Origin of the sequence: Hydrogenophaga borbori (genome assembly GCF_003417535.1) — a bacterium.
GTDB lineage: Bacteria > Pseudomonadota > Gammaproteobacteria > Burkholderiales > Burkholderiaceae_C > Hydrogenophaga > Hydrogenophaga borbori.
Genome location: NZ_QVLS01000006.1, coordinates 275,523 through 331,106, shown reverse-complemented (window position 1 = coordinate 331,106; position 55,584 = coordinate 275,523). Strand labels below are relative to the sequence as shown.

The following is a 55,584-nucleotide window of genomic DNA, read 5'->3' as shown; positions in this document are numbered from 1 at the left end:
GTGAGCGATTTCCGCACCGCCATGCAATGGCTCATCAGCGAAGCCGAGCGCACCACCGCGCGTCAGCGCTACAAGGGCCTGGGCGAGATGAACCCCGAGCAGCTCTGGGAGACCACCATGGACCCCGAGGTGCGCCGCCTGCTGCGCGTGCAGATCGACGACGCGATCGAGGCGGACCGCGTGTTCACCATGCTGATGGGCGATGAGGTGGAGCCGCGGCGCGACTTCATCGAGACCAACGCGCTGCGGGCGGGGAACATCGACGTTTGACCGGCCTTGTGATCGCCGGCACCGCCCCTCCGCCCTGCCATGGACATCACCGACTACCCCGACCTTCCTCAGCGGGCGCGCATCGTGAAGATCGCGGCCCAGCTGTTCGCGCAGCGGGGGTACCACGCGGTCGGCATGAGCGACATCCAGGACGCGGTGAAGCTCGGCCGCGGGGCGCTCTACCACCACATCCGCAGCAAGGAAGACCTGCTGTACGACGTCACCCGTGAGTACATCACCGAGTTGGCCGACAGCGCGCTGCGCCTCAAGGCCGAGGAAAGCGACCCGGTCGCGCGGCTGACCCGGCTCGGCTCGACCCTGGTGCACAAGGTGGCCTCGCACCAGGCCGAACTGACGGTCTGCTTCCGGGACGTGCAGTCGCTCTCCACCGAGCGCTGCAACGAGGTCATGGGCTGGCACAGCCGCTACGAACAGGTGTGGCGCGACACCATGATCGAAGGCGCGCAAACCGGCGTGTTCCGGCCCTTCGATGCCCTCGTGCTCAAGGGCGTGCTCGGCATGTACTACTACTGCTACCTCTGGATGAAGCCGCAACGGCCCGAGGGCGCACAGGCCATCGCCGAGCGCTTCAACGACCTGACGCTGCGCATGCTGCGCGCCACCTGACGCGGCGGGCCGGGGCCTCCACGGGTAAACCCCAGTGATCTTCCTTGGCGATTGCCGCCATAGTGGTCTGTACCGATCGGTCGGTCGATATCCCTCAACACCCCACCGGAGACAACCCGTGAGCAAGGAAGACCCAGGCCAGAGCTTGGTGCGGCAGGCCCAATCGGAGCTGGCGACCACGCGGTCCATCACCCACCCGCGGCAACCCGCACGGCGACAGCTGTTCGCGCAGACGGCGGCGGCCGCCGCCGGCCTGGCGGGCCTGGCGGCGGCCGGCCAGGCCCGGGCCGCGCTGCCGGTGCCGGAATCCAACCTGCGCCCGGGCACGCCGATCCCCGAGAACGAGTACGGCATGCCGTCCAAGTTCGAGGCGCACGTCAAGCGCCGGCGCACCGACGTGCTGGTGAACAAGCAGAACTTCTCCGACTGGAGCTTCACGCCGGTTCACCAGCAGCACGGCATCGTCACGCCCAACGGGCTGATCTACGAGCGCCACCACAACGGCGTGCCGGAGATCGACCCGGAACAGCACCGCTTCGCGATCCACGGCATGGTTCGCCAGCCGCTGGTGTTCACCATGAGCGACCTCATGCGCTACCCCTCGGTATCGCGCTTCTACTTCATGGAGTGCTCGGGCAACGGCCTCACCGACTGGCTCAAACCGGCCGCCAAGACCGTTCAGCAAACGCACGGCCTGCTCTCGTGCACGCAGTGGACGGGCGTGCCCCTGTCCGTGCTGCTGGACGAGGCCGGCGTCGACCCCAAGGCCACCTGGGGCCTGGCCGAAGGCGCCGATGGCTCGGCCCACGCCCGCAGCCTGCCCATCAAGAAGCTGATGGACGACGCGCTGCTGGTCTACGCCACCGGCGGCGAGATGCTGCGCGCCGAGAACGGCTACCCGCTGCGGCTGTTCATCCCCGGCTGGGAGGGCAACGTCAGCATCAAGTGGCTGCGCCGCCTGAAGATGGGCGACCAGCCCTGGCACCTGCGCAGCGAAACCGCGCGCTACACCGACCCCATGCCCAACGGCAAATGGCGCCAGTTCAGCTTCGCCATGGAGGCCAAGTCGGTGATCACCTCGCCCTCGGGCTCGATGAAGGTGCAGCGCGGCCCGGTGGAAATCATCGGCTTCGCCTGGTCGGGCCTGGGCAAGATCCGCGCGGTGGACGTCACCGTGGACGGCGGGCGAACCTGGCGCAAGGCCGAGCTGGAAGAACCGGTGCTCGACAAATGCCTGACGCGCTTTCGCTTGCGCTGGAACTGGGACGGCTCGCCCGCCAAGATCGCCAGCCGCGCGGTGGATTCGACGGGCTATGTGCAACCCACCGTGGAAGACATCCAGAAGGTGCGCGCCATCACCGGCTTCGTGCAGCACCACAACGGCATCTTCCCCTGGGCCATCAACACCGCCGGGGAGGTGAGCAATGCCATCGCTTAAGACCTTCATTCCCCTGGGCTGCGCCATGGCCTGCGCCTGGCTGCTGGCGGGCACCGCGCAGGCCGCACAGCCGGCTCAGCCCAAGGGCCCCGGTGCGCACGCCACCGCGGCGCCCGCGGTCAAGGCCGCGTTCGGCCAACCCATTACCGAGGCCGAGTTGGCCAGCTGGAACATCGACATCCGCACCACCGACGGCGCGGGCCTGCCGGACGGCAGCGGCACCATCGCCCAGGGCCAGGCCGTGTACGACGGCAAATGCGCGTCCTGCCACGGCGCCAAGGCGGAGGGCGGGCCCATGTTCGGCACCATGGTCGGCGGCATCGGCTCCTTCACCACCGAGCGCCGCCTCCTGACCCCGGGCAGCATGTACCCGTTTGCGCCCGTGCTCTTCGACTACGTGCGCCGGGCCATGCCGCTCACCCAGCCGCAGTCCCTGAGCAACGACGAGGTCTACGCCGTCACCGGCTACATCCTGCACCTCAACGGCCTGTTGCCGGCCGATGCGGTGGTGAACGCCGCCGCGCTCAAGGCGCTCAAGATGCCCAACCGCGACGGCTTCATGGTCGACGACCGGCCCGACACCAAGGCCGTGCGCTGCATGAAGGAATGCAAGGCCTTGAGGTGAGGGGCTGAGGACGTGGCCTCCAGTGTGCGAGCCAAAGCACCTGTCTGAGCAATGGCTCCGGCGGGTGCTGTCCTTTCTGAATTCGCTTCGGCGCCCTATCCGCGCTTCAAGACGAGCGACGCCCATCCGCCGCGTTGAGTCCAAAGCGAAAACTGTTCGTTGTCATGGGACCCCTCCAAGGTCTCCATGCCGCGACCGAAGAACGACCGACTTCAATTGACCTTCGGGAGCCGCAACGACTGGAGCTCCAAGTTCTCCCGCAGCAACACTCGCACCCGCTGCATTGACACGTCCAGAAAGGCGAGATGCGACTGAGAACTTTCCAGCAGAAAGCCCTCACCCACCAGCACTCCTTCTCTCAGCAAACGAATGCATTGGCGCTTGGATGCCTCGCAGCCCTGGGCAAAATCCTTGGCCTCTTTCTGCGCTATGCCGACGCCGATGTTGCGCCCAATCTCCGCGGGAATTCCAAGCAACACGACGAGCACCAAGACGATGGGCAAGGAGAAGAGTCCAACCAGCGCACCGCCTGTCGAGGCAAGGACGCTTTGACGGACCCATCCGGGCAGCTTTGACGTCAGGCTTGACCACTTGTCTACAGCGTCGAGCGGATTCCATGAACTGTTCAGAAGCCGCAGGTAAAGCGCCAAGCCGACGCCGCTCAAGGCGACGACGTACCAGTGCTTCAACATCGCCAGCATCGCCATGCCCAGCGCGTTCGACACCCCGTAGTAGCCCATGATGACCAGCCATTCCCCTGACTTGGGAAAGGGCCCGGTGTCGATGCCCCATTCAAAAAAATAGGCGCGATGGATCGCGTTTCCCATCAGATGCAGAAGCACCGCGGCTGCGCCTGCGAGGGCCGTTGTTGAGGCCAGGACGCCCTGCCAGGTCCACTTGGGTGGCCTCCGTTGCCGCCGGTTGTCATTGGCGCTTGTCAGACCACCCGCTCCGGTGGTCCTGTCTGCGTCCGCCGCACCCGCGACATCGATGTCGACCTTCACTGCTTCACCGCTCATGTCGTGCCTCCCTTTGCGGGCAAATGATATGAGCGATGCTGAGTACCCGCGCGATCAAGTTCGCCGCGCAAACCCCAGCCGCGACCCCAGGATCACACTCCCCAGCCCCAGCGCGTGCCACCCCGTGAGCGCCTCGCCCATGAACAGCACCGCGAAGGCCACGCCGAAGATCGGCACCCAGTAGAAGCCCATCGCCGTGCGCGCGATGCCCAGCCGCGCGATCGACAGGTTCCACACCAGCGCCGCCACGCCCGTGGCCAGCACGCCCGAGTACAGGATCAGCGACCAGGTGGTCGCCGAGGCCTCGGCCAGGTCGGACAGGCGCGCATCCGGCGACAGGGCCGCGTGCAGCACCAGCAGCGTGGAGCCGATGACGTGCACCACCCAGCTGATCTGCAGCGCGGTGAAGGCCCGGGACAGGCGCTGCACCGCGATGCCGCCCGAGGCGAAGCACACCACCGAGGCGATGATCAGCGCGTCGCCCCAGGAGCCGCTGCCCAGTTGCGCGCCCGGCCGGTTGAGCACCACCAGGGCCACGCCCGCGAAGCCGATCAGCACGCCCGCCAGGCGGCGCGCGCCCAGGGCTTCGCGGAACACCAGGGCGGCAAGCAGGGCCGACACCAGCGGCCCCAGCGACATGATCAGGGCCCCGTTGGTGGCGGTGCTGCGCGCCAGGCCGGCCGAGAACAGGATCTGGTTGCCGTAGACCATGACCAGCGCGCAGCCGGTGAGCGCGAGCACGGCGCGGACGTTCAGCGCGGGCAGGCGCTCGCGCCGCAGGAACAGCAGGGCCGTGAGCGCGAGCGTGGCGACGACCATGCGCACCGCGGCCACCGTCAGCACGTCGAGCGAGCCCGTGAGCGCCTTCACCGCCGAGAGGTTGACGCCCCAGATGGCCATGGCGCCCAGCAGCAGGGCGTAGGCGCGCCGGCCCTCGCCGCCGCCGTTTAGGCGCGCGTTGGCGTTCGCCCCGGGCGCCGCGCCGCCGGCCACCTCAGCCCACCACCACGTGGCGCTCGACCAGGAAGGTGGTGATCTCGGCGATGAACTCGCGCGCGTGCGCCATCAGGGTCTGGCCCTTGGGCGAGGCGAAGGCGCGGTCCAGCGAGTCGGTGTCGTCGAACCAGAGCTCGACGATGCCGTCGATGGGCCAGGCCTCGCGCTCCACCGGGTGGCCCTTGGGCGCCTCGCGGCCCACGATGAGGTTTTGCCGGTAGCCGCGCACGCCGGCCACGCGCTTGACCAGGTGGGCGTGCTCCTGCCGCCACTCGCGCTGAAACTCCTCCGGCGAGACGTCGTCACGCCGGCGCAGCAGCGACATGCGCTTGAGCAACGGGCGACCCGCCTCCGGCGGTATCACCTCCAGCTGGTGAATGGTGACGATGCGCAGGTCGGCAATGAAGCGTTTCTCGTCCGCGATGAGCGCCTGGCCCGCCTCTGTGCGCATCGCCTCGCGCATGGCGGCTTCGCTGTCGAACCAGAGCATGGAAAAGCCGTCGAGCTGGTCCGGGCCGCGCGGGTAGCTGAAGCCGCGCTGCAGGCTGTCGACCACAGGGTTCTGCTCGTAGCGTCGCAGGCCGGGCAGCTGGGCCGCCAGGGCGCCGTGGTGGCCGCGCCAGTGGCGGCGAAAGTCCTCGTCGCTCCAGCCTGGTTGCTTCTTGATCAAACCCGCTCGCACGATCATGGGACGGTCCTCCGGATGGGGTTCGCTCAATGCGAGCCGAGGTAGGCGGCTTTCACCTTCGGGTCGTTGAGCAGCTCGGCGCCCGATCCCTGCAGCGTGATGCGCCCGGTCTCCAGCACGTAGGCGCGGTCGGCCACGCCCAGGGCCTGCTTGGCCATCTGCTCGACGAGCAGGATGGTCAGGCCCGATTCGCGCAGCTGGCGGATGGCCGTGAAGATGTCCTTGATGATGAGCGGCGCCAGCCCCAGCGAGGGCTCGTCGAGCAGCAGCAGGCGCGGCTCGCTCATGAGCGCGCGCGAGATCGCGAGCATCTGCTGCTCGCCGCCCGAGAGCGTGCCGGCCAGCTGGTCCTGGCGTTCGCGCAGGCGCGGGAAGCGCTGGAACTCGCGCTCGATGGAGCGCGCCACGCCGGCCTTGTCCTGGCGGCGCGCGTAGGCGCCGAGCATCAGGTTCTCGCGCACGGTCTGGTCGGGGAAGACGCCGCGCCCTTCGGGCGACAGGGCCACGCCCAGGCCCACGCGCTTGTGCGGCGCCAGGCGTGTGCAGTCGGTGTCCGCGATGCGGATGCTGCCGCTGGCGGCCGGCTCCAGGCCGGCGATGCAGCGCAGCAGGCTGCTCTTGCCCGCGCCGTTGGCGCCGATGATGGCGATCACTTCGCCGGCCTTCACTTCCAGGCTGACGCCTTTGACGGCCTGGATGGCGCCGTAGGCCACCTCGAGCTGGTGAATCTTGAGCATGTGGTGTTCCCTCAGGCCGCCGCCGCGGCGGCCCCGTCCTCGACGCCGAGGTAGGCCTCGATCACGCGCGGGTTGTTCTGGATCTCGGCGGGCTTGCCTTCGGCGATCTTGATGCCGTAGTCGAGCACGATCACGTGGTCGGAGATGGACATGACCAGGTCCATGTGGTGCTCCACCATCAGGATGGAGATGCCGCAGCGCGCGATCTTGAGCAGCAGCTGGCCCAGCTCGGCCGTCTCCTGCGGGTTGAGGCCGGCCGCGGGTTCGTCGAGCAGCAGCAGCTGCGGTTCGGTGGCCAGGGCGCGCGCCAGCTCCACGCGCCGCTGCAGGCCATAGGGCAGGCTGCCGGCGGGCGAATGGGCCAGGGGCAGCAGGTCCACCAGCGCCAGCAGTTGCAGCGCGCGTTCGGTGGTGCGCGCCTCTTCCCGCCGAGCCGATGGCAGGGCCAGCAGCGAGGCGAAGAAGCCGTTGCGCATGCGCGTGTGGTGACCGAGCTTGACGTTGTCCAGCACCGAGAGCTCGGCGAACAGCCGCAGGTTCTGGAAGGTGCGGCCCATGCCCAACTGGCAGATGGCGTGCGCGGGCCGGCCCCCCAGGTTCTGGCCCAGGAAGCAGATCGTGCCCGCGCTGGGGTCGAGCACGCCCGTGACCATGTTGATCATGGTGGACTTGCCCGCGCCGTTGGGGCCGATCAGCGCGTGCACGTGGCCGCGCTGCAGGCGAAAGCTCACGTCCTGCGCGGGCTTGACGCCACCGAAGGCCTTGGACACGTTCTCGACCACCAGCAGGTCGCCCGTGGCGTCCCCCGAGGCCGGGCGGTAGGCGCGCGGCTGGCTGTCGAGCGGCGGCTCGGGCGTTTTGCGCCAGCGCGCGAACAGGGCGTTCAACAGTCCCATCACGCCGCCCGGCATGGCGTACAGCGCGAACAGCAGCAGGAAGCCGTAGAGGAAGTGCTGCGCGGCGGGCCAGCGCGCCAGGGCGGCGTCGATGGCGGTGAGGATCACCGTGCCCACCAGCGGCCCGTACTGCGAGCCCGCGCCGCCGAACAGCACCAGCAGCAGGATGAAGATCGAGAGGTGGAAGGTGATGAAGTCGGAGTTGATGTACTGGTTCTGCTGCGCCACCAGCGCGCCCGCGATGCCGCAGGTGACGGCCGCCACCACGAAGGCAATGACCTTGGCGCGGTAGACCCGCACGCCCACCGAGGACGAGGCGATCTCGTCGGCCTGCAGCGAGAGCAGGGCGCGGCCGAAGCGCCCGCCCACCAGGTTGCGCAGCAGCAGGTGGGTGACGGCGCACAGCGCGACCGTGAGCCAGACCCACTGCTGCGTGCTCAGCGGGCTGTCGCCCCAGGTGAGCGGGCGGATACCGTAGACGCCCTGCGCGCCGCCGAACACCTCGGTCCACTCGCTGACGAGCTTTTCCACCACGATGCCGAAGGCCAGGGTCACCATCGCCAGGTAGGGGCCCTTCACGCGCAGCGAGGGCAGGGCGACGAGCACGCCGAACACGCCCGAGACCACGGCGGCGAGCGCCAGCGCGATCCAGGGGCTGATCTCGGTGCGTGTGGTCAGCAAGGCCACGGCATAGGCGCCGGCCGCGAACAGGCCGGCCTGGCCCAGCGACTTCTGGCCCGCGTAGCCCACCAGCACGTTCATGCCGGCCGCGCACAGGTAGTACACGCCCATCATGAACAGGATGCGCAGGTAGTAGTCGTTGTTCAGCGCGAAGGTGAGGCCGACCACGAGGGCCACGGCCAGCAGCACGCCGGCGATGTGCGGGAAGCGGTTCATACCTTCTCCACCGTGCGCGCGCCGAACAGGCCGGTCGGGCGGAAGGCCAGCACCAGGATGACGAGCGCGAAGATCGCCACCTCGCGCCACTGCGCCTGCCACAGGTTCACCATTGACTCGATGACGCCGAGCGCGAAGCCGCCGATGACGCAGCCGCGCGGGTTGCTCAGGCCACCGATCATGGCGCCCGAGAAGCCCTTGAGGCCGACGGTCAGGCCCATGAAGAGCGAGGCCTGGGCGATGGGGGCCAGCAGGAAGCCCGAGAGCCCCGCGAGCGCGGAGCTGACGACGAAGGCGATCACCATGATCGCCTTGGTGTTGATGCCCATGAGGCTGGCGACGGCGCCGTTGGCGGCCACCGCGCGCATGGCCTTGCCGAGCAGGGTGCGGTTCATGACGAAGTCGAAGCCGATCATCACGACCACGGCCAGGCCCAGCGTGAGCAGCTCCTGCGGCCGCACGCCCACGCCCATGAAGCGGATGATGTGGTCGCCCACGGGGCTGGGCACCACCACGGGCTTGGGGCCCCAGATGGCCAGGCCGATGCTTTGCAGGATGACGCCGAAACCCAGGGTGCTCATGACCCAGGCCATGCCGGGGCGCCCGGCGAAGGGCCGCACGCCGATGGCGTAGAGCAGCCAGCCGAGCAGGCCCATGACGCCCAGGGCGCCAAGCAGGGCCATCAGCTGCGCCGCGGCGCCGGGCTCGGCGTCACCGAAGCTGGTGGCCGTCAGCGGTTTGCCGATGGCCAGGAACAGCACGCTCATGCCAACGAAGGCGCCAGCCGACACGAACTCACCGTGCGAGAAGTTGAGGGTCTTGGTGGTCGTGAAGGTGACGCTGAACCCCAGCGCGACCAGCGCGTAGGCACCGCCCACGCACAACCCGCTGAGAACCGCCTGCAAGAGCGCTTCTGTCATGTCTGTCTCCGGGAGAAAGGCGATCGGGCCGCCGCCGGCCCGATCGCCAGGGCGCTCACTGCTTGAAGTCGGCCGCGGTCAGCGATTTCAGGATGGCGTCGCTGTAGGGCAGCAGCTTGCCGTCCTTCCAGCGGATCCAGACGAAGTCCTCGGCGGTGAGGGCCTCGCGGTCGGTTTTGCTGAAGGGCTTGTTGTAGGTCTTGAGCACGCCTTGCACCGGGGTCTTGAGGTCTTCCAGCGCGGCGCGCACGGCGGGGCCGTCGGTGCTGTTGGCCTGCTTGGCGGCGGCGGCGTAGAGCAGCACCGAGTCGTAGCCGTGCAGCGCGAAGGAGAAGGCGCTCGGGGCCTTCAGTTTCGAGCCGATGCGGTCGTACAGCTTCTGCTGCGCGGGCGTCTTCTCCTCGCTCACGGTGCGCATGAAGATGGGCTTCTCGGCCAGGGTCTTGCCGGCGGCGTCGTAGAAGGTGATGTTGTCCGCCGCCCAGGAGGTCAGCGTGAGCGGGAAGTAGTTCACCTTCTCCATGCTGCGCACCAGCTGGGCGATGGGCGTGCCCTGGGCCCAGACCACCACGGTGTCCACGCCGGCGGCCTTCATCTTGTTGAGCTGCGAGGTCATGTCGGTGTCGCCGACGCCGAAGTGCTCGGTGGCGACGATCTTGATGCCCTGCTTCTCGGCCAGCTCCTGCATGTCCTTCAGGCCGCCCTGGCCGTAGCCGGTGGTCTCGGCCATCAGGCCCACGCTTTTCGCGGCGCTGTTCTTCTTCACGTAGGCCATGAGCGCGGCCACCTGCTCACGGTCGACCATGGAGACGCGGAACATGTAGTTGTCGCCCGAGCCCATGGGCGCGGTGATGGCGGTGCCCGAGCCCACGTTGCCGATCACCGGCACCTTCTTCTGGTTGGCGATGTGCTTCCAGGCCATGGCGTTGCCCGAGTTGGTGGGGCCGAACACGGCGACGACCTTCTCGTTGTCGATCAGGTCGGTCATGTTCTGGATGGACTTGGGCGGCGCCGAGGCGTCGTCGCGCACCACCAGCGTCAGCTTCTTGCCCAGCACGCCGCCAGCGGCGTTGATGTCGGCGATGGCCGCCTCCATGCCGATGACGGCGGCCTGGCCGCTCTGCGCCGAGGGCGAGGCCGAGAGGTCGCCGTTGTAGCCGAGCTTGATGTCCTGGGCCTGGGCGCCGCCCGCGAAGGCCGCGAGGGCGATGGCCGACAGCGCGGCGCCCCAATAACGCTTGATGTTCATCTTGTCTCCTGTGGTCGAGTGAGGTGGCGGGAAAGGTGGCTGGGCGCGGGCGTCACACCGCGAGGAAACCGCCATCCACCGGCAGCGTGATGCCGGTGACGTAGCGGGACATGTCGGAGGCCAGGAAGACGATCGGACCGACGAGGTCCTCGGTCTGGCCCACGCGGCCCATGGGGATGCGCGTCATGAAGCCCTGCAGGCGCGTCGGGTCCTCGCGCGTGGCGGCGGTCATGGGCGTTTCGATGACGCCCGGCGCCAGCGCGTTGACGCGCACGCCGAAGGGCGCGAGCTCCTGCGCCAGCGACTGCGTCAGCAGCTTGATGGCCGCCTTGGAGGGCGCGTAGCCGAGCGAGGCGCCCTGGCCCGCGTAGGCGGCGATGGAGGCCATGTTGACGATGCAGCCGCGCGTGGCCTTGAGGGCGTCGAGGAAGGCGTGCGTGACATTGAAGGTGCCGTGCACGTTCACGTCGAGGGTCTTCTTGAAGTTCTCGGCCGCGCGCGGGCTGGCGGTGGTCTCGCGGATGATGATGCCGGCGTTGTTCACCAGCAGGTCGACGGCGCCGACCTCGCGCGCGACCCGGGCCGCGAGCTCGCGGCAGGCCTCGGCCGAGGTCACGTCCAGCGCGAAGGACCAGGCCTCGCCGCCGGCCTCGCGCACCAGGCGCGCGGTCTCGTCCACCGCCGCGGCGTTCATGTCGGTGGCGACGATGCGCGCGCCGGCCTGCGCCAGGCCCAGGCAGAAGGCGCGGCCGTTGCCCTGGCCGGCGCCGGTGACGAAGGCCAGGCGGCCCTGCAGCAGGCGCGGCGCGAGCGTGTCGGGGTAGGTGGGCATGGCGTCTCCTCAGGCGGCGGGGGCCAGTTGTTCGCGCGCGCTGGGCGCGGCGGCGGGCGGCGCCAGCGGCGCGGCCCTGGCCAGCTCCTGGCCCGCGATGTAGCCGAAGGTGATGGCCGGCCCCAGGGTGATGCCCGCGCCGGGGTAGTTGCCGCCCATCACGCTGGCGGCGTCGTTGCCCACCGCGTACAGGCCGGCGATGGGTTGTCCCGCCGCGTCCAGCACGCGCGTCTTCTCGTCGGTGACCAGGCCGGCGAAGGTGCCGATGTCGCCGATGACCAGCTTGATGGCGTAGTAGGGACCGTGTTCCAGCGGGGCCACGCAGGGGTTGGGCGTGACCGTGGCGTCGCCCTGGTAGCGGTTGTAGGCCTTGCTGCCCTTGCCGAAGGCCGGGTCCTCGCCCTTCGCCGCGTGGCGGTTGAACTCGGCCACGGTCTGCTCCAGCGTGGCCGGCGCAATGCCCAGCTTCGTGGCCAGTTCGGCGAGGCTGGCGCCGGACTTCAGGTAGCCGCTGCGCAGGTGGCGGCCGATGGGCAGGGGCGCGGGCGCCACGCAACCCAGGCCGTAGCTGCGCAAGGCCTTGTGGTCGCACAGCAACCAGGCGAAGACCTCGGGCTGGCCTTCGCAGGTCTTGACCATGGCCTGCACGAAGTCGTGGTACGAGTTGCCCTCGTTGGTGAAGCGCCGGCCCTCGGGGTTGACCGCGATCACGCCGGGCTTGGCGCGGTCGATGAAGTGCGGCATGACGCCCGCGCTGCCGTCCTGGCGGGTGGTGACGGAGGCGGGCACCCACGCGGCGGCGTGGGGAATGGTGCCGTCCACGCGCCCACCCACGGCCTCGGCCAGGCGCAGGCCGTCGCCGGTGTTGGTGGAGGGCGAGGGCGAGAAGTGCTCGCGGCCCGTGGGCGCGTGGGGGAACAGCTGGCGGCGGCGCTCCACGTCGTAGGGGAAGCCGCCCGCGGCCAGCACCACGCCGCGGCGCGCCAGCACGCGCACCGGCCGGCCCTCGCGCTCGACCAGCGCGCCGGTGACGGCGCCGCCCTCGACCAGCAGCTGCTTCACCGGCGAGGACAACCACACCGGGATGTTGCGTTCCATGGCGGCCTTGGCCAGGCGGCCCGCAAGCGCGTTGCCATTGGTCAGCGTCATGCCGCGGCCGTGGAACAGCACGTCGAAGAAGTGGCGCGTCAGCCGCTTGGTCACGTACCAGAAGGACGTGGGCGACTTGAAGACGCGCATGAAGTGGCGGATCTCGGGGCCCGAGCCCAGCATCATGCCGAACACCGTGAGCTCGGGCAGCGGCGGCGCCAGCAGCTTGATGCGCGGGCCGAGCTCGCGGCCGTCGTAGGGCCGGGTCACCATGGAGCGCCCGCCCGGCAGGCCACCGGGGGCTTCGGCGTGGTAGTCCGGAAAGACCGGCGGCAGGTCGAAGCGCAGCGGCGTCTGGCTGGTGAAGAACTCAATGGCCTTGGGGCCGTTCTCCAGGAAGGCGTCGACGCGGCGCTCGTCGTAGTGCGTGGTGGCCTCGTGCTTCAGGTAGGCCTTGGCCGCGCCGGGCGGCTCCTCGATGCCCTGCTCCTTGGCCAGGTGGGTGCCGGGGATCCACAGCCAGCCGCCCGAGCGCGCCGTGGTACCGCCGAATTGCGGCTGCTTGTCCACCACCAGCACCTGCAGCCCCTGCGCGGCGGCGGTGACGGCCGTGGCCATGCCCGATGCGCCGGTACCGATCACCAGTACGTCGACGGCTTGTGTCTCCTGTGACATGCCTTGCTCCTTGTCAGTGGGGGCGATTCTAGAAGCCACATCTGATTATGGTCAATGCGTTTGATAATATCTTTTCGTCTGATTGGGTCGTAGCCGTTTGAAATTATCAGGGAAAACCCTATGGATACACTTGCCCGCGCCCCCACCGCCCACGTCCCCATGGAAGAAAAGAGCCGTCGAGGTATCCAGTCGATCGAGATCGGCAGCGCCCTGCTGCTGGAACTCGCGCGCAAGGTGCGCCCGGTGGCCCTGAAAGACCTGGCCAAGGCGGCCGGCATGACGGCGGGCAAGGCCCACCCGTACATGGTCAGCTTCCTCAAGGTGGGCTTCGTGTCACAGAACGATGCCGGGCAGTACGAGCTGGGGCCGCTGGCCCTGCAGCTGGGCCTGATCAAGCTGCAGCGCATGGACCCGGTGAAGGAGGCGTCGGCCGTGCTGGAGCAGCTGGCGCACACCACGGGGCAGAGCGTGGCCCTGGTGGTCTGGGGCAACCTGGGGCCGACCATCGTGCGCATGGAAGAACCCATCCAGCCGCTGCACGTGAACCTGCGCACCGGCACCGTGATGTCGCTGACCAACACGGCCACGGGCCGGCTGTTCGCGGCCTACCTGCCGCCCAAGGTGGTGGAGCGGCTGCTGGCGGAAGACCTGGCGCGCTCGAACTACGGCACCGCGCCCAAGCCGGTGCACACCATCCAGGACCTGGAGCCCACGCTGGCCGAGATCCGCCAGCACGGCCTCTCGCGCACGCTCGGCCAGCCGATCCCGGGCATCGACGCGCTGTGCGCGCCGGTGTTCGACGCCGAAGGCCACATCGTGCTCGGCGTGCTGGTGATGGGCCCCTCGGCCACCTTCGACACCGCGTGGAACGGGCGCATCGCCAAGCCCCTGCTGGCCTGCGCCGCCGAAATCACGCGGCGGGTGGGCGGGGCGAAGTAGGCCGGGCCGGCAGCAGGCTGGGCCGCCCGCGCCGCAGGTAGCGGCCCTGGCCCCGGCGCGGGTGGAAGGCCTGCCCGTCCCACAGCACCTCGCCGCCGGCGATGGTGACGCCCGGCCAGGCGCGCAAGGCCATGCCCTCGTAGGGCGTGTAGTCCACGTCGTGGTGCAGGGCGGCGTTGCGCACCGTGCGCTCGCCCTCGTCCCAGATCACCAGGTCGGCGTCGCTGCCGATGGCGATGGTGCCCTTGCGCGGGTGCAGGCCATAGGCCTTGGCCGGGTTGGTGGCCGTGAGTTCGACGAAGCGCTGCAGCGTGATGCGCCCGCCCAGCACGCCCTCCGAGTACAGCAGCGGCAGCCGCGTTTCGATGCCGGGAATGCCGTTGGGAATGTGCTGGAAGGCCACCTCTTCGCCGTTCGGCTTCTTGCCCTCGGTGCCGTCGTAGCGGAAGGGCGCGTGGTCGGACGAGAACACGGTGAACAGGCCGTCGCTCAGGCCGTCCCAGATCACCTGCTGGTTCTGCTTGTCGCGCGGCGGCGGGCTGCAGACGCAGCGCGCGCCCTTGTAGCTGTCGTCGATGCCCAGGTCCTCGGCGGTGAGGAAGAGGTACTGCGGGCAGGTCTCGGCGAACACCTTCAGGCCCTGGGCGCGCGCCCAGCGGATCTGCTCCACCGCCTCGCGGCCCGAGACGTGCACGATGAGAATGGGCACGTCGATCAGCTCGGCCAGCGAGATCGCGCGGTGCGTGGCCTCGCGCTCCACCAGCATGGGCCGCGCGTGCGCGTGAAAGCGCGGCGCGGTGCGGCCCGCCGCTTCCAGCCGGCGCGTGAGCCAGGCGATGCAGTCGGCGTTCTCGGCGTGGATCATGGCCATGGCGTCGTGGCGCCGCGCGACCTCGAGCACGTCCAGGATCTGGCCGTCGTCGAGCTTGAGGTCGTCGTAGGTCATGTAGATCTTGAACGAGGTGTAGCCCTCGCGGATCAGCTCGGGCAGCTCGCGGCCCAGCACCTCGGGCGTGGGGTCGCTCACGATCAGGTGGAAGGCGTGGTCGATGTGTGCGCGGCCCTGGGCGCGCGCGTGGTAGTCGTCCACCGCGGCGCGCAGCGACTGACCCTTGACCTGCGCCGCGAAGGGAATGACGGTGGTGGTGCCACCGCAGGCCGCGGCGCGCGTGCCGCTGTCGAAGTCGTCGGCCATGCGCACCGGCGGCGCCATGGGCTGGTCGAGGTGGCAGTGCGCGTCCACGCCGCCCGGCGTGACCACGCGGCCCGCCGCGTCGATCTCGCGCGCGCCGGCGGCGAGCCCATGGCCCAGTTGCTGAATCACGCCATCGCGGATGCCGATGTCGCTGACGAAGCTGTCCGAGGCGGTCGCCACGCGGGCGTTGCGGACGACGAGGTCGAAGGCCGGACGATCGCTCATGGCTGGCGCCCGATCAAGCTGGCCAGGCCGTCCTGCAGGCCCTGGTGCGCCTTCATCGGCGGCGGCGACATCGCGCCGCTGCGCCGGGGTGTGTAGCCGGCGCGGCCCAGGGCCTCGGCCATGCGGATGGCGCTGCCCACGCCATCGATCAGGGGCACGGGCACGTCGTCGGCGATCTCGCGCGCCAGGCCGGCCAGCGGCGCGCCGGCCAGGATGATGCTGTCGGCGCCGTCCTGCTCCACGCAGCTCAGGCACATCTCGCGCAGCACCTCGCGCGCTTCATGCTGCACCGTGCCCACGCTGGCGAAACCCTGCTTGAGCCCGCGGTAGCCGGTCATGCGCGAGGACAGGCCCAGCTGCTCCACGGTCTGCACGTACCAGGCGCCAATGCGCTGCGAGATGCCCACGATGGCGAAGCGCCCGCCCAGCAGGAAGGCCGCCGCCACCGCCGATTCGGTGAGCCCGACCACGGGAATGTCCAGCAGCTCCTTCGCCGCCGCCACGCCGGGGTCGCCAAAGGCCGCGATGACGGCCACGTCGTGGTCGGCCTGCTGCTGCGCCAGCAGCTGCAGCGTGGCGTAGGCGCCCACGGCGGCCTCGCCCGGCGTCTCGATGTAGGCCACGCCGAAGGGCGCCGTGGCCATGGTGATGCGCGTGTCGGGCAGGGCCGCGCGGCGCGCCTCGTTGTGGATCAGCTCGGTGACGCTGAGCGAAATGTTGGGGTTGATGACGAGGATGTTCAAGCGTTTCTCCGGGGCTCGACTTGCGCGCGGGCCCGCTCCCACAAGGCGGCCGCCGCCTGTTGGGCGTCGGCCAGGATGCTGTCTTGGTCGACGCGCAGGGCGCGACCGCCTTCCACCACGATCTCGCCGTGCACCAGCACCATGGCCACGTCGCGGCCCTGGCCGGTGTGCACCAGGTTGCCCAGCGGGTTGATGTTGGGCACCAGGTGCGGGCGGCGCATGTCCACGCAGACCATGTCGGCCAGCTTGCCGGCCTCCAGGCTGCCCAGGTGCTCGCCCAGGCCCATGGCGTGCGCGCCGTTGTAGGTGGCCATGCGCAGCATGTCCGCTGGCTGCCAGCCGTCGTCGATGCCGCCGGCCTGTATGCGGCCGAGGTTGAGCGCCCAGCGCATGACCTCGATCATGTCGGCGTGCATGTTGTCGGTGGCCAGCGCCAGGCGGATGCCGGCGTCCTGCATGGCCCGCGTGGGCGCGATGCGCCCGCCGGTGGCGTTGCCCTTGGGCACATGCGCGAGGTTCATGCGCGCCGCGCCGGCGCGGCGCATGTCCGACTCGCTCATGTACATGCCATGCGCGGCGATCAGCGAGGGGCCGAGCAGGCCGGTCCGCTCCAGCAGTTCGCAGGGCGTGCATCCATCGCGCTCCTGCACGCGCTGGTTCTCCATGCGGCTTTGCGACAGGTGCGTGGTGACCACGCCGCCGTGGCGCTCGCGGTGGTCGGCGACCCGTCGCAACAGGCCCTGTGAGCAGGTGTCCGGCGCGTGCGGCGTGAGGTGCACGCCGGTGCGGCCCTCGGGCCCGCCGTGCCAGCGCGCGTGCAGGGCCAATGCCTCGCCCAGGGTGCGCTCGCCGATGGCCTCGTCGTGCCGCCACTCGCCCAGGTGCACGCGGGAGAAGTCCACGTCGTGGATGCGCCCGCAGGCGTAGGCGCGCAGGCCCACGTCGGCCATCGCGGGGAGGGTCAGGTCGGCGTGCACGTAGCTGTCGTTGATGACGGTGGAGCCGAACATCAGGGCCTCCAGCGCGCCCAGGCGCGCCAGGGCCACGGCCTCGTCCGGCGTGACCTCATGGCCATGCGGCACGCCGGGCGTGTAGGCCGGCGCGAAGCCCATGTCCTCGGCCACCCCCCGTACCATGGTGAGGATGGTGTGGGTGTGCACGTTGACGAAGCCCGGCAGCACCAGGTGCCCGCGCAGGTCGACGGTCCGGCGCGCCGCCACGCGCGGCGCGTCGGCCGCGCCGGCCACGAAGGCGATGCGCGGGCCGGCGATGCCGATGACCGCGTTTTCGATGACCTCCAGCTGCGGGCGCGTGTGCACCACGGTGGCGCCGGTGATCAGCAGGTCCAGGGGGCCTGGCGCCGCAGATGCATTCAATGACATGGCCACCCCTTAGAAGCCCAGCGCGCGCGGCAGCGCCGTGACGATGGACGGAAAGGCCACGCACAGCAGCAGCATCACGAACTGGAAGATCACGAAGGGCATGGACTCGCGGATGATCGCGCCCATGGGCACCCGGGTGATGCCGCTCATGACGAAGAACAGCACGCCCACCGGCGGCGTCATCATCCCGATCACCAGGTTGAACATGAACAGGAAGCCGAACCACAGCGGGTCCAGGCCGAAGGCGTCGGCGATCGGCACGAACAGCGGCACCAGCATGATGTAGGCCGCGTTCGACTCCATGAACATGCCCACCACCACCAGCAGCAGCATGGTCAGCAGCACGAACACCATGGGGTCGGCCGTCATGCTTTTCACCCAGTCCGCCATCTGCTGCGGCACCATGTCCACGGTGAGCAGGAAGGTCACGGTGGCGGCCAGCGCGATCAGCGCGCCCACCATCGAGGCCGTGACGGCCGCGCGGAACAGACAGCCCGGCAGGTCCGACAGGCGCAGCTTGCGCGTGACCAGCAGGCCCACCACGCCCGAGTAGACCACCGCGATGGCGGCGCCCTCGGTGGCCGTGAACACGCCGCCGATGATGCCGCCCACCACGATGATGGGCATGAACAGGATGATGTGCGCCTTGCGGAACTGCACCCAGGCGTTGCGCGCGTTGAAGGCCTCGCCCGTGGGCGGGTACTTGCGCCGCCAGGAAACGAAGCTGGCGATGCCGATGAAGCCCAATGCGAGCAGCACGCCCGGCACGATGCCGGCCATGAACAGCCCCCCCACCGACACCGAGGAGCCGGCCATCAGGGCGTAGACGATCATGGCGTTGGAGGGCGGGATCACCGGCCCCAGGTTGGCCGCCGAGGCGATCACCGCGCAGTTGAAGCTGTCCGGGTAGTGCTTGCGCAGCGCGGGCACCAAGGCGCTGCCCAAGGCGCTGGCCGAGGCCACGGCCGCACCGCTGACCGAAGCGAGGATGGTGCCGGCGATGATGGTGACGTGAGCCAGGCCCCCGTGCACGCGCCCGACCAGGCTGTTGGCGAAGGCCACCAGCCGCTCCATCATGCCGGCCTTGACCATCAGCTCGCCGGCCAGCATGAACAGCGGGATCGCCATCAGCGGGAAGTTGTCCACCGCGTGCAGCATGCGCTGGGCCATCATCACCAGCTCGAAGTCGGCGGCATACAGCGCGGCCAGGGACGCGAAGCCCAGCGCGAACGCCAGGGGCATGCCCGCGAAGGCGAGCACGCAGAAGACGATGATCACGAGCCAGGTCATGACAACCTTCCTTCCCAGATGCGCGAACCCAGCCAGGCGTGCAGCACGAGGTGGATGAACGAATGGGCCGCGCAGATCAGCACGGCGACGTAGTAGATGCCGGCGGTGATGGGCAGCGTGGGCATCAGCTCCTGCCACTTGTCCAGCGTGGCCACCCAGGCGGCCCAGAAGATCGCCGCCATCAGCACCGCGCTGGCCACGCAGACCAGGCGGAACAGCCGCTCCTTGTTGCGCGGCGACAGGTTCATGACCAGCAGGTCGATGCCCACGTGCACCGCGTACTTGATGCCGTGCGGGATCGCCAGGAAGATGACCCAGACGAAGAACAGGCGCGAGACCTCGTCGGCCGAGTCGATGGACGAGCTCAGCACGTAGCGCCAGAACACCTGCAGGGACACCATCAGCGTCATGGCGGCCATGGCCAGCACGATCACCACCATCGACACGCGGTCGAGGGCCTCGACCCAGCGCCGGATGGCGGGCCAGATCGGGGGCCATCCGTTGTCGCCGGGCGGCGGGGCCGCCTCGGCGGCGCTCACGCCCTGCGTCACTTGGTGGCCTCGGTGACGACCGCTTCGATCAGCTTGGGATCGATGCGCTTCTTGAGCGACTCCACCACGCCCGCGGTGCTGCGGCGGAAGTCGGCGCGGCCCTGCGGGGTGATCGGCGTGAAGGTCATGCCGGCCTTCACCAGCTGCTGGCGCCAGCGCTCATCTTCGCGGGCGGCTTCCGCGCGCTGCCAGGTCATGGCCTCTTTCATGGAGGCCATGACCGCCTCCTGCTGCGGCTTGCTCAGGCGCTCGAACAGGCGCTTGTTGGCGGCCGCGTTGATGAAGTCGTAGAAGTGGCCGGTGTCGGACAGGTGCTTCTGCACCTCGTTGAAGCGGCGGCTGGCGATGATGTTGTAGGGGTTCTCGTGGCCGTCCAGCACGCCCTGCTGCATGGCCGAGTAGACCTCCTTGACGTCCATGGCGACCGGGTTGGCGCCCAGCGCGCGGAAGGTGTCCAGGTGCACTTCGTTGGGCTGCAGGCGGATCTTCAGGCCCTTGAAGTCGGCCGAGGAGGTGATGGGCCGCACGTTGTTCGTCACGTGACGAAAGCCCAGTTCGCCATAACCCAGGCTGATGAAGCCTTTTTGCGCCATGCGCTCGTCGAACAGCTTGCCCACCGGGCCGTCCATGACGCGAAAGGCCGCCTCGCGCGAACTGAACAGGAAGGGCAGGCTGACGGCTTCGTACTCCGGCACGATGCGGGTGAAGTAGGCGATGGAAGTGACGATGGCGAACACCGTGCCGGAGCGCACCTGGTCGACGTTTTCCGCCGCGCCGCCCAGCTGCATGTTGGGGAACAGGTCGACCTGCAGTTCACCCTTGGTGCGCGCCTCCACCTCCTTCTTGAAGATCTCCATCACCTTGGTGGCCGTGTGGTCCGCGGGGAAGTTGCCCGCCACGCGCAGCCGCTGCTGGGCCATGGAGGGGGCGTGAAGGCCCACGAGGGTCAGGGCGGCGACGGCCGAGAGAACAAGGGATCGGCGAAACTTCATGGCAATTCCTTCGCTGGGGTCAGCGGATGGGTTACAGGGGATGACGACCTGGAAAATGCAAGAACCGTGCAAGTGCATTATCTTTTCGGCAATGCCCCTGTCAACAGGGTATTTACGCACTCAATTGGTGCTCATCCGGCTCGATTTGCCTTAACCTCGCACCAAGATAATTCACTTTTGGCCGATCTGGCCAGGTTTGCATTCAAATGGGGAAGGCCGTGGACAAGCCTCTGACTGGGTCCCTGCGAGAGACCGCCCCCGCGCCGGGCGCGGAAGAGCCGGCCGGCGCGGAGGAGCGGCGCCGGCGCGGCGTGCACGCCGACGTCTGCGGGCACATCCGCGACCTGATCGTGCACGGCGAGCTCGCCTCGGGCGAGCGCATCAACGAGGTGGGGCTCAGCGAGGCCCTGGGCGTGTCGCGCACGCCCATCCGCGAGGCCTTGAAGGTGCTGGCGGCCGAGGGCCTGGTCGAGTTGCTGCCCAATCGGGGCTCGCGCGTGACCACGCCCTCGACGGACGAGATCGTCAACCTGTTCGCGGTGATCGCGGCCCTGGAGCGCCTGGCGGTGGAGACGGTGACGCTGCAGGCCTCGGCGCCGGCCCTGGCCCGGCTGCGCGCGCTGCACGACGAGATGCTGCGGCACCACGCCGCGGGCGACCGCGACCGCTACTTCGAGCTCAACCACCGCATCCACGAAACCATCATCGAGATGGCGGACAACCCGCAGCTCAGCCGCACGCACGCCGACCTGATGACGCGCGCCCGGCGCCCGCGCTTCATCGCCATCACCACCGACGGGCGCTGGGACGAGTCGGTGAAGGAGCACGAGCTGGTGATGTCGGCCATGGAGCTGCGCGACGCGCGCTTCGCCGGCGAGATCCTGTTCCGCCACGTGCTCAAGACGGGCACCGCCTACACCCAGTCGCTGGCCGCCGCCCGCGCGGCCTGAGCCCGCGCCAGCGCGCCGGTTCAGGCCGGCGCCGCCGCCGCGTGCCTCACGGCGCGCCAGGCGAACACCAGCGCCGGGCCCAGGGTGACGCCCGGCCCGGGGTAGCGCCCGCGCATGATGGAGCCCATGTCGGCGCCGCAGGCGTACAGGCCATTGATCGCCTGGCCATCGGGCCGCAGCACCCGGGCGTCGGCGTCGGTGCTCAGGCCCACGCTCATGCCGGCGTCGCCCGGCCACACGCTCACCGCGTAGAACGGCGCGGTGGCGATCGGGCCCAGGCAGGGGTTGGGGCCGTGGTCCGGGTCCCCGTTGAAGCGGTTGAGCTCGCTCGTGCCTTTGCCGAAATCCCCGTCGACCCCCGTGGCCGCGAAGCGGTTGTGGCGCGCCACCGTGGCCTGCAGGCCCTCGGCGTCCACGCCCAGCTGCGCCGCCAGCGCGGCCAGGGTCGGCGCGCGGCGCAGGTAGCCGTCGCGCACGAACGGCCCCAGGCGCCAGGCACCGGGGCGCACCAGGCCCAGGCCGTAGCGGCGCAGGAAGCGGGCGTCGCAGATCAGGTGCGCGGGCACGGCCGACGCGCCTTGCATGGCCAGCACGAAGTCGTGGTACGAGTCGCCCTCGTTGACGAAGCGCCGGCCGCGCGCGTCGACGGCGATCAGGCCCGGCTTGGCGCGGTCCAGCGCGAAGTGCGGGAAGCGCTGCGGCGCGCCGTCCGCGCCCTGCCGCACCGACACCGGCGCCCAGAAGGCCGGTGCGCGGTGCCCGGCCTCGTCGACCGCGGCGCCCACGGCCTGAGCCAGCCGCAAGCCGTCGCCGGTGTTGCCCTCGGCCATCAGCGAATGCGTGTGCGCGGGCTGGGGCAGCAGGCGCTGGCGCCAGTCGGGCGCGTGCCCGAAGCCGCCGCAGGCCAGCACCACGCCAAGGCGCGCGCGCACGCGGCGCTCGCGGCCGCCGTGCGTCAGCGTGGCGCCGGTGACGGCGCCGCCTTCCTGGTGCAGCGCGCGCACGTCCACGCCGGTGAGCGGGTCGACGCCGCGCTGGCGCAGGCTGTGCAGCAGGCGCGCGATGAGCGCGTTGCCCATCACCAGCCGCGTGCCGCGCGGGTGGCTCAGGCGGTCGCGCGCGTGCCGGGCCAGCAGGGCCAGCACATGGCGCAGCGCGCGCCAGGAGGCGAACGGGCGCAGCAGCGGCGCGACGTCGTCCTTGCTGACCGACAGGCCGCCCAGCACCATCATGTGGCGCATGGGCGGGCGCAACCGCGCGAAGTCGGCGCCCAGCAGGCGCCCGTCGAAGGGGCGCGCCACCAGGGCCCGCCCGCCGATGGCCGCGCCGGCATGCCGGTCGTGGTAGTCGGGGTGGCGCGCGGCGGGCGCGAACACCACGTCGGAATGCCGCTCCAGGTAGTCCAGCACGCGCGGGCCGGTGGCGAGGAAGGCCTCGCGCAGCTCGGCCCCGCTGTCGGTGTCGATCTCGGCCGCCAGGTAGCGGCGCGCGCCCTCCAGCGGGTCGGCCAGGCCGGCGCGCTGGCTTTGGCTGCTGCCCGGCACCCACACCGTGCCGGCCGAACTGGCCGCCGTGCCACCCAGCTGGCCGGTCTTCTCGCACACCATCACGCTCAGGCCTTCGATGGCCGCCACCAGCGCGGCCGTCAGCCCCGCCACGCCGCCGCCGATGACCAGCAGGTCGACCTCGTCAGTGTCCATGCGCCAGCCCGCTCACCGGTGGGCGCCGGTGGAACCAGGGACGGGCCGCTTCGAGCTGCGCGCACAGGCGCAGCAGCAGGCCCTCTTCCCCGTAGCGCGCCGCGAACTGGCAGCCGATCGGCAGCCCCTGGGGCGTCCAGTGCAGCGGCACCGAGGCGGCCGGCTGGCCGGTGACGTTGAGGGGGTAGGTGAAGGGCAGGTAGGCGCCCAGCCGGTCCATCCAGGCGCGCACGTCGCTGGAGCGGATGTCGAACCAGCCCAGGGGGCGCGGCGTCTGCGCCAGCGTGGGCGTGAGCCAGATGTCGTGGCGCTCGAAGAAACCGGCGATGCGCCGCGCCTGGCGGTGCAGCGCGTGCAGGTTGAGGATGTACTCGCTCGCGCTCACGCCGCGCCCGGCCTCGGCCAGCGCGTAGGTCAGCGGCTCCACCAGTTCGCGGTCGGGCAATGCACCGCCGGTGGCGCGCGCGATGTTGGCCATGGTGTTGGTGGCGAACACCATTTCGAAGCCGCGCTCCAGCGCGGGGGCGTCGAAGTCGGGCGAGGCCTCTTCCACGTGGTGGCCCAGCTGCTCGCACAGGCGCGCGGCGTCTTCCACCGCCGCCACGCAGGCCGGGTCCACGGGCACGCCGGTGGGCGCGGTCCGGGCGAAGGCGATGCGCAGGCGCCCGGGCGCGCGGCCCACTTCGTCGAGGTAGGGCCGCTCGGGCGGCGGCGCCTGGTAGGGGTCGCCCGGCATCGGCCCGGCCAGGGCGTCGAGCAGGGCCGCGCTGTCGCGCACGCTGCGGCTCACCACGTGCTGGTGGGCCAGGCCGCTCAGGCCCTCGCCGCCTTCGGGCCCGGCGCTGATGCGCGCGCGCGTGGGCTTGAGGCCGAACAGGCCGCAGCACGAGGCCGGGATGCGGATGGAGCCGCCGCCGTCGGTGGCGTGGGCGGCCGGCACCATGCCCGAGGCCACGGCCGCCGCCGCGCCGCCGCTGGAGCCGCCGGGCGTGAGCGCGGTGTCCCAGGGGTTGCGGGTGACGCCGTAGAGCAGCGATTCGGTGGCCGGCGACAGGCCGAACTCCGGCGAGTTGGTCTTGCCCACGATCACCAGCCCCGCGCGGCGCATGCGGGCCACGATCTCGCTGTCGGCCGCCGGCATCTGCCGCGCGAACAGGCGCGAGGACGCGGTGGTGGCGGCCCCGGCCACCGAGGCCACCAGCTCCTTCACCAGGAAGGGCACGCCCTGGAAGGGACCGGGCGGCAGGCCGCGCGCGACCTCGGCGCGCGCCGCGTCGTACAGCGGCGTGACCACGGCGTTGAGCCGCGGGTTGTGGCGCTGAATGCGCGCGAGCGCGGCGTCCAGCAGCTCCTGGGGCGCCACCTCGCCCCGGCGCACCAGCGCGGCCAGGCCCAGGCCGTCGTGTTCTTCGTAGCGGTCGATGCTCACTGGGCACACCTCCATGCGGCGCACTGCGGGGCCGAGCCCCTGGGGAACGGTCCGGCGGGGCTCATGCGTGCGCCGGCGCGGCGGGGGGCCAGTCGGCGCGCGCCATGGGCGCGGTGCCGTCCAGCACGGGATCGACGGCGGAGCCGAAGCCCGCGGCCGCCAGCGAGCCCAGGGCCAGTTGCCCGCGCCGAATGCGCAGGCGCACGCGGCCGTTCTGCTCGTGGTACAGGTCCGGGTGGGCGGCACCATAGGCCTGGGCCTCGGCCAGCGGGCGGCCGTTGAAGCCGTCGATGAAGTGGTGCGCGTTGCGCTCCACGTGCGGGATGCCCAGCAGGGCCACCAGCGCCAGGTCCTGCTGGACGGCAAGGCCGGGCTGTGTGGTCAGGTCCTCGGCCGACATGAAGTACACCGGCCGGCCCTCGGCCCGGTTCCACGCCCGGCAGCGCGCCAGGTTCAGCACCGACTTGTAGAAACCCTTGCAGGCCTTGGACGAGACGCCGGTGTAGCCCAGGGCGCGCGCACGCACAAAGGCGTCGAGATCGCCATCGGACTCGTCGATGATGACCGGCTTGTGGCGCGCCAGCGCCGCCACCGGCTGGGCCAGCGCCACCTGGCGCCGGATGGGCTGCTCGATCAGCAGCGTGGCCTCGCACAGGCGGCGCAGCGCGGGCTCGGCCGCCATGCGCCGCCACAGATCGGCGATGGCCTCGGCGTCGCCGTACTGTTCGTTGCCGTCGAGGGTGGCGAAATAGGGCCCATCCAGGCGATCGAGCACCGAGGCGATGCGGCGCAGGCGCTCCAGGTCGGCCTCGGCCTGGCCCGAGACCTTGAGCTTGAAGTAGCGGTTGCCGTAGGTGGCCACCACCTCTTCCAGGGTTTCGGGCAGGCCGTCGTCGACACGCGCGCCGCTCGCCTGGTCGGCCGCCACGATGGGGTCGAGCAGGCCCACGGTGTGGCGCACCGCCAGCGTGTTCAGCGGTTCCAGGCCGCGCAGGAAGGGCGTGGGCTCGAAGCCCTTGAGGTCGGGCGCGATGGCGTGCGCGCGCAGGCCGGGTCGGTTGTGCCGCATGGCCTGCCAGAAGCTCAGGCCCTCGATGCGACAGAGCGCGTCGAGCACGGCGCGGTCCAGCAGGGCCGGGCCATAGCTGGTGACCAGCGGGTTCAGGCCGACGGCGGCACCGGCGTCCAGCAGCGGACGGTAGTGCTCGGCGTACAGATCGAAGGCGCTGAGCGCGGGCGCCGCGAGGTAGGCGTCTTCGCACAGCTCCAGGGCCTTGCGCAGCTGGTCCAGGTTCTGCGCGTCGCTCAGCGCGGGGTTCTTGTCGAACCACTTGGCGCCCAGGGCCTCGGCGGCGTAGCCCGTGCCCTCGCGCCCGTCTTCGTGGCGCACGCGCACACGCACGATGGCCTGCCGGCCCTCGGTCACGGTGATGACGCCGAAGCGAAACGGCAGGCGCAGCCGGTAGGGCGACTCGAAGCGCTCGACGGACAGCACCGTCAGGCGGGGGGCGGGCGTGTGTTCCATTCAGTCCAGGGCCTCCAGCAGGCCGCGCAGGTAGCCAATGGCGCGCGCGGCGGCGGCCGGGCCATCGGGGTGGTGGTCGAAGGGCTCCACGGCCACCCATCCGGCGTAGCCGTGCCGGCGCAGCGCGCGAAGGATGTCGGCGAAACGCAGCGCGCCCTGGCCGGGGCCGCGCCCGTTCGGGTCGTTCACCTGCACGTGGGCCAGCAGGCCGCTGGGCAGCCAGCGCGCCAGCAGCCCGTGCACCGGCTCGGCCTCGGCGCGCGCGGCGGCGCAGCAGTCGAGCATGGTGCGCAGCGCGGGCCGGTCGAGGGCGCGCACGAGGGCGGCGGCGTCGGCCAGGGTGTGGATGAAGTCGGCCTCAGGCGGCGCCAGGGCCTCGATGCAGTAGGTGACGCCCGCCGCCTGGGCGTGTTCGGCCACCGTGGCAAAGACCTCGGTGGCCCGTGCGCGCGCGCCGGCTTCGTCGCCCGGCGTCAGGCGCCGCTGCGCGGGCGAGCCGTGCACCAGCACCTCGCCGCCGAGTTCGGCGCAGAGATCGACCAGGCCGCGCAGCACCTGCAGCGTGCGCGCGCGCACGGCGGGGTCGGGCGAGGTGATGGACAGGCCCTCGGGCTGGCGCAGCAGCCAGTGCAGGCCCGAGACCCGGATGCCCGCGTCGCTGGCGGCGCGGCGCAGGGCGGTGCGTTCGCTGGCGGGCAGGCGCCACGCGGCCTCGCCCAGGGTGAACGGTGCCAGCTCCAACCCCTGGTAGCCCAGGGCCGCGGCCCATTCGCACTGGCGCGCGAAGGGCCAGGGCGCGAGGACCTCGTTGCACAGGGCAAGGCGCACGGGGCCGGTCCTTCAGCGCCGCGCGCGGCTCACCACTGCGGGCCGGCCCGGGTCTCGCGCCGGCCGGTGGCGCCCGAGAGTTCGGTGTAGAGCTCGAAGGACAGGCGGCCCAGCGCCGGGTCGGCCCGCGTTTCGGCGGTGCGCGGGCGCGAGATCTCCACCGCGCGGATGTTGGCCACGCGACCGGGGCGTGGCGACATCACGACCACGCGGTCGGCGAGGAACACCGCCTCGGGGATGGAGTGCGTGACGAAGACGATGGTCTTGCGCGCGCCGCCGCCGGCGCTTTCGCCCCAGATGCGCAGCAGCTCGATGTTCATCTCGTCGCGCGTCATGGCGTCCAGGGCGCCGAACGGCTCGTCCATCAGCAGGATGGGCGGGTCCATGATGAGGGCGCGGCACAGCGAGGCGCGCTGCTGCATGCCGCCGGAGAGTTCGCCCGGGCGCTTGTCGGCGAAGTCGCCCAGGCCGACCATCCTGAGCAGCGCGTGGGCGCGTTCGCGGTACTGCGCCGGGTTGCCGCCGGACAGCTCCACCGGCAGCAGCACGTTGTCCAGCACCGTGCGCCACTTCAGCAGCAGCGCGGCCTGGAACACCATGCCCACCTGCGGGATGGGCTTGTCCACCGGCACGCCGTCCACCACGATGCGCCCGCTGGTCACCGGGCGCAGGCCGGCGATGGCGCGCATCAGCGTGGACTTGCCGCAGCCGCTGGGGCCCACGAGGGCGACGAACTCGCCCTCGTGGATGCGCAGGGAGATGTCGCGCAGGGCTTCCACCGGGCCGCTGTCGGCCTGGTAGACCATGCCCGCTTGGTCGACTTCGATGAGGACCCGTGCGTTCACTGCGCTCACTTGACCGCCAGGGGCATGGCCACCTTGGTGAAGAAGGCGGGGTTGAACACGTCCTTGCAGTCCACCTTCTTCGGCAGGCCCATGTAGGTGTTCACGATGTCGGTGGACGCGCACATCTTCTTCTCGTCGATCCAGCCGATGCCGTTGTCGGCGTAGTTCTTGGTGCGCATCAGGTCAAAGCCCATCTGCATGTTGGCCTCGATGATGGCCACGTCGATCTCGGGCACGCGCTTCTTGAAGATGGCCAGGGCCTCCTTGGGGTTGGCCATCACGTCGCGCCAGCCCATGTAGGAGGCTTCGAGAAAGGCCTTGAGCTGCTGCGGCTTCTCGGCCATGGTCTTCTCGCCGGCGATGATGGACATGGCGTAGAGGTCGAAGCCGTAGTCGGCCCATTGCAGGCGCACGGCCTTGCCCGGGCCCATGGCCTTGTCGTAGAAGGGCTGGCCGGTGGTGTAGTCGGCCACGCCGTCGACCCGCTTCTCGGCGATCGAGGCCACCTTGGCGGTGGGCTCGATGTTCACCCAGGTCACCTTGGCCGGGTCGATCTGGTTCAGGCGCGCGAAGGCGGGAAAGGCCAGGCGCTGGCTGTCGCCGGCGGGCGCGGCCACGGTCTTGCCTTCCAGGTCCTTGGGCTTGAGCAGCGGCTTGTCGGCGTGGCTGAAGAAGGTCATGGGCGTCTTGTCGAACACCATGCCGACCATCTTCACGCGCGCGCCGCGCGAGTTGGCCGAGATCACTGGCACCGCGTCGGCCAGGCCGGCGTCGGCACGGCCGGTGTCGACCTTGGCGATGGAGTCGCCCGAGCCCTTGGAGTTTTCCAGCGTCACGTCCAGGCCGCGCTGGGCGTAGTAGCCCTTGTCGAGCGCCACCCAGTAGGCGGCGTGGTCGCCCACGGCGAACCAGTTGAGGGCGAAGGTGAACTTCTCCTTCGCCTGCGCGCTGGCCGCGGTGGGCAGCAGCGCGAGCAGCGCCGCGCAGACGGCGGCGAGGGGGGCGGCGATCCGGGTGGTCATGGTGTGTTCCTTTCGGAGGACGGGGTGGGGGGCGGACGGGGATCTGGACAGTGGGATGCGCTCAGCGCGGCGCCTCTTCGGCCCAGGGCGCGAGCAGGCGCGACAGCAGGGCCACCAGGCCATACAGCAGCAGGCCGAGCACGGAGATCCACACCAGCGCGGCGAAGGCGGCCGGCGTGTTCATGCTGCTTTGCGTGGTGATGATCACGTAGCCCAGGCCCTTCTGCGAGGCCACGAACTCGCCCACCACGGCGCCCACCACCGCCGAAGTGGCGGTGACCTTGAGCGCGCTCAGGATGTAGGGGTAGGCGTTGGGGATGCGGATCTTCAGGAACACCTTCCACTTGGGCGCGCTGAACACGCGGCCCAGGTCCACCAGGTCCTGGTCGATCTGGGTCAGGCCCACGGCGGTGTTGATGACCACCGGGAAGAAGCCGATGAGCGCGCCGATCAGCATGTTGGGCAGGATGCCGTAGCCCAGCCACATGAGGAACAGCGGCGCGATCGCCACCTTGGGCAGGGTGTTCACGAACACCAGGAAGGGGGTGAGCGCGCGCGAGATGCCCTGCGACCACGCGATGGCCATGCCCAGCGCCACGCCGGCCACGCCGGCCAGCAGAAAGGCGCCGAGGATCTCCACGCCCGTGATCCAGGCGTGGCTGAGCCAGGGGATCTCGTCGCTGAGCATGGACTGCCACACGGCATAGGGACCGGGCAGCAGGTACTCGCGAATGCCGAACACCGACACCGCCAGTTGCCACAGCAGGATGAAGCCCGCGAACAGGCCGATGGCGGGCAGGTAGTGAAGGGTCCAGCGCAGGGCCTTGTTCTGGTTCATGGGTGCTCCTGTGGGCGCGGCCGTCAGGCGAGCCAGCGGCTCAGCCCCTCGGCCACGAAGGCGTCGTCGGCCAGGTCGGCGTGCTGGGCGCAGACGCGGTCGATGGCTTCTTTCTGCCCGGGGCTTAGGCCCTCGTTGGGGTCCAGGCACCAGGTGCCTTCGAGCAGGCCCTGGCGGCGCAGCACCTCGTGGCAGCCGGCGATGCAGCCGTGGAAGTTGTTGGCGACGTCGAAGAATGCGCTGTTGCAGTCGGTGACGCGGCTGTCCAGCGCCAGCATCTCGGCCGAGACCGCCGGCTCGCGCGCCGCCGCCTGGCATTGCTCGAGCAAGCGCACCGCGCCCGAGGTCCAGACCGACCAGTGGCCGAGCAGGCCGCCGCGAAAGCGCACGGTCACCGGCTGGCCGTCGCGCTGCACGGTGAAGGGGGTCACCAGGTCGAGCACGATGTGGTCGTCGTTGCCGGTGTAGAGCGTCACGCGGTCTTCGGCGCGCGCTTCGACCAGGCCGCGCACCACGTCGAGCGTGCGGTAGCGGTGGAAGGGCGCGACCTTGATTGCCACCACGTTGGGGATGGCGGCGAAGCGCGCCCAGAAGGCGGCGCTCAGGTCCATGCCACCCACGGCGGGCTGGAGGTAGAAGCCCACCAGCGGGATCTCCTGCGCCACGGCCTCGCAGTGGGCGATCAGGGCGTCTTCGCTCTGGCCCTTCATGGCGGCCAGGCTCAGCAGGCCGGCGTTGTAGCCCAGGCCCTGGGCCAGGCGGGCTTCGGCCACGGCCTGTTCGGTGCGGCCGCAGACGCCGGCCACCATGGCCAGCGGGCGGCTGGCCGGCACCCAGTCCCGCGCGGTGCCGATCGCCAGGCGCAGCACCTCCTCGAACAGGCCGACCTCGCGGATCGCGAACTGCGTGGTGTGCACGCCCACGGCCAGGCCGCCCGCGCCAGCGTCGAGGTAGTAGCGGCTGAGCGCGCGCTGGCGGCGCACGTCGAGCTGGCGTTGCGCGTTCAGCGCCAGTGGATGGGCCGGGATGGCCAGGCCGCGCTGCAGCAGCGCCCGGGTGTGTTGGACTTGGGTGGCGCTCAGGCTCACTGGGTAACCTCCGTGCGGTGCACTGCGGTGCGAGCCCCTTCGGGCGATCGGGTGGGGCTCATGGGACTCATCCAAATTCGGGACCGGCGACGACGAACAGCCGGTGGTGGACGTCAGCGATGGGGGCGGCGCCGAGCGCCATGCGCGCGAAGCCGCGCTGGCGGGCGAAGCCGTTGTGCTGCAGCCAGGCCGTCAGCGCGCTCCAGCGCTCGGGCACGTCGAGGAACACGGAGCCGCGCAGATCGGCCAGCGCGCGCTGCAGCAGCGACAGGGCCGACGCCTCGTCGCACGCCACCAGCGGCCCCAGCTGCGTGGCGCGCAGGCCCTGGCGGGCCAGCGCGAAGCCATGGCCGTCCGGCTCGACCCAGGCGCGCGTGCCGGGGCGGCGCAGGAAGTCGATCAGCAGCACGCCGCGATCGCAGCCATTGGCCAGCGCGTCGAGGCGCGCGATGGTGATCGCGTCGGCCAGGCCGGTGCCCGGCGCCGGCGGCGCGGCCGCCAACACGCCTTCCCAGCGCGCCAGCGCGAAGCCGGCCTCGAAGCCCAGGCGCGCATAGGCCGGTTGACCGGCCGGTGTGGCGTCCAGCACCGGCGTCGCGTCCAGCGCGCGCAGATGGGCGATGCAGTGCTGCATGAGCTGGGTGGCCAGGCCCTGGTGGCGCCACTCGGGCGCGACCAGCACCATGGAGATCCAGCCCAGGCCCCCGGCGTAGGGCAGCGCGGCCGCGGTGGCGACCAGGCGGTTCGCCTCCTGCTCGCGCAGGCCAAAAACCCGGCCCTGGCGCACGAACAGGCGCCAGTCCTCGGCGGTCTGGTTCCAGCCCGCCGCCTCCGACAAGGCCAGGCCATCCGGCGCGTCGGCCGGGCCCAGGACGACCAGGGTCAGGGCCTCAGAAGGCGCCATCCCTGACCTCGAACTTGGTCGGCTTGTTGAAGGCGGGCTGTTCGCGCTTCACCCAGTCGGCCACCCAGTCGAGCATGGCGCCCAGCGGCACCAGCGGGTAGCCGAACAGGCGGCAGGCCAGCGTGGTGTCCGACAGCAGGGCGGTGCCCGCTTCCTGGCCGACCACGCGGGCCGGCACGCCCAGGCGCGCCGCGAACTCGTCCACCAGCCAGCGCACCGACAGGGTCTCGGGCCCGGTGCAGTTGATCGGCGTGGCCGGCACCGTGCAGTGGCGCAGGGACCGCAGCACCTGCGCGTTGGCGTCGCCCTGCCAGATCACGTTCACGTGGCCCATGGTCACGTCCACGGCCTCGCCGCGGTGCACCTTGGAGGCGATGTCGTACAGCACGCCGTAGCGCATGTCGATGGCGTAGTTCAGGCGGAACAGGCGCCCGGGCGAGCCGTGCTGGGCCGAGAAGTACTCGAACATGCGCTCGCGCCCGATGCAGGACTGCGCGTACTCGCCCAGGGGCGCGGGCGGCGTCTTCTCGCTGGCGCCCTGGCGCCCCACGGTGGTGAGCGGGTAGATGTTGCCGGTGGAAAAGCCCACGATGCGCGCGCCGCGGAAGGTGTCGGCCACCAGGGCCGGCACGTGCGTGTTCATGGCCCAGGTCAGGGCCTGGTTGTCCTTGGCCCCGAACTTGTGGCCGGCCGCGAAGACGATGTTGGGCACGCGCGGCAGGGCCTCGATGGCGGCGCGGTCCAGCAGGTTGGCCGTGATGGTCTCGATGCCCCAGGCCTCCAGGCGCTGGCGCACCTCGGGGTCGCTGAAGCGCGCCACGCCGATCACGCGCTTGTGCGGCGCGGCGTTCTTGGCCAGGCGCGCGAGCGTGGGCCCCATCTTGCCGGCCACGCCCAGGATCATGAGGTCGCCGTCCACCTGCGCGAGGTCGTCGATCAGGGCCTGGCTGGGCCGCGACAGGAACTCCTCCAGCGCCTCGACCGACTCGAAGCGCTCGGGCAGCTGCGCCGGGTCCAGCAGCGCGACACGGTGCTGGGGCGTTCCCCCGGATGGCTGGCTGTGCATGGAATCGCCCTTTCTCAAACTCGATGGAATGAGCATATGGGCGCGCTTCGGTGGCGTCAACCGTTTGGTTGAAATCTGGGGTTGGGGTATGCGAGCATGGACGCCCGCCCCCGGCGATGGCCTGCCGGATCAGACGCGCAGGCCGGCCATGGCGAAGGCCACGACGTGCGCGCGGTAGGCGCTGACCGCGGCCTCGGACTGCAGCTCGCGGTCGAAGATCGAGGCCAGGGTGAGGCGGTTGGAGAAGAAGAAGTACGACATGCCCGCGACCGAGATGTACAACTCCACCGGGTCGATGCCGCGGCGAAACACCTTGGCCCGGATGCCGCGCGCCAGGGTCTTGGCGATCAGCTCGATCAGGGGCGAGTTGGTGTCGCGGATGGCGCTGGAGTCGCGCACGTGGGGCGCGCCCTGCGCGTTCTCGTGGTTGAGCAGGCCGATGAAGTCGGGGTGCTGCGCCAGGTAGTCGAAGGAGAAGCCGATGAGGGCGGCCATGGCCTCCTCGGGCTTCATGTCGCCCAGGTTCAGGCTGCGCTCCTGCGTCCGGATCTCGGTGTAGACCACCTCCAGCGCCGTGCGGTACAGGTCTTCCTTGCTGCCGAAGTAGTAGTAGATGAGCTGCTTGTTGACGCCTGCGCGCGCCGCGATCTCGTTGACGCGCGCGCCCGTCAGGCCCTTGGCGGAAAACTCCGCGCGGGCCGCCGCGAGGATGGCCGCGCGGGCCGCGCTGCTGTCGGCGTCGGGGTGGCTGGGGGCGGCGGCGCGGCGTGGGGCGGGCATCGTGGTCGGCGGTGCGGGTGCGGTGCGCCGGATTATCGGCCGGGCTTTCTGCGCGGCGGGCGCGGCACCCGCGGGCCCGCCACGGCGGCTCAGCGCTGCGGCCCGAGCCGGTGCGTGAACGCCACCACCAGCGCGCTCACGAGAAAGAAGGCCTGCAGTTCCAGGCGCCAGCCGCCGCTGCTGGCCAGGCCCAGGAAGTGACCCGAATGCACCAGCACCAGCGCCACCACCATGTTGATGGCGACCACCAGCGCCGCCGGCACCACCCAGAAACCCACCAGCAGCATCAGCGGCGCCACCACCTCGCCCAGGTACACGGCGTAGCCCAGGAAGCCCGGCAGCCCATGCGCGCTGACCATGCCCACGATGCCCGAGACACCGCCCGTGATCTTGGCCCAGCCATGGAACAGCATGAGGATGGCCAGCGTCCAGCGCAGCAGCAGCACACCGAAACGCGGTTGATCGAAGAGGGCGTTGAGAGCGTTCATGACAAGTGAGAGGGGGAGAGGGGAGAAACCGTCGCAAGTGACGAGGGGGCAGAGCATGCCACGCCCGAACGCTTCCCCCGCCCGCCCCGCGCGCGGTGCGATCCGCCGCGCGCCGCCTCAGCTGGCGGCCGGCACCACCGCGCCCTGGCGGTCCACGGCCAGGCTCTTGTAGGCCTGCGCGTAGTGCTGGCGCATGTGCACCAGGTCCTTGAGGTAGCTGCGGCCCAGGGTCAGCTTGTCCGCGTCGCTGATGAGCTTGCCCGCGAGCTGGAAGAACTTGCGCTCCTCCTCGCGCAGGTGGTGGTGCACCTTGTCGCTCAGCCGCTTCGCCGTCGCCAGCCAGGCCGCCGTGCCTTTGTCGGGCACGCTCAGGTCCTCGCACAGCTCTTCGATGGTGTGGTGCTCGGCCAGGGCGTGGCGCGAGGCGCTGAGGCCAGGATTGGTCATCAGCATCGGCACGTACAGGAAGCGTTCCTCGGCCGCGGCATGGGCCTCGAGCTCGACCTTCAAGGTGAGGAACACCGTGTCGCGGTCCTGGGGTTTGATGCGCACGAGCCGGCGGCACAGGCGGCGCTGCAGCTCGTGGCTCTGGCGCAGGGCGTCGAAGAGGGTCATGCGGGCGTTGAGGTGGTGCTTGGGACAAAAGGGTTCCGTGTGACTTGATCGTCTCTGCGCGACACCAGCCCGCGCGTCGGACAGGTCCGACCCCGCCGTCGGCGCGCGCGCCGTGACGGCGTGCGCCGATTCCGACATGATTCGCGCCATGGACGACGCTTCCCAGATTCACATACCCGAGAGCTTCATTCGCCTGCAGACGCGCCCGGGCCAGCGGGCCGCCCAGCTGGCCCAGCACATCGCCCGCCGCTTCGAGGTCTGCGACGACATGGCCAACGCCCTCGTCACGCGCGCCCAGGAGGTTCAGTTCAAGCTCGGCATCACCGAGCCCGACGTGATCGACAAGGTGCTGGAGGGCCTGCTCGAGTTGGCGGGCGAAGAACCCGACAGCGTGCTATCGCCCCCCGAGGCCCGCTGGGTGGTGTGCCACATGGCCGAGCAGCTGGGCTGGACCGAGCACCTGAGCCCCGAGCTGCGGGCCATGGCCGGCGGGCTGCTGCAGTAAGCCGCCTCAACCGATCAGCGCACAGCTTCGCCCGCATTCCGGCAGCGCGAGCAGGTGGTCGGTCCAGCCGTCCGCCCGCTGCGTGCGCAGGTAGGGCGTGTGGCCCGGCTCGCGCACCACCGCGAGGCGCAGGCGCTCGCCCGTCTTTCGATCGAGCAGGTAGTACCCCTCGGTCCCCGACTCGATGCGCCGGACCATGGATTCCAGCGACAGCCGCCAGTGGTTGGCGATGTGGCCCAGGTGGGTGATGTGCTCGTGCCCGCCCTGGCGGTTGAGCCGGCTGGCGCAGTTGATTTCGAATTCGCGCATGTGGTCCTTCCCCTTATTCATGCATCATGTGTTTTGATGCATGAACACATTTAGCTTACTTGTCTCGACCGAAAGGGGCAAGCAAAATTTCGCATCACAGAGATTGATGCATCATGATTTCGTCATTGAAAGCGCTGGCCGAGGTGCGGGCGGGCCACCCCTTCCGAGGCAGCGTGCCGGTGGCGGCGCACGGCAAGGCCCGGGTCATCCAGATGCGCGACATCTCCCCCGACGGCGACGTGGCCTGGGCCAACCTTTCGCGCGCGGACCTGGGCCGCGGCAAGCCGCCGGATTGGCTGCGCGACGGCGACATCCTGTTTGCCGCGCGCGGCACGCGCAACTACGCCGTGTGCCTGAGCCAGACGCCGCCCGCCACGGTGTGCGCGCAGTACTTCTTTGTGCTGCGCTGCAAGGCCGAGGGCCTGCTGCCCGAGTACCTGGCCTGGCACATCAACCGCACCCCCAGCCAGCGCTACCTGCGCAACAACGCCGAGGGCACGGACCAGCTCAGCATCCGCCGTCCGGTGCTGGAAGACATGCCCATCGCGGTGCCCGGGCTGGCGCGCCAGCGCCTGCTGGTCGATCTGGCCGAGGCCGCCCGGCAGGAGCGCCAGCGTTTGGAAGCCCTGATCCGCAACCGTGAGCTACAAATCGACGCCCTCGCGCAGGGCCTGCTGGCCCCGTCCGCGCGCCAGGCCTGATCCCGCCGAACCTTCAAGAACGACATGAACGACGACACCGTCATCAGCCAGGACGCCATCAACACCGCCGTCTGGAACGCCTGCGACACCTTCCGCGGCACCGTGGACCCGAGCATCTACAAGGACTACATCCTGACGATGCTCTTCCTCAAGTACATCTCCGATATCTGGCAGGACCACTACGAGCGCTACCAGGCCGCGCATGGCGCCCACCCCGAGCTCATCGAGGAGCTGCTGAAAAACGAACGTTTCGTGCTGCCGCGCAGCGCGAACTTCCGGGCCTTGCACGAGGCCCGCCACCAGCCCGGCAATGGCGAGCGCATCGACCGCGCCCTGCACGCCATCGAGGAAGCCAACCTGGGCAAGCTGCGCGACGTCTTCCAGGACATCAGCTTCAACTCCACCAAGCTCGGCGACGAGGCACAGAAGAACGACATCCTGCGCCACTTGCTGGAGGACTTCGCCCGGCCCGAGTTGAACCTGCGCGAAAGCCGCGTCGGCCAGCTCGACGTGATCGGCAACGCCTACGAGTTCCTCATCAAGAACTTCGCCACCACGGCCGGCAAGAAGGCGGGCGAGTTCTACACCCCGCCCGAGGTCTCGCAGCTCATGGCGCGCCTGATGGCCCCCCAGGAAGGCGAGGAGATCTGCGACCCCACCTGCGGCTCTGGCTCGCTGCTGATGAAGTGCGCGCAGCTGATCCGCTCGCGCACGGGCCGCCGCCACTACGCCTTGTACGGGCAGGAAGCCATCGGCAGCACCTGGGCGCTGGCCAAGATGAACATGTTCCTGCACGCCGAGGACAACCACCGCGTCGAATGGGGCGACACCCTGCGCAACCCCAAACTGCTCGATGCCGATGGCCGCCTGCGCCGCTTCGACGTCGTCGTCGCCAATCCACCGTTTTCGCTGGAGAAATGGGGCCACGAAAACGCCGCGAAGGACCCGCACCAGCGCTTTCGCCGCGGCGTTCCGCCGCGCACCAAGGGCGACTACGCCTTCATCCTGCACATGGTGGAGACCATGCGGCCTGGCACCGGCCGCATGGCCGTGGTGGTGCCACACGGCGTGCTGTTCCGCGGCGCCAGCGAGGGCCGCATCCGCCAGGTGCTGATCGAGGAAAACCTGCTGGACGTGGTCATCGGCCTGCCGGAGAAGCTGTTCTATGGCACCGGCATCCCGGCGGCCATCCTGGTGCTGCGCCAGAACAAGGTCGATGACAAGGTTCTGTTCATCGACGCCAGCCGCGCCTACCAGGACGGCAAGAACCAGAACCTGCTGCGCGCGCAGGACGTGCAGGCCATCATCGATGCCGTGCAGGCGCGCCAGCCCATCGACAAGTACGCCCACCTCGCCACGCGCGAGGAAATCGCCGGCCACGGCTTCAACCTCAACATCCCGCGCTACGTCAACACCTTCGAAGACACGGCCACCGCCGACCTGCCGGCGGTGCGGGCCGAGCGCCTGAAGCTCAAGGAAGAACTCGCCGAGCTGGAGTTGAAGATGGCGGGGTATCTGAAGGAGCTGGGGTATGACTGAGCTGCCCACGGGTTGGACTCGCGCCACCCTGGGTGACATCGCCCGCATCGGCTCCGGCGGCACACCGGACCGCTCCCGGCCAGGCTACTGGGGTGGCGACATCCCCTGGGTCACGACGGGCGAAATCCAGTTCAACACCATCACCGCCACGGCCGAGAAGATCACGCCGCAGGGCATGCGCCACTCCTCGGCCAGGCTCTTTCCAGCGGGCACCGTGCTCATGGCCATGTACGGCCAGGGCCGCACGCGCGGGCAAGTGGCGCGCCTGGGCCTGGCCGCCACCACCAACCAGGCCTGCGCCGCCATCCAGGTGCACGCCGAGCACGACCCCGACTACGTCTACCAGTTTCTCGCCGCGCACTACGCCGAAATCCGCGAACTGGGCAACGCCGGCGCCCAGCAGAACCTCAACGCCGGGCTGATCCGCTCCATCCCGCTGCCTCTGCCACCCCGGCGCGAACAGGCGCGCATCGCGCGAATGGCCGGCGACTGGGACCGCGCCATCGCCACCACCGAACGCCTGCTCGACAACAGCCGCCGCCAGAAGCGCGACCTCATGCACGTGCTGCTGTCCAACCGCCGCTCGGTGGTGAACGCGCGGGCGCACTGGGCGCAGGTGGACTTCGACGCCGTCTTCGAGCGCATCACCCGCAAGAACACGGACGGCGACAGCAATGTGCTCACGATCTCGGCCCAGCACGGCCTGGTGAGCCAGCGCGAGTTCTTCAACAAGAACGTCGCCAGCGACGACCTCAGCCGCTACACCCGGCTGGCCCCCGGCGACTTCGCCTACAACCGCAGCGCCTCCTGCGGCTACCCGGTCGGAGCCATCAAGCCGCTGGTGGCCTACGACTCGGGGGTCGTCTCCGGCCTCTACATCTGCTTTCGCCAGCGCCCTGGCGCGGAGGTGGACAACGATTTCTATCGCCTCTACTTCGAGGCCGGCATGCTCAATGAGGCGATCACCGGCATCGCGCAGGAAGGCGCTCGCAACCATGGCCTGCTCAATGTGAGCCTGAAGGACTTCTTCAAGCTGCCGCTGCACCTGCCGCCACTGGATGTGCAGCGCCGCATCGCGGCCATCCTGCGCGGGGCCGAAGCCGAGGAGTACAGCATCGCCGCCCAGATCGAGGCGCTGCGCCTGGAGAAGCGCGCGCTGCTGGGCGAGCTCTTCAGCGGTCGCCGGCGCGTGCGACTGCCCCCGGCCCAGACCGTCGCGCCGCCGGCATGAACGCCGCGCTGCGCTGGCTGGCGAGCCTGGGCTGGCGCCACCGGCCCGCTGCCGAGGCGGCGCGCTGGCGCAGCGGTCCGAACGACGTCCTTCTGCGGCCACGCCTGATCCAGGCCCTGCAGGCGCACCGCTTCGAGTACCGGGGGGAGCGCTACCCGCTCTCGGCCGGTGGCATCGACCAGGTGGTGCGCGAGGTGGAGGGGCTGTCCCTGGCCGACGGCCTGCTCGCCGCCAACGAGCGGTTCTACCGCCTGCTCACGCTCGGTGTCACGGTCACCGAGTTCATGCCCGATGGCAAGAAGCACCAGCCCACGGTGCCGCTGGTCGACTGGGAGGCCCCCGACACCAACCAATGGGACGCGGTCGAATCGCCCGAACTGCACACCACCATCGGCGCGCACCCGCGCCGACCCGGCGTGCTGGGCTACGTGAACGGCCTGCCGCTGGTGGTCATCGAGGGCCCGGCATCGGGCGGCCACCCTCGCGCGGCTCCGGTGCACGAGGCCATCCAGCGCCAGCTGCACCACCAGCGGCCCGACGAGACACCGGGGCTGTTCGTCTACGCCCAGTTGCTGCTGGCCCTGGGTTCGGGCGAGGCGCGCTACGCCACCACGGGCACGCCCCCGCGCGCCTGGGCGCGCTGGCGCGAGGAGCCCGGCGACGGCACTGGGTCCAACGAGCCCGAGCGGACGGTGCGCGCCCTGCTGCGGCCCGAGCGGCTGCTCGAGCTGCTGCGCCACTTCGTCCTGTTCGACCGCCGCCTGGGCAAGGTGATCGCGCGGCCACACCAGTACTTCGGCGTGCGGGCCATGCTCCAGCGCATCCAGCAGCGCCGCCCCGACGGCGCTCGCCAGGGCGGTGTGCTCTGGCACACCACGGGTTCGGGCAAGAGCTTGACCATGGTCTTCCTGGCCAGGGCCCTGGTGTTCCACCCCGACACGCAGGCCTGCCGCGTGCTCGTCGTCACCGACCGCCTCGACCTCGAAGACCAGCTCGCGCGCAATTTCACGAACGGCGGCGCCTTCGGCTCGGCCGTGGCCGCGAAGAAGGATGGCGAGAAGGCCCGCGTGGGCAGCGGGCGCGAGCTGGCGCGGCGCATCGGCCGGGGGAGCGAGCGCATCGTGTTCACGCTGGTCCACAAGTTCACCACCGCCACGCAACGGCCTGAGTGCTACAACCCTTCGGCCGACATCGTGGCGCTGGTCGACGAGGGCCATCGCAGCCATGGCGGGCAACTGCATGAGCGCCTGCGCCGGGTGCTGCCACGCGCGGCCTGCCTGGCCTTCACGGGCACCCCCCTGCTCAAGGAGGAAAAGACCTCGCAACGCTTCGGACCCATCGTGCACGCCTACAGCTTGCAGCGCGCGGTGGACGACGGCACCGTGGTGCCCCTGCTGTACGAAGAGCGCGTGCCCGAGATGGGCGTCGACGACGACGCCGCCAACCATTGGTTCAACCGGATCAGCGCCGGCCTCACGCCCGAACAGACCGCGGAGCTCAAGGGCCGCTACACGAGCCGGCGCGCGGTATACGGCGCCCCCCAACGCATCGAGCTCATCGCCTGGGACATCGCCCAGCACTTCGAGCGGCACGTCAAGCGCCTGGGTCTCAAAGGCCAGGTGGCCACGGCGAGCAAGCTCGACGCGATCCGCTACCACCGCTGCCTTGAGGCCACGGGCCTGGTGAGCAGCGCCGTGATCATGTCGCCGCCCGACAACGGCGAGGGCCACGACGCCATCGACGACCAGGGCCGGCTCGAGGTGCAGCGCTGGTGGGACGCCCACGTGGGCCGCGACGCACAGGCTCACGAGCACCGCGTGCTGCGCGATTTCAGTGGCGACGGCGGGCCTGAGCTGCTGATCGTTGTCGACCGGCTGCTCACCGGCTTCGACGAACCACGCAATGCCGTGCTGTACATCGACAAGCCACTGAAGGCGCACAACCTGATCCAGGCCGTGGCGCGCGTCAACCGCCCGCACGAAGCCAAGCGCCACGGCCTGCTGGTGGACTACCGCGGCATCCTGCGCGAACTGGACAGCGCCTTGCGCGACTACCAGAACCTGGAAGCGCGCACCCAGGGGGGCTACGAACTCGACGACGTCGCGGGCCTCTATCGACCGGTGAGCGCCGAGTACCGCCAGCTGCCGGCCCTGCACGCGGCCCTGCGCGCCCTGTTCGACGAGGTGCGGGACCCGTCCGACCTGGAGCAGTACCGGCAGGCCCTGATGCCCCGCTTCGTGGACAGCGGCAGCGGGCAGGGCCTCGACGCGCAACAACAGCGCCGCGACGCCTTCTACGCCGCCCTGCGGCGTTTCACGCAGTGCCTGCAGACGGCCGAGGCCTCGCGCAGCTTCTTCGACGACCCCCAGGTGTCCGAACAGGCCATCGCCACCTACCGCGCCGAACGGCGCTTTTTCAACGGCCTGCGCCGCATCGCGCAAGGCGACGCCCAGGAGACCGAGGACCGGAGCGACAGCGGGCCCGAGCACCTGCGCCACGCCGCGGGTCCGCGCTGGCAGCGGCTGGCGGTGCGGGAACCGGAGGGCGCGTACCTGTTGACCCCTCCGGCACGGACCGACGCCCCCGAGCGCTGGAGCCCGGAGAAGGCCCGCAACGAAGCCGACCTGGTGCGCGCGCGCCTGCGAAAGACCATCCAGGTGGCGCTGGCCGACGACCCCTACGCGCAAACGGTGTTCGCCGATCGGCTGAAACAGGCCGTCGCCCAGACGCAGGCCTTGTTCGATCAGCCGCTCAAGCAGTACATGCTGCTGGTGCGCCTGGAAGACCAGGTCGCGGCGCGAACGGTGGACGGCCTGCCCGGCGCCTTGGCGGACCATCCGCTGGCGCGGGCCTATTGCGGCATCTGCCGCCTGGTGCTGGGCGAAGAGGCGTTCGCGCGCACGCCACCCGACGCCTGGGCGAGGCAAGCCCTGTCCATCGACGCGGTGGTGGGCCGGGCCATGGTCGAGCACTCGCTCAACCCGCACAACATCGGCTTCGTCATTCGTCAGGCCTTGCTGCCCGAGCTGTTCGCGCTCATGGGACTGGAGCACGCGCGGGAGGTGATTGAACGGGTGGTGGAGGTGGCGCGGGTGAGGATGGAGCGGGCCTGCCGATGAACGCCCCGTTGCCGGGCGCGCGCCTCACCGACGCCGCCCCGACAATGCAGCCCATGCAGCTGCGCCCCGAACAGCCCACCGACGCCCCCGCCATCGCCTCGCTGGTCGCCCAGGCCTTCGCCGGCACCCCCCACAGCGCCGGCACCGAACCGGCCATCGTGCGCGAGCTGCGCGCGGCCGGCGCGCTCACGCTCTCGCTGGTGGCCGTGGACGGGGCCGAGGGCCTGGTCGGCCACGTCGCGTTCTCGCCGGTCACCATCGCCGGCCGTGCCGGGCGCTGGTACGGCCTGGGGCCGATCGCGGTGCGGCCTTCGCGGCAACGCGCGGGCATCGGCGCCCGCCTGATGGACGAAGGGCTGGCGCGCCTGCGGGCCCTGGGCGCCGAGGGCTGCGTGGTGCTGGGCGAGCCGGCCTACTACGGCCGCTGGGGCTTCGCGGTGCACGAGGGACTGGCCTATCCTGGCGTGCCGCCCGAGTACTTCATGGGCCTGGCGTTCGCGGGCCCCGTGCCGCGCGGCGAGGTGGCGTACCACGCGGCGTTCTCGGCCACCGGCTGATCGATCAGCCGGTCTCGATCCCCAGGCTCTCGATGAAGCCCTCGCGGCGCGCCAGCGCCTGCAGGGCCTTGTCACCCAGTTCGCGCGCCACCAGGTTGATCAGCCCTTCGCAGAACACCACGTAGGCGCCCATGCTGTTGCTGATGAAGCTGCTCTCGTGCGGGATGAAGAAGGCGTGGCGCGCGGGCGGCGCCAGCGGCGAGGCGCGGGTGTCGGTGATGGCGATGACGTGCACGCCGGCGGCGGCGGCGGCGCGCGCCACGTCGGCCACCATGCGGGTGTAGGGCGCCACGCTGCAGACGATGAGGGCGTCGCCCGGCGACATCTGGGCCAGGCTCTCGGCCACGCCCAGGCCCGGGCCGTCGGCCAGTGCGACCTCGGCGCGCAGCATGCCCAGGCCGTAGGTGAGGAAGCTGGCGATGGAATGGATCTGCCGCAGGCCCAGAATGCGCACGTGCGGCGCGCGCGCCAGCAGGCGCGCCGCCTTGCCGAGTTCGGCCTCGTCGAGCTGGCCCAGGAAGGCGTCGACATTGCGGATGGATTCCTGCGCCAGCTTGGCCACCACGCCGCGCGCGGTGCGCGGGCTGTCGGCCGAGGCGTCTTCCAGCAGGCGGTGCGCCTGCTGCGTATAGAAATGCGGCCCGCCCTGCATGGCGTGCTCGCGGAACACGGCCTGGAAATCGGTGAAGCCGGCAAAACCCAGGCGGGTGGCCAGGCGCGTGAGGGTGGAGGGGTTCACGCCCATGCGCTCGCCCAGCTCGGTGATGGTGCTGAGCGCCACGTCCTTGGGCTGCTCGACCAGCCGCGCCAGCACCGCGAGCGCCTTGCCGCCGAGCGAGACGCTGGCGTCGCCGCGGCCGATGGCGACGACGAGCGCGCGCAGCCCGTCCACGGTGGTCGCCACGGGCGGAGCGGGTTTCGGCATGGGTGGGGACGGCGCGGTGAGAGGCTACAGGCGAAGGGCGTCGCGCATCCTAAACGAGGTTTCGCGGTGGCCGCCCGTGCGCACCTCCCAGTCCACCTGCGTGGGCCCGAGCGTGAAGCTCGCGGTGGCCATGGTGTTTTCGTGGTCGCTGTCGTCGGCCCGGTCGCGGTAGATCGGGTAGCGCGGGTCCTCGGCGTCGAACAGGATGTCGAGCGGGTCGATGGCTTCGGCTCCTTGCTGGCGCAGCAGCTCGTCGCCGCGCAACTGGCGGTGGCCGGACGAACCGGTGACGATCTGCGGGCGGTGCGCCATGGCCGCATGCACCATGTGATTGGCGTGCACCGCCGGCCGCTGCACGGCCTGCACCGAGACCAGGGCGTCGTTGAACTCCACGCTGACGATGCCGGGCCGCCCGGCCTGCGCCAGCGTGAGGTGAAAGCCGCCCGCGCGCGGCGCGGCGCGCAGGCCATCCAGCGCCGCCTCCACGCCGGGCGCGTCCAGCAGCGCACGGGTCAGCACCATGCGCGGCAGGCCGGTGCCCGCCTCCAGCGCGCGCAGGTTGTTCACCGTCATCACCAGCCCACCAGCCGTGGCCGCGAAGGTGTGGCCCGGCAGCGAGCCCGGGTAGACGAACGAGGCGAAGCGCGCGCCGCCGCGGACCGCAACCTGCGCGATGGCGCAGTGGCCCTGGAAGGCCGGGTCGCCGTCTTCGTTGTGGGCCACCACGGGCGCGGCGCCGGGCGCGGCGGGGGGCAGCTGCACGGTGGTGCAGCCGTCGGGCGCCATGGCCCAGAGGTCGCCGCGGCAGTTCCACAGGAACACCTCGTCGGCGGGCAGGCCCAGGCCATCGGCCAGTCCCTGCAGCTCCTGCCAGATGGCAGGGTGGTGGGCGCGCACCAGCGCGGCCATGGCGGCCACGCGCGGATGGCCGCGCCAGCGCATGACCGTGGCCCACGCGGGCGATGCCTGCGCGTAGCGGTGCAGGGCGGCCGCGCCGAAGCGGCCCAGGGCCTGGCCCACCTCGAACGGGGAGCCTTCGAGTTGCAGATGAGCGAGCATGCGGTCCGCTATTCGACGTGCTGCAGGAATTCGCGCAGCCGGGGGTTGCTGGGTTGGTCGATCAGTTCGACCGGCGGGCCGTCGACGGCGATGTGGCCGTGCTCCATGAAGATGAGGCGCGTGCCGACCTTGCGCGCGAAGGCGATCTCGTGCGTGACGACGATCATGGTCATGCCCTCTTCGGCCAGGGACTGCATCACGCGCAGCACCTCCTGGCGCAGCTCGGGGTCGAGCGCGGAGGTGGGTTCGTCGAACAGCATGAGCTTGGGCTTGACCGCGAGCGCGCGCGCGATGGCCACGCGCTGCTGCTGGCCGCCCGAGAGTTCGCTCGGGTAGTGGTGCTGGCGCTCGGCCAGGCCCACCTTCTTCAGCAGGGCCTGGGCCTCCTGTTCGGCCTGCGCGCGCGGCGTGCCACGCACCTGGCGCGGGCCGAAGGCCACGTTCTGCAGCGCGGTCATCTGCGGAAACAGGTTGAACTGCTGGAACACCATGCCGGCTTCCTGGCGGATCTCGCGCACGGTGGACGGGCCGCCGCGCACGCTGCGGCCGTCGACGATCAGGTCGCCGCCGTCGATGGTCTCCAGCGCGTTGATGCATCGCAGCAGCGTGGACTTGCCCGAACCCGAGGGGCCGATGAGCACCACCACCTCGCCCTGGCCGATGCTGAGGTCGACGCCGTCGAGCACCACGGTGGCGCCGAAGCGTTTGCTGACCTTCTGGAACTCGACCATCTTCATAGGATGCGCATCCGTTTCTCGACCGTGCGCAGCGCGAAGGTGAGCGCGCCGATCAGGCACAGGTAAATGAGGGCCACGGCGCTCCAGATCTCCACCGCGCGGAAGTTGGCGGCCATGATCTCCTGGCCCTGGCGCGTGAGCTCGCCCACGCCGATGACGATGAACAGCGAGGTGTCCTTCAGGCTGACGATGAACTGGTTGCCCAGCGGCGGCGTCATGCGGCGAAAGGCCACCGGGCCGATGACGAAGGCCAGCACGCGCCACGAGGGCAGGCCCAGCGCCAGCCCGGCCTCGCGCAGGCCCTTGGGCACCGACAGGAAGGCGCCGCGCACGATCTCGGCGATGTAGGCGCCCGAGTTGACGACGATCGAGGTGATCGCCGCCGTCATCGGGTCGACGCGGATGTCGGCGAGCACCGGCAGCGCGAAGTAGATGAACATGACCTGCACCACGATGGGCGTGCCGCGGACCAGTTCGATGTAGAGGAAGCCCAGGGTGTTGAGCAGTCGGTTGCCGTAGGCCCGCATGAGGCCGAAGACCAGCCCCACCACGGTGCCGCCCAGCAGGCCCGCCACGGTGATGAGCACCGTGAGCTTGGCGCCCTGCAGCAGCGCCGGCAGGGCGTTGACGATCACCGAGACGTCGAAATCCATGGTGAAGCTCTGGCGTGAGGTGCGCGTGCCCGGGCGATCAGGGCTTGGGCGGCTCGGTGCCGAACCACTTCTTGTAGATGGCGTTGTAGCGGCCATCGGCCTTGATCTTGGCCAGCGCGCCGTTCACCTTGGGCACCAGCGGGCTGCCCTTGGGAAAGCCGATGCCGTACTGGTGGGCCATCATCTGCGTGCCCACCACCTTGACCTTGCCCTTGCCCGCCGTGTTGGCGAAGTACAGCACGTTGGGCGTGTCGTGCATGGCGGCGTCCACGCGGCCGGTCATGAGCTCGAGGTAAGCGTTGTCGATGTTGGGGAACTGGCGCAGCTCGGTGCCCTGGAAATTGGCCTTGGCGTAGTCGGCGGCCGAGGTGCCGGTCTTGATGGCCAGGCTCTTGCCCTTGAGGTCCGGCGCGCCCTTCACCTGGCTGTCGGCCGGCACCATGATCATGAAGCCGCTGTCGTAGTAGCCGTCGGAGAAGTCGATGACCTTCTTGCGCTCGTCCTTGATGGTGATGCCCGCGAGCGCCACGTCCACGTTCTTGGTCTGCAGCGCGGGCAGGATGCCGTTGAAGTCCATGGGCTGGAGGCGGTAGCTCAGGCCCAGCTCCTTGGCCACGGCGTCCCACAGATCGATGTCGAAGCCCACGTACTTGTCGCCCTGTTTGAACTCGAAGGGCACGAAGGCGGTGTCGGTGGCGACCACGAGGGTCTGGGCCTGGGCGAGGGCGGTGGTGCCGCCCAAGGCGGCGCACAGGGCGGCCGCGAGCAGAACTCGGCGATGGGTCTTCATGCGGGAATCCTCGGGAAGGGGTGGAACGCGCATCAAAACGGGGAGTTCCTGATGCACCAAGACGATGCACTTGAAATTTGCAAGTCCATCGATTGCGCAAATCTACTTGCATTGCTGGCCGAATGCAAGCACCGCGTGCAGGACACGCGGCGTCCGACGAGAACGGGGGGTCTTGGCGCGGGGCTTACAGCGCCCGGGCCTGCACCGTGCCGCCCGAGCGCACGAAGAGGCCCGCGCCCAGGTGGTGGATGGTCTGCAGTTCGGCGTTGCGCTCGTCGAACAGCCAGCGCCCCTTGGCGAAGATGCGCGGGTCGGCCGCGGCGGCCACCACCTCGGCAAAGCAGGTGTCGTAGGCGTCCTCGGTGTGCCGCTCGGGGATCAGGCGGCATTCGAGCCAGGCCGCGCAGCCGTGCTCGATGAGGGGCATGCCGAGCACGGGACCGGTGAGGGTGCCGATGCCGTAGCGCGCGAACTTGTCGCCCTCGCGCCCGCTGTGCTGGCCGACGCTGTAGGTGAGGTCCGCGAGCGCGAGGCCCGGCAGGCACAGGCCGAAGCCGCCGCCGGCCTGCGCAAGCTCGCGCGTGAAGGTGCTTTTGTCGATCACCACCGCGACGCGCGGCGGCGTGAATTCCACGGGCATCGACCAGGCCGCCGCCATCACATTGCGCCGCCCGCCGTGCGCGCTGGTCACCAGCACGGTGGGGCCGTGGTTGATGAGGCGGCTGGCGTGCTCGGGCCGCACGGGCTCGAAGCGGCTGACGTTCACTTGGCGAACAGTTTGTTGATGTCGCCGAAGGCCTTCACCTCGATGGCGTTGCCCGAGGGGTCGAGAAAGAACATGGTGGCCTGCTCGCCGGGCTGGCCCTTGAAGCGGATGTAGGGCTCGATCACGAAGGTCGTGCCCAGGCTTTTCAGGCGCTCGGCCATGGCCTCCCAGTCGGCCAGGGGCAGCACGATGCCGAAGTGGCGCACCGGCACGCCGTGGCCATCGACCGCGTTCACCGCCGCGCCACCGCAGGCCTCGGGCGCGAGGTGGGCCACGATCTGGTGGCCGTAGAAGTTGAAGTCGATCCACTCGGGCGAGCTGCGGCCCTCGGGGCAGCCCAGCATGTCGCCGTAGAAGCGGCGCGCGGCGGCCAGGTCGTGCACCGGGAAGGCGAGGTGGAAGGGCGACATCGGCGCGGGGTTGGTGCTGGGCGCGCGCATGGTGGGAGCGGGGGCGGCGGTGGCGGTGTTCATCGACGGTCTCGTGGGTGGGATGGAAAGCCGCGATGCTAGGCCCTGCCGAGCCAAAAGAGAATCAATCGTTTTTTGCACCGAGCACAAGTATTCTTTGTGCATGATTCGCGAACTCAAGACCTTCGTTGCCGTGGCCCGCGAGGGCACCTTCGCCGCCGCCGGCCAGCAGATCGGCCTGACGCAGGCGGCCGTGAGCGCGCAGATGAAGCGGCTGGAGGAGGAACTGGGCTTCACCCTGTTCGACCGCACCGGCCGCGCGGCGCGGCTGAACCGGCGCGGACGGCAGACGCTGGCGCAGGCGCAGGCCCTGATCCAGCTCTACGGCCAGCTGGGCTCGCGCCAGCGCACCCAGGCGCCGGCGGTGTTCGTGGCGCTGGGCGCCATCGCTTCGGTGCAGCAGGCCGTGCTGCCGCAGGCCCTGGTGAAGTTCCACCGCCAGCTGCCGGGCAGCCGCACGCGCGTGGTGCCCGGCGTGTCGACCGCGCTGCTCAACGCGGTGGACGCCGGCGATCTCGACGCGGCGCTCATCATCCGCCCGCCCTTCGCGCTGCACAGCGACCTGCGCTGGACGCCGCTGGCGCGCGAGCCCTTCCGCCTGCTGGTGCCACGCGCCGCGCCGCCGGGCGACTGGCGCGCGCTGATCGCGGGCCTGCCCTTCATCCGCTACGACCGCAGCTCCTTCGGCGGCCGGCAGGTGGACCGTTTCCTGCGCGCCCAGGGCCTGGCGGTGCGGGAGGTGTGCGAACTCGACGAACAGGAGGCCATCGTGCGGCTGGTGGCGGCGGGCCTGGGCGCGACCCTGGTGCCGCAGACCACCGACCGGCGCCGCTGGCCGGCCGGCGTGCGGGCGCTGGACCTGGGCGCGCACACCTTCCACCGCGACATCGGCATCGTGCACCGCGCGGACCTGGCCGAGGCCACGCGCCTGCTGACGGACCTGATCGCCGAGGCTTACCGCGAGCCGCCGGGCCGCGCGGGCTGAGGCCACCGCGCCGCCGGGTCAGCGGCGCCGGTCGGTGGTCTGCGGCGCCGCGCGCGGGGTCCGTTCAGGCGGTGGCCGCCGCTGTCAGGCCCAGCTTCTTCGCCATCTGCTCGCGCAGCACGAACTTCTGGATCTTGCCGGTGATGGTCATGGGCAGGGCGTCGACGAACTCGATGTACGCCGGCACCTTGTAGTGCGCGATCTGACCCTGCGCGAACGCGCGCAGCTCGTCGGCGCTGGCCTGCTGGCCGGGCTTGAGCACCACGCAGGCGCACAGCACCTCGCCGTACCTGGGGTCGGGCACGCCGACCACCTGCACGTCCTGCACCTTGGGGTGGCGGTAGTAGAACTCCTCCACCTCGCGCGGGTACACGTTCTCGCCGCCACGGATCACCATGTCCTTGAGGCGGCCCACGATGTTGACGAAGCCCGCCTCGTCCATGGTCGCCAGGTCGCCGGTGTGCATCCAGCCCTCGCTGTCGATGGCCTCGGCGGTCTTCTCCGCGTCGCCCCAGTAGCCCTGCATCACCGAGTAGCCGCGCGTGCAGAACTCGCCCACGGCGCCGCGCGGCACGGTGCGGCCCTCGGTGTCGACGATCTTGATCTCCAGGTGCGGCTGCACGCGGCCCACAGTGGACACCCGCCGCTCCAACGGGTCGTCCACCGCGCTTTGCGTGGACACCGGCGAGGTCTCGGTCATGCCGTAGGCGATGGTCACCTCGCCCATGTGCATCTGGCTCTGCACGCGCTTCATCACCTCGATGGGGCAGGGCGAGCCGGCCATGATGCCGGTGCGCAGCGTGCCCAGGTCGGTGCCGGCGAAGTCCGGGTGGTCGAGCACGGCGATGAACATGGTGGGCACGCCATAGAGCACCGTGCATCGCTCGGCCTGCACGGTGCGCAGCACCGCCTGCGGGTCGAAGGACTCGCTCGGGTAGACCATGGTGCTGCCGTGCGTGACGCAGGCCAGGTTGCCCATGACCATGCCGAAGCAGTGGTACAGCGGCACGGGAATGCACAGCCGATCGGCCGCCTGCAGGCGGATGGCCTCGCCCACGAAGTAGCCGTTGTTGAGGATGTTGCGGTGCGTGAGCGTGGCGCCCTTGGGGTGGCCCGTGGTGCCGGAGGTGAACTGGATGTTGATCGGGTCGCGCGCCTTCAGGCGCGGGCCGATGGCGGCCAGGCGTTCGCGCAGCGCGGGCGTGGCGCGCGCGCCCACGTCGGCGAAGTTGAGCATGCCGGGCGTGCGCGCCTCGCCCAGGCGGATCACCCAGCGCAGCTCGGGCAGCGCGGCGGCCTGCAGCTGGCCGGGCGCGCAGCGGTCGAGCTCGGGCGCGACGCCGCGCAGGATGGCCAGGCAGTCGCTGCTCTTGATCGCGGGCGCCAGCACCAGGGCACGGCAGCCCACCTTGTGCAGCGCGTAGGCCAGTTCGCTGGCACGGTAGGCCGGGTTGATGTTGACCAGGATGAGCCCGGCGCGCGCGGTGGCGAACTGCGTGAGCGCCCAGGCGCTGCAGTTGGGCGCCCAGATGCCCACGCGGTCGCCCGGCTGCAGGCCCAGGGACAGCAGGCCGGCGGCCCATTCATCGGCGCGCTCGCGCAACTCGGCCCAGGTCCAGCGCACGCCTTCCTGGGGAATCACCAGCGCCTCGCGGTTCGCGTGCTCGCGCGCGGTGGCGTCCAGCGCGGCGCCAATGGTGTCTTCGCGCAGCGGCGGCTGGCTGGCGCCGCGGGCGAGGGATTCGGTCTCGGTGCTCATGGTATTCACCTCCGTGCGGCGCACTGCGGGGCTGGGCGCCAGGGAAACGGGCCGGCGGCGCTCATGGGGTTCTCCTGGGCGAATGGACATGTTCGCGCCGGCGCCGCGCGGGCGCACCCTCGGGCAATCCCCAGGCCCGGGTGTTCCGTGCTGGAACACCCCGTGGTGTCGCGTGTCGCGACGTGGAACTCAGCGGCCGGGGCGACGGAAGGCGCGGCGCGCCCGGTCCACCGAGGCCCGCACCACGCAGCCTTCGGCGTGGTCGTTGATCAGGCCCATGGCCTGCAGGAAGGCATAAACGGTGGTCGGGCCGACGAACTTCCATCCGCGCTGCTTCAGGTCCTTGGACAGCGCGATGGACGTGGCCGAGGTGGAGACACTCTGGGGTGGCACCCGTTCGCCGGGCCCGGGTTCGTGGCGCCAGAAATAGGCGGCGAGCGAGCCCTCGGCCTTCACCATCTCCTGCGCGCAGCGCGCGTTGTGAACCACCGCCTCGATCTTGCCGCGGTGCCGCACGATGCCCTGGTCGGCCAGCAGGCGTTCGACGTCGCGCTCGCCAAAGCGCGCCACGCGGTGGAAGTCGAAGCCCTCGAAGGCGGCGCGAAAGTTCTCGCGCTTGGCGAGGATGGTGCGCCAACTCAGGCCCGACTGGAACGCCTCCAGGCTGAGCTTCTCGAACAGGCGCTGGTCGTCGTCGACCGGAAAGCCCCATTCGGTGTCGTGGTAGGGCAGGAACTCGGGCGCGCCCGCGCACCAGCGGCAGCGCGGGCGGCCATCGGGGCCGTTGATGGTCTGGCTCATGGGGCGGCGTCGAAGAACGGGGACGGCGCGATTGTGGCGCGCCGCGCGCGCTCAGCGCAGGGCCGCGGGCAACCAGGTGGCGATCAGCGGGAAGGCCACCAGCAGGCCCAGTCGCAGGAAATCGGCCAGCAGGAAGGGCAGCACGCCCAGGTACATGCGGCGCAAGGGCACGTCGCGCACCAGGCCGTGCATCACCATCACGTTCAGGCCAATGGGCGGGCAGAACAGGCCGATCATGATGACCGTGACGTTGACGATGCCCCACCACAGCGGGTCGTACCCCCAGGAGACGATCAGCGGCAGCACGAAGGGCAGGGTGATCAGCATGGTGGCGACTTCGTCGAAGAAGGCTCCGAGCACGATGTAGACCACCAGGATGAGGGCGATCACGCCCCAGGGCGGCAGGTGGGTGGCGTTGACGGCGGCCATGAACAGGTCGGCCACGCCGCTGACGGTGACGAAGTAATTGAACGCCGAAGCGCCGATCACCATCACGTAGATCATGCCGGTGACGGAGGCGGTGTCGCCGATGAGCTTGAAGGCTTCGGCGCGCCGCCAGCCGCGCCGCCACAGGTAGGCGGCGAAGGACAGCACCGCGCCGACCGAGGCCGCCTCCAGCGCGGTGAAGACGCCCGCGTAGATGCCGCCGATGACCAGGCCCGCGAGCGCGATGACGAACAGCGACTGGCGCACCGCCTCGAGCCGCTCGGCGCCGCTCAGGCGGGGCCCCGCCGGCATGGCGGCGCGGCGGGTCATGCCGTACAGCACCACGGCCGCGCCGTAAAACGCCACCGCCATCAGCGCGGGCAGCAGGGCGGCGATGTAGAGGTCGATGACGAAGGTTTCGGCCAGCACCGAGTACACCACCAGGATGATGGAGGGCGGCACCAGAATGCCCAGCGTGCCGCCCACGGCGATGGTGCCGGCCGCGAAGTGCGGCGGGTAGCCGCGCGCCAGCATTTCGGGATAGGCCACGCGGTGCATGGTGCCGACGGTGGCCAGCGACGAGCCGCACAGCGCGCCGAAGCCCGCGCAGCCGCCCAGGGTGGCCAGGGCCAGGCCACCGCGGCGATGGCCCACGAAGGCGTCGGCCAGGCGGTAGAGGTCGGTGGACAGGCCGGCCGCGCTGGCGAAGTTGCCCATCAGCAGGAAGATGGGGATCAGCGCGAGGTCGGCGCTGGCAAAGGACGACGCGACTTCGCCGCCGAACATCGAGAGCGCGGGCTGCACGCCCACGATCGCGGCGAAACCCGCGGCGCCCGAGACCATCATGGCCACGCCGATGGGCACCTGCAGGAGGATGAGCGCGAACAGGCCGACGAAGCCGAACAGGATGATGGTGGTGGAGGACATGGTGTGCGGCCTGGACTCAAAGCATGTTGGCGGGCTCGGCGGATTCGGCGGGCGCCGCGGTGTCGGGCGGCATCGCGCCGAGCGCGACCCGGGTGAAGCGCAGCAGGTTGAGCGCTTCGAGCAGGGCGTTGAAGCTCATGGCCAGCGCCACGAACGTCCAGAACGGCGCGACCCGCACGCCGCGCAGCTGCGACAGGGTCTGGTGCGTGGCCTCCATCTCGGCCGCGTGGGCCCAGAGCTGCCAGGCCAGCACCGCCCACACGGCCAGCTTCAGCAACGCGGCCAGGCCCTCCAGGGCGGCGTAGGGCCGCGGCGCGAGCCGCTCCTCGAAGGGCTTGATGGTGATGTGCCGCATCTGCGCGGTGGCCGCGGGCACGCAGCAGGCGGCGGCCAGGATGTAGATCAGGCCCGAGACGTCGCTGAGCCGGTCGATCGGCGTGGCGAACAGGGTGCGGCCCAGCACGTCGAGCACGGTCGCGATGGCGTTGAGAAAGAGCAGGCACAGGCCGGCGGCCGCCAGCAGGTAGGCGAAGCGGCGCAGCGCGGCGTCGATGGTGTTCATGGGGTGTCTCCTGTTCTGTGGTGGGGCGATGGCAGGGTCACGCCCTATGCCCTTCGATGGGGGTCCCGGTCCAGAATCGCCGCTCCCTCACGACGGTCCACACGACAGCGCCCGCATGAGCAAGCCCCCCCGCATCGACCTGCGCGCCCTCGACATCGGCATGCTGCGCACCTTCGACGCGCTGATGCGCGAGCGCAGCGTGTCGCGCGCGGCGGCGCGCCTGTTCCTGAGCCAGCCGGCGGTGAGCGGCTCGCTGGCCAAGCTGCGCCGCACCTTTGGCGACCCGCTGTTCAAGCGCACGCCCCATGGCGTGTCGCCCACGCCGCTGGCGCTGTCCATGGCCGATGCGGTGGCCGACCTGCTCCTGCGCATGGGCCGCCTGCTGGAGAACGGCCACAGCTTCGACCCCACGGGTTCCGACCGCATCTTCCGCATCGCGGGCAGCGACTACAGCAGCCGCCTGATCCTGGCGCCGCTGATGGCGCGGCTGCACGCCACCAACGCGAGCGTGCGCATCGCCTGGGAGCCGCCGCAGTTTCACACGCTGTTCGAGCGCATCCGCCGCGGCGACGTGGACCTGGGTTGCGCGCCCGAGCCGAGCATGCGCTCGGGCCTGAACTCGGCCGTGCTGTTCGAGGAGCATTTCGTGCTCGTCACGCGCAAGGGGCACCCCGGGTTCACGGGCAGCGAAGACCCGCTGGAAGCGTTCTGCCAATGGCCACATGTGTTCTTCGGTTTCCGTTACCCCAACATCGAGAGCGTGCTGGAGGACAGCGTGGCGCGGCACGGGCGCCACTGCCTGGTGCGCCTGTCCATGCCCAGCTTCGATCAGGCGGCCGACGTGATCTCGCGCAGCGACATGATCTCGGTGTTCCCCGCGCGGCTGGCCCGCCTGTTCGGCGATCGGCTGCAGACCCTGCCGCTGCCGGTGCACCTGGAGGGCTACCGCTCCTGTCTGTACTGGGACCGGGGCACCGAGCAGGACCCGGGCCTGCGCTGGCTGCGCGAGGAAATCCGGCAGGTGGCGCACGCCGCCGCCGCCGAAGCCGCCGCCCCCCTGGCGGCCTGAGCCGGCGCCGGGCGCGCGCCCGGCGGCCATCACTTCATGCCCAGTTCGCCGCGCACCTGCGCGCGGGTCTTGGTGAAGGCCTGCCAGAGGCGCTCGTTGGTGGCGTCGCGTTGGCGCCAGTCCTGCACCACGGTGCCCATGGCTTTGTCCCAGCGCGCGCGCTCCTCGGGCGGCAGGGTGATCACCTGGCGCTTCTTGTCGTCCACCGTCTCCTTGTGCTTGGCGTCGGTGTACTCGTCGAACAGCTTGCCGGCCATGCGCACGAAGGGCTCGCCGCTGAAGCGGTCGATGGCGGCGCGGGCCTTGGGCGAGAGGCTGTCGTACTTGGCGCGGTTGAGCGCGAACATGATGGTGGAGGCGCCCATGGGAATGTTCACATGGTGCGCGGTGGCGTCGGCGATGCGAAAGGAATGCAGGGCCAGCCAGTCCTTGGGCGTGCCGTCGACCACGCCGCGGCTGATGGCCTCGGCCGCCTCGCGCACGGACACCGTGCCCACCGGTGTCGCGCCCAGGGCGCGGATCAGCTCCTGCTGCTCGGCGCCGCTGGCCTGCAGGCGCAGGCCGCGCAGATCCTCCACCTTCTTCACCGGGCCCTTGGTGTGCAGCACGTTGGGCGGGTTCACCAGCAGGCCAATGATGTAGAAAGACTTGTCGTCGTAGCCGCGCATCAGGCCCTGCTCGTGCAGCTTCCAAAAAGTGAGCGAGCCCTCGGCCGCGCTATCGCTCACGGGCAGGCCGAAGAGGTTGTCGTCGGGAAAACGCCCCGGCGTGGTGGACGGGATGACGAAGGCGATGTCGGCGATGCCGTCGGTGACGAGCTTGAGCTGCGCGCCGGGGTTGCGGCCCGCCGCGCCCAGGGTGCCGCCTGGCAGGATCTGGATCTTCACCTCGCCGCCCGAGGCCTCCTCCACCGACTTGGCCCAGCGGCCCATGACGCCGTCGTCCTTGGTGAACAGGCCGCCTGGGGGCAGGAAGGTGGCATAGCGCAAGGTGACCGGCCCCTGCGCGTGGGCGGCGCTCGCGCCGATGAGGCCGGCGCAGGCGGTGGCCGCCGCGAGCACGGCCCCCATGAGTTGGCGTCGTTGCATGGCTTGTCTCCTGTCGTGTCGTGTCTTGTGGTGGGGCGGGAACGCGGGGATCACCTGGCCGGCTCGGCCGGCTCGACGTACTGGCCCGCTTCGAGCCGGACGTAGGCCGATGCCTCGTCGAAGTGCACGCCGACAGGGTCGTCGCCGCGCTCGACGGCCTCGACCTGGCGCGCGAGCAGCCGGCGCAGCATGACGATGCCACGGTCGGTGGTGGCCAGGTGCTCCTCGCCGTGCAGCGTGATGGGGCCCTGGC

56 protein-coding genes (2 of these 56 running past the window's edge) are annotated in these 55,584 nt (G+C 70.4%); 14 read left to right on the top strand and 42 right to left on the bottom strand.

The features are described 5' to 3' along the window. The 4 genes from gyrB to DY262_RS12155 all read left to right on the top strand — a co-directional run. A protein-coding gene (gyrB, locus tag DY262_RS12170) for a DNA topoisomerase (ATP-hydrolyzing) subunit B (RefSeq protein WP_116959214.1) crosses the window boundary here: on the top strand, nt 1-270 show its final stretch. Its footprint begins 2,316 nt before the window's first position; only the last 270 of its 2,586 coding nucleotides appear in the window; the start codon falls outside the window, past its left edge; it ends in the stop codon at nt 268-270. Nucleotides 271-309: 39 nt separating this feature from the next. Further along, a complete protein-coding gene (locus tag DY262_RS12165; protein WP_116959213.1) occupies nt 310-897 on the top strand; it encodes a TetR/AcrR family transcriptional regulator in 588 nt (195 codons plus the stop codon). Between the two features lie 118 nt (nt 898-1,015). Next, nucleotides 1,016-2,335, top strand: coding sequence for a sulfite dehydrogenase (gene soxC / locus DY262_RS12160; RefSeq protein ID WP_245980955.1), 1,320 nt, complete (start codon nt 1,016-1,018; stop codon nt 2,333-2,335). After that, complete coding sequence (locus tag DY262_RS12155; RefSeq protein ID WP_245980954.1) at nt 2,322-2,960, top strand: c-type cytochrome; 639 nt, start codon at nt 2,322-2,324, stop codon at nt 2,958-2,960. Before soxC ends, DY262_RS12155 begins: the two co-directional genes overlap by 14 nt. Nucleotides 2,961-3,172: 212 nt before the next feature. On the opposite strand, the gene DY262_RS12150 is transcribed toward DY262_RS12155, so the two are convergent. The 9 genes from DY262_RS12150 to DY262_RS12110 are packed head-to-tail and all read right to left on the bottom strand — an operon-like array spanning nt 3,173 to nt 12,958. After that, on the bottom strand, nt 3,173-3,979 hold the full coding sequence (locus DY262_RS12150) for a hypothetical protein (RefSeq protein WP_147326224.1): 807 nt from the start codon (nt 3,977-3,979) through the stop codon (nt 3,173-3,175). 54 nt (nt 3,980-4,033) lie between these two features. Beyond that, nucleotides 4,034-4,972 (bottom strand): DMT family transporter, encoded by a 939-nt coding sequence (locus tag DY262_RS12145; RefSeq protein ID WP_245980952.1) that lies wholly within the window; start codon nt 4,970-4,972, stop codon nt 4,034-4,036. A 1-nt stretch (nt 4,973) separates the two neighbouring features. Further along, on the bottom strand, nt 4,974-5,663 hold the full coding sequence (locus DY262_RS12140; protein ID WP_116959207.1) for an EthD domain-containing protein: 690 nt from the start codon (nt 5,661-5,663) through the stop codon (nt 4,974-4,976). A 26-nt stretch (nt 5,664-5,689) separates the two neighbouring features. Further along, a complete protein-coding gene (locus DY262_RS12135; RefSeq protein WP_116959205.1) occupies nt 5,690-6,400 on the bottom strand; it encodes an ABC transporter ATP-binding protein in 711 nt (236 codons plus the stop codon). An 11-nt stretch (nt 6,401-6,411) separates the two neighbouring features. Then, nucleotides 6,412-8,193, bottom strand: a complete 1,782-nt coding sequence (locus DY262_RS12130; protein ID WP_116959203.1) for a branched-chain amino acid ABC transporter ATP-binding protein/permease — start codon at nt 8,191-8,193, stop codon at nt 6,412-6,414. Then, nucleotides 8,190-9,113 (bottom strand): branched-chain amino acid ABC transporter permease, encoded by a 924-nt coding sequence (locus DY262_RS12125; protein ID WP_116959201.1) that lies wholly within the window; start codon nt 9,111-9,113, stop codon nt 8,190-8,192. Before DY262_RS12125 ends, DY262_RS12130 begins: the two co-directional genes overlap by 4 nt. 55 nt (nt 9,114-9,168) lie before the next feature. Continuing rightward, a complete protein-coding gene (locus tag DY262_RS12120) occupies nt 9,169-10,362 on the bottom strand; it encodes an ABC transporter substrate-binding protein (protein WP_116959199.1) in 1,194 nt (397 codons plus the stop codon). A 52-nt stretch (nt 10,363-10,414) separates the two neighbouring features. After that, complete coding sequence (locus tag DY262_RS12115) at nt 10,415-11,194, bottom strand: SDR family NAD(P)-dependent oxidoreductase (RefSeq protein ID WP_116959197.1); 780 nt, start codon at nt 11,192-11,194, stop codon at nt 10,415-10,417. A gap of 9 nt (nt 11,195-11,203) precedes the next feature. Next, on the bottom strand, nt 11,204-12,958 hold the full coding sequence (locus DY262_RS12110) for an FAD-dependent oxidoreductase (protein WP_116959195.1): 1,755 nt from the start codon (nt 12,956-12,958) through the stop codon (nt 11,204-11,206). Between the two features lie 159 nt (nt 12,959-13,117). On the opposite strand from DY262_RS12110, the gene DY262_RS12105 reads away from it, so the two are divergent. Then, nucleotides 13,118-13,897, top strand: coding sequence for an IclR family transcriptional regulator (locus DY262_RS12105; protein WP_245980951.1), 780 nt, complete (start codon nt 13,118-13,120; stop codon nt 13,895-13,897). On the opposite strand, the gene hydA is transcribed toward DY262_RS12105, so the two are convergent. The 6 genes from hydA to DY262_RS12075 are packed head-to-tail and all read right to left on the bottom strand — an operon-like array spanning nt 13,869 to nt 20,275. After that, complete coding sequence (gene hydA / locus DY262_RS12100) at nt 13,869-15,317, bottom strand: dihydropyrimidinase (protein ID WP_116959192.1); 1,449 nt, start codon at nt 15,315-15,317, stop codon at nt 13,869-13,871. The genes DY262_RS12105 and hydA overlap by 29 nt on opposite strands. Continuing rightward, nucleotides 15,314-16,060 (bottom strand): aspartate/glutamate racemase family protein, encoded by a 747-nt coding sequence (locus tag DY262_RS12095; RefSeq protein ID WP_116959190.1) that lies wholly within the window; start codon nt 16,058-16,060, stop codon nt 15,314-15,316. The genes hydA and DY262_RS12095 overlap by 4 nt, the downstream gene beginning before the upstream one ends. Then, the gene (locus tag DY262_RS12090; protein WP_116959187.1) at nt 16,057-17,442 is read right to left on the bottom strand and encodes an amidohydrolase family protein; all 1,386 of its coding nucleotides are present in this window, start codon (nt 17,440-17,442) and stop codon (nt 16,057-16,059) included. The genes DY262_RS12095 and DY262_RS12090 overlap by 4 nt, the downstream gene beginning before the upstream one ends. Nucleotides 17,443-17,451: 9 nt before the next feature. Next, nucleotides 17,452-18,732, bottom strand: a complete 1,281-nt coding sequence (locus DY262_RS12085) for a TRAP transporter large permease (RefSeq protein WP_116959185.1) — start codon at nt 18,730-18,732, stop codon at nt 17,452-17,454. Beyond that, on the bottom strand, nt 18,729-19,283 hold the full coding sequence (locus tag DY262_RS12080; protein ID WP_116959183.1) for a TRAP transporter small permease: 555 nt from the start codon (nt 19,281-19,283) through the stop codon (nt 18,729-18,731). Before DY262_RS12080 ends, DY262_RS12085 begins: the two co-directional genes overlap by 4 nt. Then, entirely contained in the window at nt 19,280-20,275 is a 996-nt protein-coding gene (locus DY262_RS12075; protein WP_116959180.1) for a TRAP transporter substrate-binding protein, read from the bottom strand. Before DY262_RS12075 ends, DY262_RS12080 begins: the two co-directional genes overlap by 4 nt. Nucleotides 20,276-20,493: 218 nt before the next feature. On the opposite strand from DY262_RS12075, the gene DY262_RS12070 reads away from it, so the two are divergent. After that, the gene (locus tag DY262_RS12070) at nt 20,494-21,225 is read left to right on the top strand and encodes a GntR family transcriptional regulator (protein ID WP_181936484.1); all 732 of its coding nucleotides are present in this window, start codon (nt 20,494-20,496) and stop codon (nt 21,223-21,225) included. Nucleotides 21,226-21,245: 20 nt separating this feature from the next. Here the strand turns inward: DY262_RS12070 and DY262_RS12065 are convergent, their stop codons facing one another. The 13 genes from DY262_RS12065 to DY262_RS12005 form a co-directional block, all read right to left on the bottom strand. Next, nucleotides 21,246-22,925, bottom strand: a complete 1,680-nt coding sequence (locus DY262_RS12065) for an FAD-dependent oxidoreductase (RefSeq protein ID WP_116959176.1) — start codon at nt 22,923-22,925, stop codon at nt 21,246-21,248. Beyond that, complete coding sequence (locus DY262_RS12060; protein WP_245980949.1) at nt 22,915-24,354, bottom strand: amidase; 1,440 nt, start codon at nt 24,352-24,354, stop codon at nt 22,915-22,917. The genes DY262_RS12065 and DY262_RS12060 overlap by 11 nt, the downstream gene beginning before the upstream one ends. Before the next feature lie 61 nt (nt 24,355-24,415). Then, nucleotides 24,416-25,879: an enolase-like domain-containing protein gene (locus tag DY262_RS12055; protein WP_116959172.1), complete on the bottom strand. Its 1,464-nt coding sequence runs from the start codon at nt 25,877-25,879 to the stop codon at nt 24,416-24,418. Further along, the gene (locus DY262_RS12050; protein ID WP_116959170.1) at nt 25,880-26,707 is read right to left on the bottom strand and encodes a sugar phosphate isomerase/epimerase family protein; all 828 of its coding nucleotides are present in this window, start codon (nt 26,705-26,707) and stop codon (nt 25,880-25,882) included. It abuts the gene before it with no gap. A gap of 29 nt (nt 26,708-26,736) precedes the next feature. Next, nucleotides 26,737-27,552 carry an ABC transporter ATP-binding protein gene (locus DY262_RS12045; RefSeq protein ID WP_245980947.1) on the bottom strand — a complete coding sequence of 272 codons (816 nt, stop codon included), beginning with the start codon at nt 27,550-27,552 and terminating at the stop codon, nt 26,737-26,739. 5 nt (nt 27,553-27,557) lie between these two features. Next, nucleotides 27,558-28,574, bottom strand: a complete 1,017-nt coding sequence (locus DY262_RS12040) for an ABC transporter substrate-binding protein (protein ID WP_070399672.1) — start codon at nt 28,572-28,574, stop codon at nt 27,558-27,560. A gap of 61 nt (nt 28,575-28,635) precedes the next feature. Continuing rightward, the gene (locus DY262_RS12035) at nt 28,636-29,412 is read right to left on the bottom strand and encodes an ABC transporter permease (RefSeq protein WP_070399671.1); all 777 of its coding nucleotides are present in this window, start codon (nt 29,410-29,412) and stop codon (nt 28,636-28,638) included. Between the two features lie 23 nt (nt 29,413-29,435). Continuing rightward, nucleotides 29,436-30,500, bottom strand: coding sequence for a dihydrodipicolinate synthase family protein (locus DY262_RS12030; protein WP_116959166.1), 1,065 nt, complete (start codon nt 30,498-30,500; stop codon nt 29,436-29,438). Between the two features lie 67 nt (nt 30,501-30,567). Then, on the bottom strand, nt 30,568-31,404 hold the full coding sequence (locus tag DY262_RS12025) for a GNAT family N-acetyltransferase (RefSeq protein ID WP_116959164.1): 837 nt from the start codon (nt 31,402-31,404) through the stop codon (nt 30,568-30,570). Continuing rightward, nucleotides 31,391-32,470: an NAD-dependent epimerase/dehydratase family protein gene (locus tag DY262_RS12020; RefSeq protein WP_116959162.1), complete on the bottom strand. Its 1,080-nt coding sequence runs from the start codon at nt 32,468-32,470 to the stop codon at nt 31,391-31,393. Before DY262_RS12020 ends, DY262_RS12025 begins: the two co-directional genes overlap by 14 nt. A gap of 129 nt (nt 32,471-32,599) precedes the next feature. Continuing rightward, complete coding sequence (locus tag DY262_RS12015) at nt 32,600-33,250, bottom strand: TetR/AcrR family transcriptional regulator (RefSeq protein WP_116959160.1); 651 nt, start codon at nt 33,248-33,250, stop codon at nt 32,600-32,602. An 89-nt stretch (nt 33,251-33,339) separates the two neighbouring features. Next, complete coding sequence (locus tag DY262_RS12010) at nt 33,340-33,738, bottom strand: DoxX family protein (RefSeq protein ID WP_070399668.1); 399 nt, start codon at nt 33,736-33,738, stop codon at nt 33,340-33,342. Between the two features lie 117 nt (nt 33,739-33,855). After that, nucleotides 33,856-34,353, bottom strand: a complete 498-nt coding sequence (locus DY262_RS12005) for a hemerythrin domain-containing protein (protein WP_116959158.1) — start codon at nt 34,351-34,353, stop codon at nt 33,856-33,858. Nucleotides 34,354-34,501: 148 nt separating this feature from the next. On the opposite strand from DY262_RS12005, the gene DY262_RS12000 reads away from it, so the two are divergent. Next, nucleotides 34,502-34,858: an ATPase with chaperone activity gene (locus tag DY262_RS12000; protein WP_116959156.1), complete on the top strand. Its 357-nt coding sequence runs from the start codon at nt 34,502-34,504 to the stop codon at nt 34,856-34,858. Nucleotides 34,859-34,864: 6 nt separating this feature from the next. Here DY262_RS12000 and DY262_RS11995 read toward each other — a convergent pair whose 3' ends face one another. After that, entirely contained in the window at nt 34,865-35,167 is a 303-nt protein-coding gene (locus tag DY262_RS11995; RefSeq protein WP_116959154.1) for a DUF3892 domain-containing protein, read from the bottom strand. Between the two features lie 113 nt (nt 35,168-35,280). Between DY262_RS11995 and DY262_RS11990 the strand changes: the two genes are divergently transcribed. The 5 genes from DY262_RS11990 to DY262_RS11970 are packed head-to-tail and all read left to right on the top strand — an operon-like array spanning nt 35,281 to nt 42,314. Further along, a complete protein-coding gene (locus DY262_RS11990; protein ID WP_116959152.1) occupies nt 35,281-35,868 on the top strand; it encodes a restriction endonuclease subunit S domain-containing protein in 588 nt (195 codons plus the stop codon). Between the two features lie 24 nt (nt 35,869-35,892). Beyond that, the gene (locus DY262_RS11985) at nt 35,893-37,407 is read left to right on the top strand and encodes a type I restriction-modification system subunit M (protein ID WP_116959150.1); all 1,515 of its coding nucleotides are present in this window, start codon (nt 35,893-35,895) and stop codon (nt 37,405-37,407) included. Then, nucleotides 37,400-38,638: a restriction endonuclease subunit S gene (locus tag DY262_RS11980; RefSeq protein WP_116959147.1), complete on the top strand. Its 1,239-nt coding sequence runs from the start codon at nt 37,400-37,402 to the stop codon at nt 38,636-38,638. Before DY262_RS11985 ends, DY262_RS11980 begins: the two co-directional genes overlap by 8 nt. Then, nucleotides 38,635-41,757: a type I restriction endonuclease subunit R gene (locus DY262_RS11975; protein ID WP_116959146.1), complete on the top strand. Its 3,123-nt coding sequence runs from the start codon at nt 38,635-38,637 to the stop codon at nt 41,755-41,757. The genes DY262_RS11980 and DY262_RS11975 overlap by 4 nt, the downstream gene beginning before the upstream one ends. 53 nt (nt 41,758-41,810) lie before the next feature. Beyond that, nucleotides 41,811-42,314, top strand: coding sequence for a GNAT family N-acetyltransferase (locus DY262_RS11970; protein ID WP_116959283.1), 504 nt, complete (start codon nt 41,811-41,813; stop codon nt 42,312-42,314). Nucleotides 42,315-42,318: 4 nt separating this feature from the next. Here the strand turns inward: DY262_RS11970 and DY262_RS11965 are convergent, their stop codons facing one another. From DY262_RS11965 to DY262_RS11935, 7 genes are all read right to left on the bottom strand, one after another. After that, on the bottom strand, nt 42,319-43,239 hold the full coding sequence (locus DY262_RS11965; protein ID WP_116959145.1) for a MurR/RpiR family transcriptional regulator: 921 nt from the start codon (nt 43,237-43,239) through the stop codon (nt 42,319-42,321). Nucleotides 43,240-43,263: 24 nt separating this feature from the next. Beyond that, nucleotides 43,264-44,298, bottom strand: coding sequence for a C45 family autoproteolytic acyltransferase/hydrolase (locus DY262_RS11960; RefSeq protein ID WP_116959142.1), 1,035 nt, complete (start codon nt 44,296-44,298; stop codon nt 43,264-43,266). Nucleotides 44,299-44,306: 8 nt separating this feature from the next. Then, entirely contained in the window at nt 44,307-45,035 is a 729-nt protein-coding gene (glnQ, locus tag DY262_RS11955; RefSeq protein WP_116959140.1) for a glutamine ABC transporter ATP-binding protein GlnQ, read from the bottom strand. After that, entirely contained in the window at nt 45,032-45,688 is a 657-nt protein-coding gene (glnP, locus tag DY262_RS11950; protein ID WP_116959138.1) for a glutamine ABC transporter permease GlnP, read from the bottom strand. Before glnP ends, glnQ begins: the two co-directional genes overlap by 4 nt. 37 nt (nt 45,689-45,725) lie before the next feature. Further along, complete coding sequence (gene glnH, locus DY262_RS11945; RefSeq protein WP_116959136.1) at nt 45,726-46,478, bottom strand: glutamine ABC transporter substrate-binding protein GlnH; 753 nt, start codon at nt 46,476-46,478, stop codon at nt 45,726-45,728. Nucleotides 46,479-46,662: 184 nt separating this feature from the next. Continuing rightward, nucleotides 46,663-47,244 carry a flavin reductase family protein gene (locus tag DY262_RS11940; RefSeq protein WP_116959134.1) on the bottom strand — a complete coding sequence of 194 codons (582 nt, stop codon included), beginning with the start codon at nt 47,242-47,244 and terminating at the stop codon, nt 46,663-46,665. Continuing rightward, on the bottom strand, nt 47,241-47,684 hold the full coding sequence (locus tag DY262_RS11935; RefSeq protein WP_070399851.1) for a VOC family protein: 444 nt from the start codon (nt 47,682-47,684) through the stop codon (nt 47,241-47,243). Before DY262_RS11935 ends, DY262_RS11940 begins: the two co-directional genes overlap by 4 nt. 133 nt (nt 47,685-47,817) lie before the next feature. On the opposite strand from DY262_RS11935, the gene DY262_RS11930 reads away from it, so the two are divergent. Beyond that, nucleotides 47,818-48,699 (top strand): LysR family transcriptional regulator, encoded by an 882-nt coding sequence (locus tag DY262_RS11930; protein WP_116959132.1) that lies wholly within the window; start codon nt 47,818-47,820, stop codon nt 48,697-48,699. 64 nt (nt 48,700-48,763) lie between these two features. Here DY262_RS11930 and DY262_RS11925 read toward each other — a convergent pair whose 3' ends face one another. From DY262_RS11925 to DY262_RS11910, 4 genes are all read right to left on the bottom strand, one after another. Next, entirely contained in the window at nt 48,764-50,458 is a 1,695-nt protein-coding gene (locus DY262_RS11925) for an AMP-binding protein (RefSeq protein WP_116959129.1), read from the bottom strand. A gap of 189 nt (nt 50,459-50,647) precedes the next feature. After that, entirely contained in the window at nt 50,648-51,259 is a 612-nt protein-coding gene (locus DY262_RS11920) for a DNA-3-methyladenine glycosylase I (protein WP_116959127.1), read from the bottom strand. Nucleotides 51,260-51,310: 51 nt separating this feature from the next. Then, nucleotides 51,311-52,612 (bottom strand): TRAP transporter large permease, encoded by a 1,302-nt coding sequence (locus DY262_RS11915; protein WP_116959125.1) that lies wholly within the window; start codon nt 52,610-52,612, stop codon nt 51,311-51,313. Between the two features lie 16 nt (nt 52,613-52,628). Next, a complete protein-coding gene (locus DY262_RS11910) occupies nt 52,629-53,174 on the bottom strand; it encodes a TRAP transporter small permease subunit (protein WP_116959123.1) in 546 nt (181 codons plus the stop codon). Nucleotides 53,175-53,289: 115 nt separating this feature from the next. Here DY262_RS11910 and DY262_RS11905 point away from each other — a divergent pair, with 115 nt between their 5' ends. Then, the gene (locus DY262_RS11905) at nt 53,290-54,243 is read left to right on the top strand and encodes a LysR family transcriptional regulator (protein WP_181936483.1); all 954 of its coding nucleotides are present in this window, start codon (nt 53,290-53,292) and stop codon (nt 54,241-54,243) included. Nucleotides 54,244-54,272: 29 nt separating this feature from the next. Here the strand turns inward: DY262_RS11905 and DY262_RS11900 are convergent, their stop codons facing one another. Then, nucleotides 54,273-55,331 carry a TRAP transporter substrate-binding protein gene (locus DY262_RS11900; protein WP_116959119.1) on the bottom strand — a complete coding sequence of 353 codons (1,059 nt, stop codon included), beginning with the start codon at nt 55,329-55,331 and terminating at the stop codon, nt 54,273-54,275. A 50-nt stretch (nt 55,332-55,381) separates the two neighbouring features. After that, nucleotides 55,382-55,584: the end of an aromatic ring-hydroxylating dioxygenase subunit alpha gene (locus DY262_RS11895; protein ID WP_116959117.1), read on the bottom strand. The gene runs 1,012 nt beyond the window's last position; only the last 203 of its 1,215 coding nucleotides appear in the window; the start codon falls outside the window, past its right edge — the gene reads right to left on this strand; its stop codon occupies nt 55,382-55,384.

Bases quoted from the DNA above. Each gene is read 5' to 3' on its own strand.
- DY262_RS12025 (WP_116959164.1), bottom strand. From the start codon at position 31,404: ATGGCGCCTTCTGAGGCCCTGACCCTGGTCGTCCTGGGCCCGGCCGAC.
- DY262_RS11915 (WP_116959125.1), bottom strand. From the start codon at position 52,612: ATGTCCTCCACCACCATCATCCTGTTCGGCTTCGTCGGCCTGTTCGCG.
- DY262_RS11960 (WP_116959142.1), bottom strand. From the start codon at position 44,298: ATGCTCGCTCATCTGCAACTCGAAGGCTCCCCGTTCGAGGTGGGCCAG.
- DY262_RS12055 (WP_116959172.1), bottom strand. From the start codon at position 25,879: ATGGAACACACGCCCGCCCCCCGCCTGACGGTGCTGTCCGTCGAGCGC.
- DY262_RS11920 (WP_116959127.1), bottom strand. From the start codon at position 51,259: ATGAGCCAGACCATCAACGGCCCCGATGGCCGCCCGCGCTGCCGCTGG.
- DY262_RS12040 (WP_070399672.1), bottom strand. From the start codon at position 28,574: ATGACCACCCGGATCGCCGCCCCCCTCGCCGCCGTCTGCGCGGCGCTG.
- DY262_RS11900 (WP_116959119.1), bottom strand. From the start codon at position 55,331: ATGCAACGACGCCAACTCATGGGGGCCGTGCTCGCGGCGGCCACCGCC.
- DY262_RS12015 (WP_116959160.1), bottom strand. From the start codon at position 33,250: ATGCCCGCCCCACGCCGCGCCGCCGCCCCCAGCCACCCCGACGCCGAC.
- glnP (WP_116959138.1), bottom strand. From the start codon at position 45,688: ATGGATTTCGACGTCTCGGTGATCGTCAACGCCCTGCCGGCGCTGCTG.
- DY262_RS12135 (WP_116959205.1), bottom strand. From the start codon at position 6,400: ATGCTCAAGATTCACCAGCTCGAGGTGGCCTACGGCGCCATCCAGGCC.
- DY262_RS12110 (WP_116959195.1), bottom strand. From the start codon at position 12,958: ATGTCACAGGAGACACAAGCCGTCGACGTACTGGTGATCGGTACCGGC.
- DY262_RS12000 (WP_116959156.1), top strand. From the start codon at position 34,502: ATGGACGACGCTTCCCAGATTCACATACCCGAGAGCTTCATTCGCCTG.
- DY262_RS12105 (WP_245980951.1), top strand. From the start codon at position 13,118: ATGGAAGAAAAGAGCCGTCGAGGTATCCAGTCGATCGAGATCGGCAGC.
- DY262_RS11980 (WP_116959147.1), top strand. From the start codon at position 37,400: ATGACTGAGCTGCCCACGGGTTGGACTCGCGCCACCCTGGGTGACATC.
- DY262_RS11995 (WP_116959154.1), bottom strand. From the start codon at position 35,167: ATGCGCGAATTCGAAATCAACTGCGCCAGCCGGCTCAACCGCCAGGGC.
- DY262_RS12035 (WP_070399671.1), bottom strand. From the start codon at position 29,412: ATGAACCAGAACAAGGCCCTGCGCTGGACCCTTCACTACCTGCCCGCC.
- DY262_RS12130 (WP_116959203.1), bottom strand. From the start codon at position 8,193: ATGAACCGCTTCCCGCACATCGCCGGCGTGCTGCTGGCCGTGGCCCTC.
- DY262_RS12165 (WP_116959213.1), top strand. From the start codon at position 310: ATGGACATCACCGACTACCCCGACCTTCCTCAGCGGGCGCGCATCGTG.
- DY262_RS11990 (WP_116959152.1), top strand. From the start codon at position 35,281: ATGATTTCGTCATTGAAAGCGCTGGCCGAGGTGCGGGCGGGCCACCCC.
- DY262_RS11975 (WP_116959146.1), top strand. From the start codon at position 38,635: ATGAACGCCGCGCTGCGCTGGCTGGCGAGCCTGGGCTGGCGCCACCGG.
- DY262_RS12090 (WP_116959187.1), bottom strand. From the start codon at position 17,442: ATGTCATTGAATGCATCTGCGGCGCCAGGCCCCCTGGACCTGCTGATC.
- DY262_RS11925 (WP_116959129.1), bottom strand. From the start codon at position 50,458: ATGAGCACCGAGACCGAATCCCTCGCCCGCGGCGCCAGCCAGCCGCCG.
- DY262_RS12075 (WP_116959180.1), bottom strand. From the start codon at position 20,275: ATGAAGTTTCGCCGATCCCTTGTTCTCTCGGCCGTCGCCGCCCTGACC.
- DY262_RS11930 (WP_116959132.1), top strand. From the start codon at position 47,818: ATGATTCGCGAACTCAAGACCTTCGTTGCCGTGGCCCGCGAGGGCACC.
- DY262_RS12005 (WP_116959158.1), bottom strand. From the start codon at position 34,353: ATGACCCTCTTCGACGCCCTGCGCCAGAGCCACGAGCTGCAGCGCCGC.
- DY262_RS12150 (WP_147326224.1), bottom strand. From the start codon at position 3,979: ATGAGCGGTGAAGCAGTGAAGGTCGACATCGATGTCGCGGGTGCGGCG.
- DY262_RS11935 (WP_070399851.1), bottom strand. From the start codon at position 47,684: ATGCGCGCGCCCAGCACCAACCCCGCGCCGATGTCGCCCTTCCACCTC.
- DY262_RS12020 (WP_116959162.1), bottom strand. From the start codon at position 32,470: ATGCACAGCCAGCCATCCGGGGGAACGCCCCAGCACCGTGTCGCGCTG.
- DY262_RS12115 (WP_116959197.1), bottom strand. From the start codon at position 11,194: ATGCCCACCTACCCCGACACGCTCGCGCCGCGCCTGCTGCAGGGCCGC.
- DY262_RS12155 (WP_245980954.1), top strand. From the start codon at position 2,322: ATGCCATCGCTTAAGACCTTCATTCCCCTGGGCTGCGCCATGGCCTGC.
- glnH (WP_116959136.1), bottom strand. From the start codon at position 46,478: ATGAAGACCCATCGCCGAGTTCTGCTCGCGGCCGCCCTGTGCGCCGCC.
- DY262_RS12125 (WP_116959201.1), bottom strand. From the start codon at position 9,113: ATGACAGAAGCGCTCTTGCAGGCGGTTCTCAGCGGGTTGTGCGTGGGC.
- DY262_RS12065 (WP_116959176.1), bottom strand. From the start codon at position 22,925: ATGGACACTGACGAGGTCGACCTGCTGGTCATCGGCGGCGGCGTGGCG.
- DY262_RS11965 (WP_116959145.1), bottom strand. From the start codon at position 43,239: ATGCCGAAACCCGCTCCGCCCGTGGCGACCACCGTGGACGGGCTGCGC.
- DY262_RS11905 (WP_181936483.1), top strand. From the start codon at position 53,290: ATGAGCAAGCCCCCCCGCATCGACCTGCGCGCCCTCGACATCGGCATG.
- DY262_RS11910 (WP_116959123.1), bottom strand. From the start codon at position 53,174: ATGAACACCATCGACGCCGCGCTGCGCCGCTTCGCCTACCTGCTGGCG.
- glnQ (WP_116959140.1), bottom strand. From the start codon at position 45,035: ATGAAGATGGTCGAGTTCCAGAAGGTCAGCAAACGCTTCGGCGCCACC.
- DY262_RS12085 (WP_116959185.1), bottom strand. From the start codon at position 18,732: ATGACCTGGCTCGTGATCATCGTCTTCTGCGTGCTCGCCTTCGCGGGC.
- DY262_RS12140 (WP_116959207.1), bottom strand. From the start codon at position 5,663: ATGATCGTGCGAGCGGGTTTGATCAAGAAGCAACCAGGCTGGAGCGAC.
- DY262_RS12120 (WP_116959199.1), bottom strand. From the start codon at position 10,362: ATGAACATCAAGCGTTATTGGGGCGCCGCGCTGTCGGCCATCGCCCTC.
- DY262_RS11970 (WP_116959283.1), top strand. From the start codon at position 41,811: ATGCAGCTGCGCCCCGAACAGCCCACCGACGCCCCCGCCATCGCCTCG.
- DY262_RS11985 (WP_116959150.1), top strand. From the start codon at position 35,893: ATGAACGACGACACCGTCATCAGCCAGGACGCCATCAACACCGCCGTC.
- DY262_RS12010 (WP_070399668.1), bottom strand. From the start codon at position 33,738: ATGAACGCTCTCAACGCCCTCTTCGATCAACCGCGTTTCGGTGTGCTG.
- hydA (WP_116959192.1), bottom strand. From the start codon at position 15,317: ATGAGCGATCGTCCGGCCTTCGACCTCGTCGTCCGCAACGCCCGCGTG.